Here is a 56,648-nt window from a genome sequence, read left to right on the forward strand (position 1 = left end):
CCTAGTACGAGAGGACCGGAGTGAACGAACCTCTGGTGTTCGGGTTGTCACGCCAGTGGCACTGCCCGGTAGCTATGTTCGGAATCGATAACCGCTGAAAGCATCTAAGCGGGAAGCGAGCCTCAAGATAAGCTCTCACTGACATGTAATTGTCCTGTAGGGTTGTTGAAGACGACGACGTTGATAGGCGGGATGTGGAAGCGTAGTAATGCGTTGAGCTAACCCGTACTAATTGCCCGTGAGGCTTAACCATACAACACCGAAAGTGTTTTGGTTGTGTGACTGCAACATAAGTTCGAGCTTTTACCGACGTGATGGTGAGAGTGGCATCGTTTTTATAATCAGTGCGTTGATATTGTTACCAGTTTTTGCCTGGCGGCCATAGCGAAGTGGAACCACCTGATCCTTTCCGAACTCAGTAGTGAAACGCTTCAGCGCCGATGGTAGTGTGGGGCCTCCCCATGCGAGAGTAGGACACTGCCAGGCTTCAAATGCGAACCCCGAGCTTCACCGCTCGGGGTTTTTTTGTGCCCGCTTTTTACCTTTCACTGTAAAGATTCGATAAAGTCGAAGCTAACTCACGAATTAATCCCATATCTCAAGTTCTAAATTAAGCTACACTTCTTCTATCCCACGATGAAGGAGTGTTCGTATGTTAAAAAATACCAGGTTCAGTTATGGCTGGATCAGTATTGCAATTCATTGGATAACCGCTCTGTTAGTCGCCGGATTATTTATTCTTGGCTACTGGATGCTAACTCTCGGCTATTACGATAGTTGGTACCGATTGGGCCCTTGGTGGCATAAATCGGTAGGGTTGACCTTATTAGCACTGACCGTCTTTCGCTTGATTTGGTCGCTTTTAACGCCGAAACCTAAAGCGCTTGGAACCCCATTAGAAAAGGTGGGGGCAAGGTTAGGGCATGCACTGATTTATGGGTTGTTGTTCGTGACCATGGTGAGTGGCTACTTGATTTCTACCGCTGATGGGCGAGGCATCTCAGTATTTGATTGGTTTGAAGTTCCTGCTCTGATAACGGGAATACCCCAGCAGGAAGACATTGCAGGGGTTATCCATTGGTATGCAGCCTTGGCTCTGTTCATTGTTGCCGTTGGTCATGGCTTAGCTGCAATAAAACATCATGTGGTGAATCGTGATAGCACCTTAAGGCGCATGGTCCGTCCCCTCCCACAGCCGCATGATGAGTAATTTTTATTCATTGTGAGTTTATTAGGAGATAGATGATGAAAAAATTAGCTTTAGCAGCATTTATTACCGCCGCTACTTTAGGTGCCACTTCGGTACAAGCGGCAGACTACGTGATTGATACGAAAGATGCCCACGCTTTCGTTCAGTTTAAAGTAAACCATTTAGGTTTTAGCTGGTTGCTTGGTACCTTCAACGATTTTGAAGGAACCTTCAGCTATGATGAAGCCAACCCAAGTGCCGCCAAAGTCGATGTGACCATTCAAGTGGCCAGTATTGACAGTAACCACGCTGAGCGTGACAAGCACTTGCGTAATGCCGATTTCTTGAATGTGAAAAAGTACCCAGAAGCCAAGTTTGTTTCTACCAGCTACACCCCAAATGGTGATGGAACGGGTGTGATGAAAGGTCAATTCACACTTCATGGCACCACCAATGAAATTGCCATTGATGTGAAAGAGATTGGCTCAGGTCAGGATCCGTGGGGGAACTTCCGGCGTGGATTTGAAGGGTCAGTAGTGATTACGCCAGCAGATTATGGCATGAACTATGACTTGGGTCCGGCGGCAGAAAACGTCGAAATCTTCTTATCGATTGAAGGGATTCGTCAGTAATTCTCCTGCCTTTAGAGATAGGCTTGCGGCTAGTGCCGCAAACCTTCTCGATAACAGGTCAACGCATTGGCCGTATCACCTAATTTGTCGTATACCATGGCAAGATCAAACAACAGTTGGCGTGATGGCTGCTGTTCCACTGCTTTACGCAGCGCTCGCTGAGCCAAGGTAAAATCATTCGCTTCGATTGCCATCAACCCCAGCGCATGGAGCAAGAAGGCGTCATCTGGACGTTGTTTTAATTGTTCTTGCACGATGTGACGAAGCTCAGGTCCGGCAACCAATAACTGATGCTCCAGTAAATAAGCAATATCCAGCTCGCCGCGTTTGAGTGCTCGTGCTGCAACTTTGTCCGCTGCAACGGTGGCATCAAATGTTTTAAGTGCTCGTAAATAAGCTCGCCGAATGACTGGATTACGCCGTTGATCACGGCTTAAGCCTTGCCAATAATCTTGTAGCAACGAAGCACCTAGCCGACCTGCATCCAGCATTAGATTGAAGTGCACTTCTTCTTGTAACAAGTCCCATTCAGCCGCACTGAATAGTTGCTGTTTTTCCGCACGTGGGAGCAGTTCTGCTAAATCATGATAACGGCGTGACGCACGCATGCCCTCAATGGCATGACGAAGTAAGCTTGGATGCTGCGGGTATTCGTGCAGTAGAGCTTTTAACTCGGGCCACCGGCGCTCGACGGTATCTGAGCTTTCTTGTAACGCAAAAATCATTTCAGTCAGTGCCATTTGATCGGCCTGTTGACTGCGCGTTAGCCATTCACGTGCTTGTTTGATATCACCCTGTTGCTGTGTGGTATAGGCTGCCAATAGCGCGTCACTGGGTAAATGACGCAATTGCCAAGCACGTGCAATTGCACGTGAACTCGCTCCATAATCACCATGGTTTAAGTGCATTAAGGCTTCGTTCTGTGCCTGTTCAGCTTTTAGGTCACGACGGCGACCAAACCATTTAACACCCCATCGCGTACCACGTATCAGGCGCCCTAAGAAGCGCCCTACCACCCCAAGAATCAACAGAGCCACCACCAATAAAATCAGTGCGGCTACCAAACTGGTCTCGATAGTGTAATTGCCCACAGCGACGAGCACGTAGCCCGTGTTTCCTGACCACAAAGGCCCTACCAACAAACCAGCAATCAAGAGCACAATTATCGTGATAGCGGTTCTCATTGGTTAGCCCTCCTGTCCGAGTTGGCGAACCAGACGGTGGAGGTGCCCTTGCGCTTCTAATTGGGGCGGATAATCCGGGCGAAGTTGCCAGCTTCGTAACTCTTCAAGCTGCTGAATGGCCGCTGAGAAATCCGTATGAGAGGCCTGCTTGGCAACGTGTTGCAGCATAGTAATGGCTTCTGTTAGGTTGGCCTCATAGGCTGCTTGTGAGTGTTGTAAAGCTGCCTGTTGCGCTAACTGCAGTTGCAACAGGGTACGTTGTTGTAACACGTTAAAGTAGGCTTGCTCGAGCATTGGAGCGACCGCCTGATCGTGACGCTGTACCTGAATGAACTGCTCGAATAATGTCGCCCCACTGCGTTTCAAATTATCGACCCAAGAGGCTGCGGTGGCATTGCTATCGCCTACTTCTGTAGTAGCGGTCAGCGACTGTTGCCACTGTTGTTCTGCCAACTGAGCTCGCAGTCGAATCAACGCCATGCTGGCGGCTTCAATTTGTTGCTGAGGCAATTGCTCGAGCCGGGCAATATCGCTGGTCAGCGCTTCGCGAACGGCATAATGTGCAGGGTTATCTAACGCAGCTAAATGAGATAACGCCAGTTTTAATAAGCTAATGGCAGCGGCCACGTCATGTTCAATCCATAACTTCATGGCTGCGCGATCGGTCAGATTATAGGCTTCGAGAATACGCCAGTTAGACTCTTGTGAGAGATCTAAATTAGCGAGCTCGGCTTGTACAGATTGTACCATCAGCTGGGTGCTTTCAATTTCTTGCCGCTGATGTTGAAGCTGATTTCTCACTCCTTGCTCGAAGGTGACCGTGGCCTGATTCAATTGCTGCATGAGGCGGTTTTCCAGCGTTTTTAACTGCTGGTCGAGGCGTGCGATGGTGGCAGCAGTTTGTTGCTGATCGACCATCATCCGAGTTTGCATTTGTTGATGTTGTGGCCACCATTGGGTGTAACCAAACCAACCCGCTGTGGCCAGCAGCCCCACCAACAGAAGGAGGCCTAACCAAAGGCCGGAACGCTTGTTATTGTTCGTTGTAGGCGCCGGAGCCGTGGTTGCGATGTCGGGAGTGTTGTCTGATTCGCTCATAACAAGTCCTTGTGCTGTTCGACTAATTGCTGCCACGCATCTGCGATAGCAAACGGCGTTGCACTGTGGGCAACGACGACCTTTTGTTGCATGGCGGAAGGGAGTAGCTGTTTGAGCCGATCACTGGCAACAATCCAATAGCAACTGGCTAACCAGTCAAGATCGGTATTGGGTACGGCTGCTAAGAAGTAGCCCAGCTGTTCGGCACTTGTCACCACAATCCCGTTCACCTGGTCACGCCATTGTTGGTATTCCTGGGGCTGAACCACCGTAGGCTTGCGTTGATACACTTCTAAGAAGGTCACTTGAGCACCCCGTGCAGTGAGCGTTTCAGCCGCCAGATCTCGGCCTCCTTTGCCGCGCACTATCAGCCAGCGTTGGCCTTTCACCTTGGCCAGCTCAGGCAGCTGCAATAATGCTTCACTGTTGTGTTGTCGCCACGGGCAATTCACTGGGCGCCCAACAACGTTAGCAACGGCGGCGGCGCTGGTTGGCCCAACCGCGTACCAACGAGCAACGGGCATCGGCATTCCTGGCGCCCAATCGCGCGCTTGTTGAGCAAAGTGGTTAGCAGCGTTCACACTGACCATTAGGCCCGCATCCCATTGCTCCCGCAAAATACCAGCCAAGCTGTGGTTCGGATCGTCATAGCTATGGATCGTGACCATGCTCTTACTGCTGCAAGTGAGCTTGACACCCTTTGCAGTGGCGCGTTGCATGAGTAAGTGAGTGATGTCACTCACTTGATTTTCGGGGCGTAACAGCAGTAAGTGATGGTTCATGACTGTAACTCATTCTCCGCATAAACATCTTGTAAAATCTTCCCTGCTCCGCGAGCAAGTAAATAATCTGCTAACTCAGCGCCAAGCGCTTCGGCATCATCACGGTGCCCTTGGATTTCACCTTCAACAATTTCACTCCCGTCTGGGCGCCCCACTAAGCCGCGTAAATGCAGTTGGTCACCATGCAGTTCAGCATAGGCGCCAATGGGGACCTGACAACCACCTTGCAAGCGGCGGTTCATTGCCCGCTCTGCAAGCACACAGCTACGCGTATCAGGGCAGGTTAACGGAGCTAATAACGCTTTTGTTTCAGGGTCATCGCTACGACATTCAATGCCTAATACGCCTTGTCCGTTTGCCGGTAAGCAGCGTTCAACGTCGATGCGCTCTTTAATGCGGTCGGTCAGTTCGAGTCGAACTAACCCAGAAGCCGCCAAAATAATGGCATCAAACTCACCTTCATCGAGCTTGCGTAGGCGTGTTTGCACGTTCCCGCGTAAGTCTCGAATCACCAAGTGTGGGTAGTGCGCTAGTAATTGGCATTTACGGCGTAAGCTGCAGGTTCCAACCACTGCCCCTTCGGGTAAGTCATCAAGGCGTGCATAGTGGTTAGAAACGAAAGCATCGCGGGGGTCTTCGCGCTCACAGATACCAAACAGTTCTAGCCCGGGAGGAAACTCAACCGGTAAATCTTTCATTGAGTGGACAGCTAGGTCGGCTTTGCCTTCCAACATGGCCACTTCAAGCTCTTTCACAAAAAGCCCTTTTCCCCCAATTTTTGCTAAGGGGGTATCCAGAATCACATCACCGCGAGTGCTCATGGGCAATAGCTCCACGGTTAAATCGTCATGCAACTGTTCCAATCGGGCTTTGATATGTTCTGCTTGCCACATAGCGAGCATGCTTTTACGAGTGGCGATGCGTAATGTTCTACTCATATTTACAATGCCCTTATGATGCTTGTGGAGGAGCAAGACGGATGGGAGTTTCCGCTTGGCGGCTGGCTGCATCACTCAGCAGCGCCCAAAGCTCGCTGCCGGTGCGGTTATCAATCCACAGGCCGTCATGGTATTCAAAATGGTGGCCGTTAAATTTAGTGGCGACCCAAAGTTGATGAAGGGGTGGCTGTTTATTGATGACCATTTTACTGCCGTTCGGAAACGTCAGTTCCAAGATGTCGCCGCCTGATTCACAGTCAATATCCACTTCACAAGCTTCAACTGCTTCTTCAATGGCCATAATGGTCGTTTCGGCAAGTTCGTGGTATTCGTGCTCTAGCATGTTTACTCCTGATAATGACATTTGTGCGTCGCAATGCGATGATAGACGCACTAACTCAAAATACGTAATAATTAGGTACAGTTTACCGATGTTTAACTTGAAAGTAATGCGTCTTATCATTGTAGCAGGAACGCTTGGCTTTATCGCTGCTTGTGGCCAAAAAGGGCCGCTTGAAATGCCGCCTCCGGTGGAGCAAAACCAACCCGCTGCACCCGTAACCTCTAGTGAGTGATTATGAGTTTTAACTACCACGATGGCGTTCTTTATGCAGAGCAATGCAGTGTTGCTGAATTAGCAGCTCAGTATGGAACGCCGCTGTACGTGTATTCACAGCAGCAGATCATGAATAACTGGCAGCAGTTTGCTACAGTATGGCCTGCTCCCCATCGTTTATGTTACGCCGTTAAAGCCAATAGTAATTTAGCGGTCTTGCATCTGTTAGCCCAGCTTGGCGCAGGGTTTGATATTGTCTCCGGCGGTGAGCTGGCGCGTGTGATTGCAGCGGGCGGACGAGCCGATCGGGTGGTTTTCTCAGGGGTCGCAAAAAGTCGCGCTGAAATGGCCGAGGCGTTAGCGCATGGCATTTATTGCTTCAATGTGGAATCTGCGGCTGAGCTTGAACAGCTGAATGAGGTTGCTCGCGCTCATCAGGTGATGGCGCCGGTTTCGTTACGCGTCAATCCAGATGTGGATGCTCAAACCCACCCCTATATTTCCACCGGGTTAAAAACCAATAAATTTGGTATCGCCATGAGCCAAGCACGCGATATTGCACGACGTGCACAGGAGTTACCTAATATCCAGTTGCAGGGCGTGGATTGCCATATTGGTTCACAAATACTTACGGCAGCGCCGTTTTTAGATGCCGCCGATCGCATGTTGGCGTTGATTGCCGATTTGCGTCAAGACGGCATTGCCATTCAGCACTTGAACATGGGTGGGGGCATTGGCATTTCTTATCAGCATGAACAACCACTCGATGTAAGCGCTTACTTACTTGAGTTGCAGCGCCGCGCTGAAGCGTTAGGGGGATTAACCCTAATGCTAGAACCGGGCCGCTCGATTGTTGGGAATGCTGGCTTATTGGTTACCCAAGTGGCCTATCATAAAGCCGGTGAAGACAAAGATTTCCTGTTGGTGGATGCGGGCATGAATGATTTAATGCGGCCCGCGCTTTATCAGGCGTATCACGAGATTATCCCAGTGCAGCAGAGTGCTGCATCACCGCTGTTGGTTGATGTGGTGGGTCCGGTTTGCGAAACCGGAGATTTCCTAGGGCTGGCTCGCCACTTATCTGCGTCTGCAGGGGATTTGCTTGCTGTAATGAATGCCGGCGCGTACGGATTTACCATGAGCTCCAATTACAATACTCGTCCACGTGCGGCAGAAGTGATGGTGATTGGCGACCAAGCGCACCTAATTCGGGAGCGAGAAACAGTCAGCGACTTGTGGAAAGGGGAGCGGATTGTGGAGGTACCACGATGAACTTCTCGAAGATGCATGGTCTTGGCAATGACTTTATGGTGATCGATGCGGTCACCCAAAATATTTATGTGAACCCTGAGCAAATTCGTCACTGGGCCGATCGGAATCGTGGCGTTGGGTTTGACCAATTATTGTTGGTGGAACCTCCTTATGATCCCGACTTGGATTTTCATTATCGAATTTTTAATGCGGATGGTTCAGAGGTCGCTCAATGTGGCAACGGCGCCCGTTGTTTTGCCCTGTTTGTGAAACTGAAAGGGCTGAGCTCGAAGAATCACCTGCGGGTCAGTACGAAAGCCGGCAAAATGGTGCTTCATCACGAGCGGGATGGACGCATTACGGTTGAGATGGGAATGCCGACCTTTCAGCCAGCAGAAATACCATTTAAGGCAAATAAAGAAGAACTCACCTATATTTTACGTGAGCAAGACCAAACCATCTTGGCGGGAGTCATGGGGATTGGTAATCCGCATTGTGTGATTGAAGTCGATAATATTGAGACCGCGCCGGTCGCTTCGTTAGGGCAAGCACTCGCGACCCATGAGCGTTTCCCGGAAGGGGTGAATGTCGGATTCATGCAAGTGATTGATGCTCACCGCGTGAAGTTACGTGTATACGAGCGTGGCGTGGGCGAAACCCAGGCTTGTGGGAGCGGCGCCTGTGCTGCTGCCGTGGTAGGAATGCGACAAGGTAAATTGGCCGATCAAGTATCCGTTGAACTGCCTGGCGGCACGCTGATGGTACGTTGGCAGCCAGGGCAAGCGGTGCGTATGACCGGCCCGGCGGAACATGTTTATGATGGATATATTAAACTATGACCAGTGAAGTAAAACCTCTTGCACCCCCGGTGGTGGATGATACCTTAATTACCGAGTACTTAATTGAAAACCCAGACTTTTTTGAACGTCACTCGCACCTATTGCAGCAGCTGAGCTTGCGCCATCAACAACAAGGCACGGTGTCACTGGTCGAGCGGCAGCAGCAAGTATTGCGGCAGCGCATTATGCAACTCGAAGAAGAAATTACTGACTTAATGGTCACGGCACGTCGTAATGAGGAAATCTTCCAAGCATACAGCGATTTATACGTTGCTTTATTGGCGTGTGATGACTTGCCGAGTGTGATGGATGCGTTGCAGGATACCTTCGCAAGCCGATTGCAGATGCCCGCACTAACGTTGAAGTTTTTTGATAGTCCGATGGAGTTGGATGAGCAATTCACCTTTGCGGCGGACACCCATAAAATGTTGCTGAGTAAGCGCTTTCAAACCACCCAAGTCTACTTAGGTCGGCTGACGGCAGAAGAGAAAAAGTTACTGTTTCCAAACGAAGCAATCAACTCAGTTGCCTTGCTGCTGCTTGGCAAAAAAGGCGAGTTAGGAATGCTGGCGATTGGTAATCATGATGCAGGGCACTTTGAACCAGCCATGGATACATTGTTAATCCGCCAGTTACAAGCGTTGCTGAGTCGCATCTTACCGCCGTTGTTGCATCATCAAGCGCAACATCATGACCTTAGCTGAATTACGTCAACCATTTCTCGACCATTTAGCCGGTGAGCGTGGCCTTGCCGAATTGACGCTCACCAGTTACGGCCGCATTTTGGCCGACGATATCAATGCCTTGGCTGGACTCCGTGTGGAGCAGCCAGAGCAGCTCACCTTGGCGGTACTGGAGCGCTTATTGGTGAGCTGGCGCAGCCGGGGTTTAGGGGATGCCTCGTTAGCGTTGCGGTTAGCGGCTTGGCGCACCTTTTGTCAGTATCTGATTCGGGAGAATTGGCTTGACGACAATCCTGCAAGCCAGCTTAAAGCTCCGCGCAAAGCCAAACGCCTCCCTAAAAACCTTGATGTTGATAGCATCACACAGTTGCTTCGTTTACCAGTTGATGACCCGCTAGCGATTCGTGACAGCGCGATGATGGAGCTATTGTATGGCAGTGGCTTACGGCTTGCTGAGTTAGTGGCATTGGATGTGGATGCCATTCATACTCGTCACCGCGAGTTGCGGGTGCTCGGGAAAGGCAATAAAACGCGCATTGTGCCGTACGGCCGTTTTGCCGCAGAAGCACTGGAGCGCTGGTTACCAATTCGAGCCCAGTGGTTGGGCGGCCGCTTGGATGAGCTGGCGTTATTTATTTCGCAGCGACAACAGCGCATCCATCCGCGCACGGTCCAACAGCGGTTAAATTATTGGGGGCAGCAACAGGGATTAAAAGGCACCCTGCACCCACATAAACTTCGGCACTCCTTTGCTTCGCATATGTTAGAATCAAGCGGAGATTTACGCGCGGTGCAGGAGTTATTAGGGCACGCTAATTTAAGCACCACCCAAGTGTATACCCATCTTGATTTTCAGCACCTCGCAAAGGTTTACGATGGTGCCCATCCCCGTGCCCGAAAAAAGAAAACGTAGGAAAATTCATGCATTTTTATCGCCGATTACACCCAGTTCAAGCCATTAGCTTTGATCTGGATGATACGCTTTATAACAATATTCCCGTCATGCAACGGGCTGAACAAGCCATGCGTGACTATGTTGCGCAAGAGTTCCCACAAACCGCCGTGTGGCAGACAGCAGATTGGTTAGCCCACCGTCAGCAACTATTATTGGAACGGCCCGAGCTGGGTAGTCATATGACGCACTTACGTCAGTATTCGTTGGCTGCAGGGTTGCACCATTTTGGTGTCAATGAAGATGAGATTGAGGCTGGGGTAACAGCAGCATTTAATCATTTTATGACGTTTCGTAACGCTATCGAAGTGCCGAAGTCGGTTCACCAAGCTTTGCGCCAACTGGCCGATGCTTATCCTGTGATTGCGGTGAGTAATGGCAACGTTGATGTTGCAGAGATTGGCCTTGCTCCTTATTTTGTGGGCGTTTTTCAGCCCACCGCAGAACGCCGTGGCAAACCCTACCTTGATTTGTTTTTAGCGGCGCAGCAAGCGCTGCCAACAGTGGCTCCAGCAGCTTGGTTGCATGTGGGCGATAGCCCTCAAGCCGATATTTTAGGTGCCCATCGGGCGGGCTGGCAAAGTGCTTGGTTTACTGGAGGCTTGGGCCGTCCAGAGCAGTTACAGATATTGCCAACCTTGGCTTATGATGAGTTAGAGCAACTCGTTGCTTATCTTCTCGCGGCCCGCGGGTAACTGGTTGCATATACAGTAGTCTGGAATTAAACTGATCCTTTTGGCATGGCTTGGAACACACGAATGATGCACGAACACCCTTTACTGACCCAATTGAATGAAAAACAACGTGATGCTGTGAGTGCTACTGGACGTCACTTGTTGGTATTGGCGGGGGCGGGAAGCGGTAAAACCCGCGTCTTAGTGCATCGTATCGCTTGGCTCATTCAAACCCAAGGCGTGTCTCCCCACAGTATTTTAGCGGTGACGTTTACCAACAAGGCTGCCGCAGAAATGCGAGGGCGGGTTGAACAATTGCTGGGGAGCTCGGTGCGAGCTATGTGGATGGGAACCTTCCACGGGCTGGCGCATCGGTTGTTACGAGCGCACTACATGGATGTGGGGTTACCGCAGAACTTTCAAATTCTGGATAGTGACGATCAGCAACGGCTGATCAAGCGCATGATTCGTAGCCTGAATCTTGATGAAAAACGTTGGCCACCGAAACAAGCTCAGTGGTTTATCAACCATAAAAAAGACGAAGGATTACGCCCCCATCATTTGGATGGCTACGATATCAATGAGCGCACCTTCAAAGAAATTTATGAAGCCTATCAAGTCGCTTGTGATCGTGCGGGGTTGGTCGACTTTGCCGAATTGCTGTTGCGCGCTCATGAATTATTGCGTGATAACAAAGCTGTACGAGAGCATTATCAGCGACGTTTTCGTCATATTTTAGTGGATGAGTTTCAAGACACGAATACCATTCAATACAGCTGGATTAAATTACTTTCTGGCGTTGGCCAAGACCAAGAATACCCTAGTTATGTCACCATCGTGGGCGATGATGACCAATCCATTTATGGCTGGCGCGGCGCCCGGGTCGAAAATATTCAACAGTTTTTGCAGGATTACCCGCAGGCTCTTACCGTTCGGTTGGAGCAAAATTACCGTTCTACAAATACCATCTTAACCGCTGCCAATGAGGTGATTGCGAATAACCAAGGGCGCTTAGGAAAAGAACTTTGGACCGACGGTAGCATCGGTGAGCCTATTGATCTCTATGTGGCTTACAACGAAATGGACGAAGCACGCTTTATTGCGGGGCAAATTGAGCAATGGCATGAGCAAGGCAATGCCCTGCAAGATGTCGCGGTGCTGTACCGCAGTAACGCCCAGTCGCGAGTGCTAGAAGAAGCTCTATTGCATGCCCGAATCCCCTATCGAATTTATGGGGGCTTGCGCTTCTTTGATCGACAAGAAGTCAAAGATGCGTTGGCATATTTGCGTTTGGTGGCGAGCCGTCAAGATGATGCTGCGTTTGAACGTATTATTAATACCCCAACGCGGGGGATTGGTGATCGGACGTTAGGGATTATTCGGGATGGCGGGCGCGAGCGCGGTGTTCCTTTATGGGATGCGGCGAAACAATTGGTGCAGGAGAAAATACTTACCGGTCGCGCCGGTAATGCGGTGGCGGCATTCACCGATTTAATTGACCAGCTTGAAGATAGCATGGGCGATTTGCCATTAGGACGCCAGGTCGATCTTGCCATTAAAAATTCCGGACTAATGGCAATGTATCAAGCGGAAAAAGGCGATAAAGCAGAAACGCGAGTGGAGAACTTGCAAGAGTTGGTGTCGGCCTGTGATAACTTCAACCAGCTAGATGATGTGATTTTAGAAGATGTCTCGCCACTGCAAGCGTTCTTGGCCCACGCGGCCTTGGAATCGGGAGAAGAGCAAGCCGAAGAGCATCAAGATGCGGTGCAACTAATGACGCTCCACAGCGCCAAGGGGCTCGAGTTTCCCTTGGTATTTATGTGCGGCGTTGAAGAAGGCCTGTTTCCCTCCCAGCAATCACTCACCGAAAGTGGGCGCTTAGAAGAAGAGCGACGGCTGTGCTACGTTGGCATGACCCGAGCGATGCAAAAGTTGGTGATCACTTACGCTGAGTCACGCCGAATTTATGGTCAAGAGAAGTTCAGTGCCGTGAGTCGGTTTGTTGGTGAGATTCCACCTAATATGCTCCATCACGTTCGTTCTCAGTCACGGACCAGTCATCATTCCCATGCGCTTGGACGTTTCCATACCGGGGCAAGTCATGAGGCGTTTACCCAAACCGGGTACAGTTTGGGGCAACGGGTGCGGCACAGTAAGTTTGGTGAAGGAACTGTCATTAACTATGAGGGCAGTGGCCCACAGAGCCGGGTCCAAGTGAACTTTGACGCTGTGGGCAGTAAGTGGCTCGCCGTGGATTATGCGCGTTTAGAACGGTGCTGATGGAGCAACGTATCCACACTGTAAATGGCTAAGGCCGTCCAGATCATGGCAAAGGTAATAAGTTTGTCAGCGGTCAGTGACTCGCCGTACATGAATACCGCCAAGACAAACATAAGCGACGGGCCAATATATTGAAAGAAACCTAAGGTGGAATAGCGGATGCGCTGTGCGGCTGCGGTAAAACACAGCAATGGGGCTGTTGTCACCACGCCAGCTGCCACTAACAGCAAGCTTAATTGCCAGCCGTTCGCGATAAGGTTAAAGCTTTGCGCTTCGGCAAAAAAGCCGTAATAGATCAGGACAATGGGTAGCAAGATCAGTGTTTCCAGCCATAAACCGGTCACCGAATCGACCGGCAAGCGCTTCCGAATCGCCCCATAAATGGCGAAACTACAGGCTAAGGTGAGGGCAATCCACGGGATGGAACCGAACGAAATAATTTGAATGAGCACCCCAGTGAAAGCGAGCAAAATGGCAAGTAACTGCATTTTTCGCATGCGTTCAGAAAAAAACAGCATGCCAATTGCGACATTGAGTAAGGGGTTAATGTAATACCCCAAACTGGCGTCTAAAATATGATTATTGTTCACCGCCCAAATGAATAAGAACCAATTCCCACCCAATAAGAAGGTTGCCAGCGTGAGTCGGAGCATGTACGTCCGATTCATTAATACCGGTTTAATGCGGTCAAAACGTCCCAGCATGAGAATGAGCGCCAAAACCAGCACAAATGACCAAACAATTCGATGTCCCAAAATTTCGAGGGCAGGAATTTGTTGCAGCCATTTAAAATAAATTGGGGCAATCCCCCACATGGTATAGGCAGCAATTGCAAACATCACACCATGTCGGCTGTGCAAGGAAGGGTTGCTCATGAATTGGATCCTAACAGTTTAATTTGTACGAATAACCACCAGTTACCACGAAACAAAGGGAGATTTACCATTGCTCAGTGGAGCTTCGCACGCGGGATGCATACAATAGTGAATCTACCAGTCAGTCGTCAATTGGAGACGTAATTTTGTCGGAATCATCCCTGTCGAAAGTTCTTGCTGAGGTGTTTGGTTATACCTCTTTCCGCGAAGGCCAATTACAGGTCATCGAGGCAGTGATGCAACAACGAGACGCGCTTGTCCTGATGCCGACGGGTGGTGGTAAATCCTTGTGTTACCAGTTGCCGGCATTAGTGGGCGAAGGTCTTACGGTTGTTATCTCACCTTTAATCAGTTTAATGCAAGACCAAGTTGAAGCCTTGCAAGCCATGGGCATTGCGGCCGCTGCGCTCAATAATGGGATCAGTCCAGAAGCGAGTCAGCTGATCAGCACGCAATTAAATCAGCATCAAATTCGGTTGTTGTATGTGAGCCCAGAACGCGCCTTGCAGCCTTATTTTATGCGCCAATTGCAACAATGGCCGGTGCGGTTAATTGCCATTGACGAAGCTCACTGTATTTCTCAATGGGGGCATGATTTCCGCCCCGAATATGGGCAGTTGGGCCAATTACGTGAAGCCTTGCCACAGGTTCCTTTTATGGCACTCACGGCCACAGCCGATGCCGCCACCGAAGCAGACATTATTTCCCGCTTAAAGCTGCATGATCCGGTGGTTTATAAAGGGTCGTTTGATCGACCGAATATCCGCTACGTGGTCGAAGAAAAATATAAGCCATTTAAACAAGTCACCGATTATATCAAAAGACAACGTGGTGCATCAGGAATCGTTTACTGTGGTAGCCGCAAAAAAGTAGAAGAACTGGCTGAGAAGCTCAGTCGAGAAGGCATTCGGGCTGCTGGTTACCACGCAGGTATGGAACACGATTGGCGGCAGGATGTGTTACGTCGATTTGTGCGTGATGACTTGGATGTGGTAGTGGCGACGGTCGCTTTTGGGATGGGGATTAACAAGCCCAACGTACGTTTCGTGGTGCATTTTGATGTCCCGCGAAGTGTGGAAGGTTATTACCAAGAAACCGGACGAGCGGGGCGTGATGGGTTGGCAGCAGAAGCATTGTTGTTGTACGACCCGGGCGATGTAGCTTGGATCAAGTCCGTCATTTTCGAGCACCCAGATGAAGAGCGGCGGCGAATTGAGCTGCATAAGTTTGCTGCCATGCAAGCACTGGGAGAAGCTCAAACCTGTCGGCGCTTGGTATTGCTGAATTACTTCAATGAACATCGCAATGAACCCTGTGGCAACTGTGATATTTGTTTGGATCCGCCGCGCCAGTATGACGGGACCGTGGATGCCCAAAAAGTGCTGTCCTGCATTTATCGAGTGGGGCAGCGATATGGGGTTACACACATCATCGATGTGTTACGGGGAAGTAAATCCCAACGGTTGGTTGAATTAGGCCACGATAAATTATCCACCTTTGGCATTGGGGCCGATCAAAGCCATGAATACTGGCTGGGAGTGGTGCGGCAGCTGATTCACCGTGGTTACGTGGTACAAAATATTCAGCAATACAGTGTCCTGCAATTAACGGAAGCTGCACGTCCCATTTTGCGGGGAGAAATTGCATTACAGTTAGCTCAACCTCGTATTAATCTTGCCGTTTCAAAACCTCGAGTGGCGGATCGAGGCGACTACGACAAAGTGCTATTCCGTCGCTTGCGGGCGCTGCGTAAAGCCATTGCGGATGCTGAAGAGGTGCCGCCTTTTGTGGTATTCAACGATACCAGTTTGGTCGAAATGGCCGTGCATTACCCCACCGATGACGAGGCCATGCTCGCCATTACCGGCGTTGGTCAAAAGAAACTGGAGCGCTACGGCCAGGAGTTTATTGCGGCGATTGTTGCTTACCTAGACGCAGAAGAAGAGCCCATCCTGAATTTATAATTTGAAGCAGTTGCTGGTCATGCTTGAAATGACCGAAAAAGATGCAAAGTCATGGAAATCATGTCAGTCTATCGTTGAAATGATTGAGTCACGCGCTGTGACAAGGAAGAATGAACGATGACTGATGAGAACCATTGGCGAGTCATTCGCCTTACCGAGTTTACCCGCCCCTCTGCCCCTGCAACCACGTTGCTGCAGCAATGGTATCACCATATTCGTAACATCTTTATTCAAGCAGATGAAGCGTCGCTTGAGGAGGAGTCGGAAAGCTTACCTGGCTATCGCGACTTTTCGGTCGCTCCTGCCGCCCAGGCCCTTGATGAAGCCTTTGCTGATTGGTTATCAAAACCGACCCCAGGCGTTAAATTTTTGGTGGGGCCGCCACACAGTGGGCTTGCGTCGATTGCTTCAGTGTGGGCCGCCGAACGCGATTGGTCCTGCCTGACAGCTCCCGATAGAAAACAAATAGAAGAGGCCGCAATTGATTCGTGGTGGGAGCCGCAAGCAGCCGAGCAATGGGTGATTCCTGATTTGTCGAGTTATTGGCAACGGCGGGTGAACGGGTTGTCATTTATCCGTGCTCTTTTACCTCGAATATTACAGGGGAGCCTAGGTCAAGGCTTGGTCGTTTGCGATAGCTGGAGCTTCATCTTTCTACAACACACCTCGCTGCTGCATTTATCTCATATTTATTGTTTCGCTGCGGCGGATGCGCCGCTACTCCGTCAACTCGGTATTCGAGCCCCAACCAAGCAACTGAAAAGCTTAGCAGCACAAGCATTGGGTAATCCCGGTGTCGCACTGGCGTTGTGGACTGCCATGCGGGAAGGTCACCACGAGCCACCGTGCGTTCCTATCGGCAGCGATGATAGCACTGCCTTTGTGTTGTATAGCCTGTTGTTGCATCACGGGTTATCTCGCGATGACTTGCAGGACGTGTTACCGAATTTAACGGTGACCCAAATTGATGGTCAGTTATTGCTCTTGGAACAGGCGCAGATTGTGCATCGTGAACAACAACAATGGCAGGTGTCCGTGCACGGGTATTTGACTGCGCGTGACTTTTTGAAAAGTCGCGGGTTTGATGTCGACGCATTCTAGTGACAAATTAGGAGGCCGCCATGGAAGCTGAAAAATTACTTGGGTTGTTTAAAACCCTGACGCAAGACATTGTGATTGAAATTGTTGTCGTCATTACCTCCGCAGTCCTGATTGTGTGGCTGAGCCAACGTGTGCTCCCTTGGTTAGCGAACCATTTGTATGGTCGGCAACGCTTGCTGTTGTTAGCTCTGATCCCCACTACCCGCATTCTGATTTTCTTGCTTGCCTTGGCGTGGGTGGTCCCTTTGGTGATTGAAACGACCATGCAAAACATGATCGCCATCTTGGGTGCTGCGGGTGTGGCCATTGGCTTTGCCATGAAGGATTACGTCAGCAGTCTGATTGCGGGCATTGTCGCTGTGTATGAGTTGCCCTACCGCCCAGGTGATTGGATAGAAGTGGATGGCCAGTATGGCGAAGTAACACACATTGGGATGCGAACGGTTGAGATCGTCACAGCGAATGGTGACTTTGTCTTCGTCCCCCATCTGAAAATTTGGGACCATCTTATTGTGAATGCGAATCGTGGGAAGCCGAGCTTGCTGTGTGTGATCGACTTTTATTTGGCCGCGGATCATGACCCCTACCTGGTGCAGCAAGTTCTCTACGACGTTGCCTTAACCAGCCCATATTTGCAGCTCAGTGAACCCATTGCGGTGGTCGTTGCGGAGCAGCCTTGGGGAACCCATTACCAGCTAAAAGCTAATCCAATTGATCCCCGCCAGCAGTTTTTATTTAAATCGGATGTGACGGCACGCGGCAAAACATGCCTACGTGCCTTATCAGTGCCGTTTGCTAACTTGCCACCAGACTGCGTTGTTGAGGTATCCCCATAGACAAAATATAGGGGAGTTCTGCTTGCTGGCGCTCGGCAAAGGTGGTTTTACTGTCCAAGCCTTGCCAATTCATGGCAATGAGGGCTTGGGCAACGGCGCCGCCTAACCCTGCCCCAGGACCCAGTAAAATAATATGATCAGGGGCAAACTCTTTCACCGCCACCTGAATGGCGCGGGTGAAATGATAGGTTTGGGTGACTTGATGGTCCAAGGTGTATTGCTGCAATGCCGCCGTATTGACCGCTTGCGGTGTCCAAATATGACCCCGCCCATCAATTAAGGGAATGCTGGGGGGATGAAACAGGTGCGCTGGCCAAAGTTGCTGAGCTTGATCTGCAGCGTTGGTCATCATGGCAGTGTGGAAGGCAGCGTGGCCCGGTAAAATCATGGGGAACCGATCATCCACTCGCGGGAGTGCGGCTACCGCTGCCTGACAGGCTTCGGTGGTACCCGCGAGTACCGCATAGCCCCCGTAGTGGATGGACAGGTACAGCTCCCCTTCATGGCGGGCTAATTGTTCTGCCACCGCAGCTTCATAGCCGGGATGAGGTCGCCATTCACTATCCACCAAGGGGTAAATAAATTGTGCTCCGGCTCCTGCTGCTGTGAGCTCTGCCATGGAAGTCACCAACCGAGTAGTTGTGGCAATATCCCAGCAACCTGCGCACGCCATGGTGGTATACCAACCCATGGAGTTTCCAGTGAGCGCCACAATGTCGAATTGCTCCTGATTGATCGCTAAGTAGTCTAGATAGCCACCCGCATAAATTAATGCCGCTGCATTCGTGGCATGTTGGTGCAGGGTGCTTTTATAGTGCGGTGCCTGATCCAATTCGGTAACGGTTGGTAGCTTAAGAGCGGCACGGGTTTGATCGATTTGTGCCAGCGCATGCTTGGCAGCGGTGTGATTGGCACCGATGTTTGCAATAATCGAGCCTAACTCAGGGCGGTTGTAGGTACCCCGTCCTGGGCAAACAACTAACGCAGTCCGGCGAGTCGTCGTCATTTATTTTGCCTCCAAGAGTTGCTGGGCTGCCGCGACAATTTGTTCCATGGATGGCAAGACATGATAAGCAGCCTGACCTAACGGAATGAAACTATCTTCAGCGTTCAGCCGGGCGATTTGGAAGCGGCCCGGTTGCTGTTCATGCAAGACCGTAAACAGCTCTTCGCTGAGTGAACCGCGGCGTCGGCATTCGTCGACAATAAGGATGCGCTGACAGCCGTCGAGCGCCGCTAGAAGTGGTTCGATATGCAAGGGCACTAAGCAGCGTAAATCAATCACGCGTACTTGATATCCTTGCGCGGCAAGCTGAGCTTCGGCTTGGCGACTGAGGTAATAGCCATTGCCATAAGAAATAATGGCTAAATCCGTCCCGGTCCCATGCACGCTCGGTTCACCAAGCGCAGGGGTTGGCTCATCCACCACGGGATACTCTGCCAACCATAAGCCATCACCCGGTTCGTGTAAGTCGCGGGTCATGTACAGTGCGATGGGCTCCAAGACGATCACAACCCGCTGCTCGCGGGCGGCAAGCTCAACGGCTTGGCGCATGAGTAACACCCCATCTCGGCCATTCGATGGGCAGACGACAATCACCCCTGGAATATCTCGAAATACCGCAAAGGAGTTGTCGTTATGGAAGTGTCCCCCAAAGCCACGTTGGTAGGCTAAGCCTGCAATACGAATCACCATGGGGTTGGTGTATTGCCCATTTGAGAAGAAGGATAAGGTGGCGGCTTCCCCTCTGATTTGGTCTTCAGCATTATGCACATACGCTAAGAACTGAATTTCAGGAATGGGGATTAACCCTTGCTGTGCCATCCCGATCGCCAAGCCCAGAATACTTTGCTCATCCAGTAAGGTGTTGATGACTCGATTGGGGCCAAAGGCTTCAAATAAGTGTTGCGTAACGTGGTAAACCCCACCTTTTTTACCGATATCCTCGCCACAGAGAACTGTATTTGGATATTGCGCCATGAGATCATGCAGCGCTAAGTTAATCAGCTTGGCTAAGTGCTGGGGCTTGCCCGCATTGTGTTTATCCCACGCGAATAATTGCGTTCGCTCGCTCCCTTGCACCGGCGGAGGCAAGGCGATATCCCGCGCTGGCGGCACAATGGATGCCATCACCTGTTCGGCCGTTTCCAACTTGGGTCGCTGTGCCGCTTGCTCGGCAATGCGAGCAATGCGTTGTTGTTGCTGCTGAATATATTGGCTCAAGCTGTGGTGGGTAAATATCCCGCGGGCGATGAGTGCCGCACAACTCAATTGCAGTGGGTCTCGGAGTGCGTCTGCAGCGATGGCCTCTTTGCTGCGATAAGCTACTTCAGCGTCAGCACCCGCATGACCAAATAAGCGGACCGTACGTAAATGCAATACGGCCGGGCGGCGGCGCTGTCGCACATAGTCGGCAGCAGCACAGGCAACGGCATAGGTTTCTTCAAGATTGCTGCCGTCTGCGGTGAAGTATTTGAGCTCGGGACGTTGGCTGAGTTGTTGCTGTATCCACCCCGTTGGGGTGTGGGTAGAAATACCTAACCCATTATCTTCACAAACCAGCAGCAGCGGCATGGGGGCACTTTGATAGGCTGCCCAACAGGCGGCATTAATGGCACCAACCGCGGTCGAGTGGTTGGCCGAAGCATCACCGAAACTACAGACGGCAATCGCATCATGGGGCCAGGTGCCGGCTTGGCCGATGCGTTCCGATAAACCAATGGCATAGGCGGTGCCCATTGCTTTGGGCAAATGGGAAGCAATGGTGCTGGTTTGTGGTGGAATATTTAACTGCAAACTGCCGAGTACTTTGTGTCGCCCTGCTGAAATAGGGTCATCCGCCGATGCAGCAAAGCTGAGGAGAAGATCGTACAGTGGGGTGGAACCCGGTAATTGCTTTGCCCGCTGAATAAAAAATGCCCCGCTGCGGTAATGCAGGAAGGCGGGGTCAGTAACGCGGAGTGCTTTCGCAATTGCAGCATTGGCTTCGTGGCCCGAGCTGCCGATGGTATAGAAGCTTTGCCCCTGCGCCTGCATTAAACGCGACTGGAGATCGAGCAAACGACTCCACAACTGAGATTCAAAGACATCAAATAATTCAATATCGTTCAGCACGCCGACAGCAGGGGGTGCTGTCGGGAGCTGTTGGGCTTCAATGTGTTGGATAAACTCCGCGAGCCACGGGTGCATTGCAGCAGCCATTGGAAGACCTCCTGCGCGTTGGCGTGATTAACTAAACGCCTGGAGGCCGGTTTGTGCGCGCCCTAAAATCAATGCGTGCACATCATGCGTGCCTTCATAGGTATTCACCGCTTCAAGGTTCATCACATGGCGAATCACATGGAATTCGTCGGCGATGCCGTTGCCGCCGTGCATATCACGAGCGATACGGGCAATGTCCAACGCCTTTCCGCACGAGTTGCGCTTAATGAGCGAAATCGTTTCTGGGGGAAGTTGCTCGTTATCCATGAGGCGGCCTGCTTGCAAGCATGACAGCAACCCGATAGAAATTTCCGTTTGCATGTCTGCCAACTTCTTCTGAATGAGCTGAGTGGCAGCCAGCGGGCGATTAAATTGGTGGCGATCCAAAGTGTATTGACGCGCTGCATGCCAGCAGAACTCCGCCGCACCGAGTGCCCCCCACGCAATGCCGTAACGGGCTTTATTTAAGCATCCAAACGGACCTTTCAAGCCACTGACGTTGGGGAGCAAGGCTGTTTCCGGAACTTCAACATTATCCATGACAATTTCACCTGTAATGGACGCACGGAGTGAGAATTTACCTTCGATTTTGGGAGCGGATAAGCCCGGAGTGCCTTTTTCTAACACGAACCCACGAATTTCACCGTCTAACTTTGCCCACACGACGAATACATCGGCAATAGGAGAGTTGGTGATCCACATTTTCGTGCCGTTAAGAACGTAACCATTGGCAGTTTTCTTGGCGGTGGTGCGCATGCTCGCAGGATCAGAGCCTGCATCGGGCTCGGTCAGGCCAAAACAGCCGACCCATTCGCCACTGGCAAGTTTGGGCAAATACTTCATGCGTTGTTCTTCGGTGCCGTAGGCATAGATGGGGTGCATGACCAAGCTCGATTGCACGCTCATCGCACTGCGATAACCACTATCAACTCGTTCAACTTCCCGAGCAATCAGGCCGTAGCAGACGTAACTAACCTCAGCACAGCCATATTTTTCAGGAAGAGTGGCACCGAGTAACCCGAGCTGCCCCAATTCGGTCATGATTTCTCGGTCAAAGTGTTCCTCTCGGTTGGCCATGAGAATACGTGGCATGAGTTTTTCTTGGCAATATTGGTGTGCCGTATCACGAATCATGCGCTCTTCTTCAGTGAGCATGGATGAAAATTGGAAAGGGTCTTGCCAATCGAAAGGGTAACGAGCCATGGGAAATCCTCCGTATTTAATTCAATCGCGGATAACGCATTGTGCAAACGAGGGTACCACTTTACATCGGAATAACATAAAGTTAAATCAAATAAAAATTAACATTCCGTTCGTTTGCGCCGGATTAATCAGCAACCAGCACCATGCATTCAATGGGACAAACCGGGATACAAGCCGGCTCATCATAATAGCCCACGCACTCGGTGCATTTGTTGGGATCGACTTGGTAATGCTCGCGCCCCATGCTAATGGCTTCATTGGGGCACTCTGGCACACACATATCGCAATTGATGCAATCACTCTCAATGACTACTGGCATCGGTTACCTCCACGACAGGGATAGGGGTTGGTGTTGTGACTTGCTTAATCAGCATGCTGACAGCCGCTTCGGCAGCGGTTAATGCAACTGGAAGTTGCACCTGAACTTGACGTCCCGCCCCTGCGGCACGGGTCAGAGGCTGCTTGCTGGCATCGAACATTGTGTCGAGCTGAAAGGTGATATTGCCCGATGGCTTCATCAGGATTAATTGATCCCCCACCGCAAAGGCATTTTTCACGTCAACCCACGCTAGGGTGCCATCTTGCTGCAGAATTTCGCCAACGAACAGTTGTTCACCTTGGCTATGACTGGTGTCGTAATTTTGAGTTTCATTGGGCACATGGCGGCGTAAAAAGCCTTCCGTGAATCCGCGGTTTGCCATGCCTTCCAATTCGGTTAATAACGCTGGGTTAAAGGGCTTGCCGGACACTGCATCATCGATAGCTTGGCGATACACTTGGGCAGTTCGCGCAACGTAGTAGGGCGATTTTGTTCGGCCTTCAATTTTCAATGAATGAACGCCGATCCGTGTTAATGCTTCGACGTGCTGAATTCCCCTTAAATCTTTGGAGTTCATGATGTAGGTGCCGTGCAAATCTTCATCCATCAACATATATTCACCCGGCCGTTGCGGCTCCGTGAGGAGCACCGGGGTATCAATGGGGTTGAATTGACCGACTTCATCTTCGGCTGCGGCATGAACTTGATAGGGCCAACGACAGGAGTTGGTGCAGGCACCTTGGTTCGGATCGCGCTTATTAAAGTAGCCAGAGAGTAAACAGCGTCCTGAATAGGCCATGCAAAGTGCGCCGTGCACGAATACTTCCAATTCCATATCAGGGCAATGCTCCCGTATTTCCGCAATTTCACGGACTTCTAATTCACGGGATAAGATGACGCGCTCAATGCCTTGCTGCTGCCAAAATTTAACCGCAGCCCAGTTGACGGTATTCGCCTGCACGCTTAAGTGCAGAACTTGTTCGGGAAAGTGAGTGCGTAGCAACATCACAATGCCCGGATCAGACACAATCAAAGCGTCGGGTTGCAGCGCAACCACTGGCTTCATGTCTTCAACAAAGGTGCGTAACTTCGCGTTATGAGGAGCGATATTGACGACCACATAAAATTTCTTACCCAACGCGTGAGCTTCGGCGATGCCTTGCGCTAAACGGGGTAAATCAAATTCGTTATTACGAACACGCAAGCTGTAACGCGGTTGGCCTGCATAAACGGCGTCTGCCCCGTAGGCAAAAGCAAGTCGCATGGCTTTTAAGCTGCCCGCAGGGCTGAGTAATTCTGGTTGGGGTAGTGACGACATAACACCTTCATGCATACTGCAATCATGCAAAGCAAATTAACGGTCGGGTAGTTTATACCGTGACCGTTAAAGGGGTGTTGATGCGGATCAAGATTTATCCGTGTGCTGCTCGTGGTTGACCATCCATACAGCGGCTTCAACACGGGAGCGCAACCCTAACTTTTTCAGTAAGTGTTTGACATGAACTTTGACCGTGCCATCAGAAATATCGAGCTCACGAGCAATGAGCTTATTACTCATTCCTTTTGCGATCAGCTCAAGAATCTCACGCTCCCGATTGGTGAGGGTATCTAACTTGCTAGAGGTGGGTGCGGAGGGGCGGCGTAAGGCGGTGGCGAGAACTTCGGTAATGGCTTCACTTAAGACCATTTTGCCATCAATGGCGCGGATAATTTGCTCCATCAATAACTCAGGATCCATGTCTTTCAACAAGTAGCCATCTGCCCCATGAGTAATCGCAGCCACAATATCTTCATCGGCATCTGACACAGTGAGCATCACGATCCGTGATGTGACGCCTTGATCACGCATGCGTTTGAGCGTTTCAATGCCGTCCATGCCTTGCATGTTGAGATCAAGAATAATGAGATCCGGGTCAAGTTCTGCTGCTTGGACGAGAGCATCGGCACCATTGCTGCATTCGGCAATGACGGCTAAATCGTCTTCCATCGAAATTAGCTGTTTTAACCCCTTCCGTAATAACGGATGGTCGTCGACAAGCATAATGGTCGCTGGATTGTCAGACATAAAGAACTCCTTGTTTCATCGGTTTCTTGCGTTCGCGCAGAATGTTTTAACATACATTGTGACACAATGTGACGAAACAAGGTAAATCATCACGCAATCTATCCCTTTTGGGGTAATTGTTCTTGCCACTTCTGCTTTAGTGATTATCCCTCCCGCTGAATTGTCGTACTTACTGGATTGGCGCATAGTGGTCAGTATCCAGACCAGTAAGGGGTGAATTGTGAATACGATGCGCGCGTCATCAACGGTTGATAAGGCAACTGCAGTCAATTTGATTGTGGGCATGACGCTGTGGATGAGCCTTAGTGTGCTGGTCGTGCAATTATTTACCGTTGAAGCAGGCTTTAGCTTTGCTCAGCTCTATCGCCTCTTGGCCATTTCAGGACTCAGTGCAACAGGTTGGCACTTTTTGTTCTTTTGGTTGGGTGAACGAGCGATGCAAGCGCGTTTTATCCATCTCAGTACGTTCGCGCTGCTCATTCCTGCCGGAGCAATGATCGGCTTGTTAAATCATCCTCCGTTATCGTATACCGCTCTGCAATGGCTTGCTGTGGCTTGTGGTTTTGGTGGTGCTCAGTTCATTGCATTTGCCCAAACCGACAGAATTGATCACAGCGCACTGGGGTGGACGCTCGCTGTGAACGTTGGGATTGCAGGGGTTGGGATTGTTGTCGCCCAAGCGGCATTGCCATTGCTTTCAAGCTTTAGTTGGGGCGGCGCCCAAGCATGGGTCACCATGCACGGGAGCGGTGATATTGTCGGAGTTATTGCTCCTGGCACCTCCTTGTACTTAGCGAACCATGGCTGGCTGGTGGTAGGTGTCTTGATTTTGGCCGCTATTGCTTGGCGTTACACGTCAATGCCTCAAGCGACGCAGCAACAAACGAAGATGCGAAAACCAACCTCACGCTATCGCGCTATTTTACGGAATAAACATACCTGGGTGATGACCTTGCTCTACCTCATGGCATTTGGTTCTTTCATCGGGTTTGCGATTACCTTTCCGCTGAGTTTACAAACATTTAGCACAAGTTATGCCCCAAGTGCCCTCACTTATGCGTGGATTGGTCCGTTACTGGGCGTATTAGCTCGACCATTGGGCGGCTGGCTAGCCGATGCCTTTGGAGGGGCTAAGGTCACACTGTGGTGTGCTGGAGTATTGACGGTGAGTTGTGTGATTGCTGGTGTGATTACTTACCAAGCCAGTCACAGTGAGTTACCAGAGCAGTGGTTCTTAGGTTATTTGCTGACATTTTTAGTGATTTTCATGGCAACCGGCGCAGGCAGTAGTGCGATATTTCGTAGTGCCAGTGTGGTCATCCCGTTTGAACTGCTGGCCCTGGCGCTACGCTGGCTGACTGCTGTCGCTACCGCGGGAGCTGCGTATATTCCAGCGTTGTGGTACGTGAACAGCAGCTTAGCGACACCGGCTTATGCATTATTTGGCTTCGCCGTATTCTATTTGCTTTGCATGGGCTTGGTTGCCAGCATGTATTTGCGTACCCGAAGCGAGTTTTATAACCCCTAAGTTATACTGTGGTTGGCTGGCGCTCCAGAATGTATTGCGGGGTAAATTCGAAATACACCCCGGTACCCCCTACATCACGCCGTTGAATTTTAATCTGCCCCCCTAGATGCCGACTCCGCTCCTGCATAATGGCAAGACCATAGTGGTTCAGCTTTTCAGCATTATCAGGGATTCCAATGCCGTTATCTTCAATGCTTAAATGAATCACTTCTTCCGCATCTTGGGATAACTGCACCACCACGTCGGTGCCCTGACTGTGATGAATCGTATTCTGACAAGCTTCGCGAATAATTTGCAGTAAGTGGATCTCTTCGTGCGGTGCTAAGGGGGTGTTTTCTAGCCGATAATCTAAGCGAAAGGAAATTTCAGACTGATTGTTAAACTGTTGCATGGTGGTTTGTAAGGCATGTAACAGCCCTGCGCCATCAACTTTCAAGCGGAAGGTGGTGAGTAATTCGCGCAGTTGGCGGTAAGCGGCGTTTAAGCCTTCATGAAGTTCATGAGCCACGTCCTCAATGACTTCTTGGTTGTTTTTGGCGATAGCTTTGTTCAGTCGCGTGACTTGAATTTTTAAATAGGACAAGGCTTGCGCTAATGAGTCATGCAACTCGCGCGCAATCACAGTTCGCTCCTGAATAAGCGCTAATCGTCGTACTTGTTCTTCTTCTTGCTTCAAGCTCAAGGCAATGGCAAGCTGATCAGCCACTGACTGGATGAGTTGCTGCTGCACATCAGTAAGCTGTTCTGTGTGTGGGCAGCGCGCGACTATCACCCCGTAATTGTGGTGTTCTCGAGTGATTGAAAAACGATAAATTCGTTTACCGAACTCGATGGACACGCCGGCACAAGCATTCACACATTGGCTGCAATCGATGCCTTCACAGGGGTCAAACGTTGCCCCGACGGGCTGCACCTGTAAATAGGGCTTATTTCCTGCTTCGGTAATCAAACATAATTCAATGTCTTCAACTTCTGCGGCACGTTTTAAGCCATTCACAATGGTGGTGAAATCATGATAACCCGGTGAATGTTCAATGATGGTCCGCGCGGTTTCATACAGAAATTGCAGTCGAATATTCGATTTTTGAATGGCCTGAGTTTGTTCGGCAACCCGTTTTTCTAAGTTACCGTACATGTGGCCAATGGCCTCATTCATTTTATTTAAGGTGCCGGCTAGCACTCCCAGTTCATCGCGCATTGGATGTTTAACGCGGGCGGTGAAGTCACCTTGACCAATTCTGCGAGCCGCTTGGGTTAGCACTTCTAGTGGGTACCGTACGCGGGTGCGCAACCAATAAAATATGACCAAAGCCAAGCCAATACTACTGAATAAGCTCACTACTTGAATGGAGCGAATGGAGCGAATCCGTGATTCCGCGTCTTGCTGAATTGCTGTGACCACTTGGTTGATATGGGCAATTTGCGGTTGAATGGCCAGCATTAAATTTTCCTGCGGAATTTGCCCATCCCCTACTTGTTGTTGGAATGCTAGCCATTGGGTTTTGGAACGCTGAAATTGTTGGGCTAATTCGCTTTGTTCATGTTGAAAACGTTTAAACACATGGTGATTCCAACTGGCCGTTAACTGTTCGGCAACCGCGTCCGCTTCAGCGGGGGCATACATGACCTGCAGGGTGTATTGATACGCTTGGTAACGCAACGAGCCCGCCATGTTAATGGCTAAGGCGTCATGATCGGCTTTCTCTGAAAGCCAATATGACGCCAGCAACGTGATGATCGTTAACCCGACCATGGCGCTGAGGGCGATACCAATTCGTGTAACAATAGAGAAATTATTCATCGTGACCTGACTACTAGAGTCATTGCTGTAACTTCGTTATAGTTTAATCCGAATTTAAGCAAGATGCGAACAAAGGAAGAAGTTATGGACCATGAGTTTTGGCATGAACGGTGGCAGCGGGGTGAAATTGGTTTCCATCGAGCGCAGGTTCATCCTATTTTAACGGCGCAAATTGCTCATTTAGTCGCACCACCAGCAACGGTATTTGTGCCGTTGAGTGGCAAAACGCTGGATATGAAATGGCTCCTTGATGAGGGGTATCAGGTGGTGGGAGTGGAATTGAGTGCGGCTGCCATCGAGGCGTTTATGGAAGAGCATCAGTTAGCCTACACCTGCACTCAGCAGGGCCCATTCCAGGTCTATCAGGCGCCGGGCATCACCCTCTACCAAGGTGATTTCTTCGAGCTTCAACCCGTTCATTTAGAAGCCTGTCATGCGTGGTATGATCGGGCTGCACTGGTCGCACTCCCCGTAGCGATGCGACAAGAATACAACCAACACTTACAGCAAATATTACCTCCCTCGGCCAAGGGGTTATTGATTACGGTTGAGTATCCAGAGGGATATTGGAAAGGTCCTCCCTTTGCGATTTGGGAGGCAGAAGTTCGCACTGCATACGAAGACCGTTATCAGGTTCATTCTCTGCCATCACAGCCAGGCTTTATTGAAGGTGGCGATAGTCAGGTGCTCGAACACAGTTATCTGCTAGAGCCCAAGGCATAAAAAAAGCCCGAGATAGAAGAACTATCTCGGGCGGTACTGCGAACGGTTATTTCACCGGAACAACATCAGCGACAGGTTGCTGTTGTTTTCCGAGGAGCCCCATGACCACTTGGTGGGCAACTGCCAGTCCACCAATAATGAAGACCACGTCACCAATGGTACGAATCCAGCGTAGTGTTTGCAGAATCGGTTGCTGCATAAACTCTTCACTGCGGGCATACCAAAGGCCTTCTGATGCCGAGGCGAAGAACTGGATGAAACCGACTGGCAGCAAGCTGGTGAACAACATCAGGCAGAGGCCAATGTTGAGCCACCAGAATGAGGTTTTCATGATTTTTTCGTTGAATGCAAATTGCGGGCGTAAGTACCGCAAAATCAGCAATACGAAACCAATGGCGAGGAACCCATACACGCCAAACAATGCTGCGTGGGCGTGAGTTGGGGTCGTGTTCAACCCTTGGATGTAGTACAGCGCAATGGGGGGGTTAATCATGAAACCAAGCACGCCAGCACCGAGGAAGTTCCAGAATGCTACGGCAACAAAGCAGAGTAATGGCCATTTCACCCGTTCCATCCAAGCCGCTTTATGCTGCAGACTCCAGTTTTCCCATGCTTCATAGCCCAACACAATGAGTGGAACAACTTCAAGGGCTGAGAAGGTGGCACCAACGGCCATGACAGGAGTTGTTGTGCCTGAGAAATATAAGTGATGGAAGGTACCAGGAACCCCACCCAGCAAGAACAGCGAGGCTGATGCAAGCGAAGCAGTGGTTGCCATTCGGCGTGAAACGAGACCCATGCTGTGGAAAATAAAGGCCAATGCTGTGGTTGCAAAAACTTCGAAGAATCCTTCAACCCATAAATGGACAATCCACCAACGCCAGTACTCCATAATAGAGATATGGGTGCGTTCACCATAGAAGAATCCTGCGCCATAGAAGAGACCAATGGCCACGATGGAGGCGGTTAATAGGGCTAACAGGTTTTTGTCCCCAGGTTGTTTTAAGGCGCCAACAACGGTACGGAGCATTAAGACCAACCAGAAGGCAATGCCAGCAAATTTACCAATTTGCCAGATACGACCTAAATCCACATATTCATACCCTTGGTGACCCCACCAGAAGTTCAGATGCTCTGGCATGATTTGCGCAATGGCTAAGTAGTTTCCGATGAAGGAGCCGGCCACCACAACCACCAATGCCCAGAATAAGATATCGACCCCAAGCTTTTGATACTTAGGATCTTTACCACCATTAATAATGGGCCCTAAGAATAAACCAGCAGCTAAGAATCCGGTCGCGATCCAGAATAAAGCGGCCTGAATATGCCAAGTTCTCACCAGCGAGTAAGGGAACCACTCAGACACATTAATGCCATAGAAATGTTGTCCTTCAACGGTGTAGTGAGCAGTAAATCCACCCAGGAAAATTTGGAAAATAAACAACGCCATCACTAAGAACAGATACTTTCCGAGCGCTCGTTGTGACGGGGTTAACTTGACCAAACTAATCGGGTCTTTAGCAGGTGCTTGAGGTTCTTCTTCATCGTGTTTGCGTAAGAATGCCCACCCCCAAATAAGACCACCAATCCCTGCAACTAACAGGATAATTGAAATGAGCGACCAAATAATGTTTTCGGCCGAAGGGGTGTTATCGATCAGCGGTTCATGAGGCCAGTTATTGGTGTAAGTAACATCAGAATCAGGCCGTTCTGTTGCTGCTGCCCACGCGGTCCAGAAAAAGAAATGAGTCATCACCTCACGCCGCTCTGCGCTGGGTAAGGTGTTTTCTTTCATCGCGTAACTTTGGCGAGTTGTTGTTAAGGATAAGTCATCGCTAAACAAGCGGTCATAGTAGGCAGCGGTTTGCGATATGGCTGCCGCTCGAACGTCATCAATGACTAAGCGATTATTCGCGGCATCATAGGTTGGGTTGCGGTAGGTCTGCTTGAGTTCAAACCGCAATGCGTTTTGTAATTCAGGCGTTAGTTTTTCATAAGGGACACCATAAGTTTGTTGTGCCTTAATATCCAGCCATGCCACCAGTTCACGGTGTAGCCAATCAGCCGTCCAGTCTGGCGCTTGGTAGGCGCCGTGCCCCCAAATTGAGCCAAGTTGCATGCCGCCCACAGATTGCCATGCCGTTTGCCCGTCCAGTATGGATGTTTCTGTCATCAGTACTTGGCCTGATTCGGTCACAACTTGTGCAGGAATGGGTGGAGCCTTGCGGTAAACCTCGGTGCCGAAGTATCCGAGAATGCCGAAGGTAATGGCAAGAATGATGATCAGTGTCCACCACAGCTTTTTATAACCTGCCATTTGGCACCTCCGTTGGTAAGTATTGGTGTTTCATTTTTTATGTTCTCCCGTAAGCAGATAGACGCTTTTTAAACAATGAATTAGCGCACCCATGAGCAACTAAGCAATTCACATGCCAACACTTAACCAATTGAGATTAAAGGATTATTTATTTTTAATGGTTAAAATGACCCTGCTTGATAAGGGTTGATTTTACCCTGCTTGGTGCAAACAACCGTGGCCGTAGAGAAAGGAACCACGCTTCAGCAACACGGATTTTCAGCGATGGTCGATACCGTGCGTAAGATCCTTGCGTTGGATCAAGGAAGTGCTAGGGAAGAGGTCTATGCTAAAACACAATATCTAGTGCTTGATAGCTAATCACACACAATATATAGGTGTTTTATGCTTCGATTTAGTGCAGAGCAAGTGGTTTTTCAAGAGGTTCCAGGTGAGGTATCACTCGCCTTTACGATAACGGGCTGCCCGGTGGGGTGCAAAGGGTGTCATAGCGCCGACAGCTGGCCAGCAGACCGTGGTGAATTACTGACGCCTGACTACTTGAGCCAACGTTTGAAGCACTATCACCCCTTACTCAGCTGTGTGTTGATGTTAGGTGGGGAATGGCAGCCTGCGGCCTTGATTGAGCTGCTTAAGGTGGCACGTGATGCGGGCCTCAATACCTGTCTTTACACCGGATACGAAGATGTTTCTGAGGCAATCAAACAGCATTTGACCTATCTGAAAACCGGCCCTTGGATTGCCGAGCTCGGCGGATTAACCAGCCCCACAACCAACCAGAAATTTTATGACTTACGCACCCAAACCCTACTCAACCATCGCTTTTTAAGCGGTGACCTTATCGCTTGTACCGATATCATAGGAGATTCATGATGATACGCTTACACCCCGACCAAGTGGATGCAAAACTAAACTTCATTCACGATTATTTAGCGGCACCCAATGCGGCGGATGGCTCCAAAATGGATGCCAATGCAAACGTGACCCAGAAAAATATTGCCACCCTTGAAGCTGAATTAATGAAAGATTTTTTTGTGCAAATTAATCGGCAGCAAGTGAGCAATAAAATCACGGAGCTTTTTGGTGCTGAACTCGGCCAAGAATACGTTCGGCAAATAGAGAATCACGAAATCTATGTGCATGATGAAACGAGCTTAAAACCGTACTGCGTCTCCGTCACCATGTACCCATTTTTACGGGATGGGCTGACAAAGCTCGGGGGAGAATCCCAAGCACCCAAGCACTTAGAGAGTTTTTGTGGCACCTTCGTTAACTTTGTTTTTGCGGTGAGCTCACAGTTTGCTGGCGCGGTTGCAACGGTCGAGTTTTTAACCTATTTCGATTACTACGCGCGGCGCGATTATGGGGATGACTATTTAACCACCCACCGTCATCAAATTGCGAATCATCTACAGCATGTAGTGTACGCCTTGAACCAGCCTGCAGCAGCACGAGGCTATCAAAGTGTCTTCTGGAATATTTCCATTTATGACCAGCATTACTTCAGCAGTATGTTTGGTGATTTTGTGTTCCCTGACTTTACCAAGCCAAGTTGGGATTCGGTGAGTGCGCTGCAGCAGTTTTTTCTACAGTGGTTCAATGAAGAACGTAAGAAAACAATTTTAACGTTTCCGGTGGTGACCGTGGCCATGTTAACCGACCAAGGGCAATGCAAAGATCAAAGCTTTGCGCGCCAAATGGCGGAGGAACTGGCACAAGGTAATTCATTCTTTGTGTATTTGTCGCCCAATGCTGATTCGTTAGCCTCATGCTGCCGCCTACGTAATGAAATTGCCGACCATACCTTTTCGTACACCTTAGGTGCAGGGGGCGTTGCCACCGGTTCAATTAATGTCATTACCATCAATATGAATCGCTTAGTGCAAGATGGTCGTGATTTGCGAACCGAAGTGGAAAAAGTCCACCGTTACCAAGTTGCCTACCGCCGGATCATGGAAGAATACTTAGCCGCCGGTCTGCTAACAGTTTATGACGCAGGTTTTATTAGCCTCGACAAACAGTTTTTGACCATTGGCATTAATGGCATGGTGGAGGCGGCTGAGTCCCAAGGGATTCGAGCCAGTAATAACCCCGAGTACATTCAGTTTGTGCAGGACCATCTGAAAGTTATTTATGATGCCAATAAAGAAGCGAAAAAAGCCTATGGCTACCTCTTCAATACGGAGTTTGTGCCAGCAGAAAACTTAGGCGTAAAAAATGCGAAGTGGGATCGTGAGGACGGCTATTTTGTACCTCGGGATTGTTACAACTCGTATTTTTATGTGGTGGAAGATGAGCAGACCAACGTTCTTGATAAGTTTATGCTGCACGGTCAAGAGTTGATTGAGTATTTAGATGGCGGTTCCGCGCTGCATTTAAACTTGGATGAAAAGCTTTCAGCCGATGGCTATTTGGCCCTATTAAACATTGCGGCCACCACAGGTTGTAACTATTTTTGCGTGAACGTAAAAATTACGATCTGTAACGACTGTGAGCATATCGATAAACGCACCCTGAGTGCCTGTTCAAGCTGTGGCTCGACAGATATCGATTACGGCACGCGCGTGATTGGATATTTAAAGCGGGTATCTGCGTTCAGTGCGGGGCGTCGTAAAGAGCATGCAGCTCGTCACTACCATCGACAGCAACCGACTCAGCAAGATGCCAGTGCGGGAGCGCAGACTCGAGTACTACAGCAGGTGAGTTAACACCTGCTGTCGCCTGCCACTGTTGTCGTGCTTAAACCACTTTGGAATAACGCGGGGCAGTGGCAGCGTCATCGAGGTAGGCATCAAAGCATGCGCAAATACTTCGCACCCAAAGCCGACCGAGCTCAGTCACGGTAATGTGAGTTTTTGAGATATTGACCAGGTCATCGTCAACGAACGGGGCTAATTTCCGTTGTGCGGTTGCGAAATACTCCCAGAAGTCATCCATGCCCCATTGGTTTTTAAAGGCCTCGATATCCAGCTCAAAATGGCAAATGATTTGTGAAATCAGGGCTGCTCGGAGGCGATCATCTGCGCTTAATTCGAAGCCTTTGATAATGGGTAATCGCCCTTCATCCAATAACCGGTAATAGGTGGGAAGCTCTTTATTGTTTTGCCACAGAACCCCATCAATTTGGCTGATGGACGAAGCGCCGATACCCAAAAGCGCATCTTGGCCATGGGTGGTGTAGCCTTGGAAATTACGTTGTAGCTTGCCCTGCTGCTGCGCTTGCGCAAGTGTGTCATCGGTTTTCGCAAAATGGTCCATGCCAATAAATTGATAGCCAGCAGCAGTAAAGCGAGTAATGCCCAACTGTAGCAGTTCAAGTTTAATGGGGGCTGATGGAAGGCTGTCATCCGCAATTTTTCGCTGCCCGGCAAACCGTGAAGGTAAATGGGCATAACTAAATAATGAGATGCGATCGGGGTTCAACGCGATGACCTGATCAATCGATGCTTTAAAGGTTTCCGGGCGTTGGTATGGCAAGCCATAAATAAGATCGAGGTTGATCGAATGGAAACCAAGTTCACGACTTAATGCCACTTGGTGCTTGATTAATTCCGTGTCTTGGACTCGGTTGATGGCAATCTGAACTTGACTGTCAAAATCCTGGACGCCATAGCTGACACGGTTAAATCCTAATTTACGTAAGTGACGAAGCTTCTCGTCACTGCAACTGCGTGGGTCAATTTCAATACTCCACTCGGCATTCTCGGTGAATTGGAAGTGCTCGTGGAGTAAATTGTCTAACCGTGTCAACTGGGCTTCAGTTAAAAATGTGGGGGTTCCTCCGCCCATATGCACCGATTCAAATCGGCGATTACCCAGCAGTGGACGATACATGGCCATTTCTTTGGCTAAATAATCGAGGTAGATATCCGCTTTATGCTGATGTCGGGTAATGACTTTGTTGCAACCACAGTAGTAGCAAAGCTTATGACAGAAAGGTAAATGGATATATAAGCTGAGTTTTTGTGATGCTTGCTGGAGTGTACGCTCCATGGTGCTCAAAGGAAACTTCGCTTGTAACGCCAACGCCGTCGGATACGACGTATAGCGCGGACCATTAATATTGTATTTGTCGATAAGCTCTTGGCTCCAGACAACTTGCTGTGCTTGATGAGTCATTTGAACCCCCCAATGGGATGGCGATCAGAAATACGAATGGCCGCAGTTTAGCTGATAGAGATCAAAAATTTGATACACCAGAAGGGGTATGGAGCCCCTGCGCCACGCGTTTAGTGGTATCAATTGCGAAGCGCGGTAGCCGACCTTCAAGCTCCACGGTATCGAGCAGGTTTTTGACTGCGAGACCGAGTTCAGTGTCTCCGGTGAGTAACAATTTCCGCCGGAAAAACAAGGTATCTGGATCGCACTCACCACTAATCAGCATTAATAATGCAGCGCTATCTCCGCGCATGGTGACTGCTGCTTGTTGAGGCCGCATGGAAACCCGTAAACGAGGTTCGGATGATGTGTTATCTGCGGTTACCGCAAATATCAGACTCAAGTCAGGAATGCTGATTTTGACCCAGCGTTGATGCAAAAACTCAAATTGCTGGCGCTGTCGTTCAGGCTTAAAAAAATGGTTTAATGTTTGCCCCATCAACTGTTCTAACAAGGGTTTAGGGGTAAAGTGCAACACCCGATTCAAACCCACTGCTAGCTGATTCCAATGATCTACTACTTTAGTGATAACCATCATTTGCCGCCTATTTTTTTCCCGTAAATTTTTCCCCGAATTATAATGTTCATTATGAATGCATGTTAATGAACAGGATCAATAATTATGGAACTTCTGTGTCCCGCTGGGAGTATGCCAGCGCTAAAGGCCGCTATTGAACAGGGGGCAGATGCGGTATATGTCGGGCTGAAGGACGAAACCAATGCGCGTCACTTTGCCGGCTTGAACTTGGATGAAGCCAGTTTAAAAGAGGCTGTACGGTATGTGCACCAGCAGCAGCGGAAGCTCCATGTGGCGATTAACACGTTTGCCCATGCGGATACGTTCCAAGTATGGCAAAACGCGGTTGACGTGGCTGTGCGTGCAGGTGCCGATGTATTGATTTTAGCTGACATTGCTATGCTGGCGTATGCCGCAGAACGTTACCCACAGGTGGAGGTTCATTTGTCGGTACAGGCATCGGCAACCAATGCCGCCGCGATTGAGTTTTATCAGCAGTTTGGGGTGAAGCGAGTGGTTCTGCCGCGAGTGTTATCCATGAATCAAGTCCGTTCATTGGCACGCAGTACGTCGGTTGACCTTGAAGTCTTTGCCTTTGGGAGCTTGTGCATTATGGCCGAAGGGCGTTGCTATTTAAGCTCGTATTTGACCGGCGAATCCCCGAATACCGTTGGCGCCTGTTCGCCCGCCAAGTTCGTGCGTTGGGATGAAGGGGACGAGGGGACATTAGAGTCTCGACTAAACAATATTTTGATCGACCGTTTTGCACCCGAGGAAACAGCGGGGTATCCCACCCTTTGCAAGGGCCGTTTTCAGGTGGGGAATGATACCTACCATGCGCTGGAGGAGCCAACCAGCCTCAATACGTTAAGTTTGTTGCCTGAGCTTTATCAAGAAGGGATTGCCTCGTTAAAAATTGAAGGGCGGCAACGGAGCCCTGCGTACGTGAGCCAAATTACCCGTGTCTGGCGTCAAGCGATTGATTCCGTAATGGCTGACGCCTCCCGTTTTCAGGTTCAGCAAGAGTGGGACCGTGTGCTCGCAGATTTGTCAGAAGGCCGCCAGACAACCTTAGGCGCCTATCACCGTAAGTGGAAATAATGATGAAATTTTCATTAGGAGCAATTCAGTACTTTTGGCCACGAGACGTGGTCATGAACTTTTATCAACAGGCGGCCGAATCCTCTGTGGATATCGTGTACTTAGGGGAGACGGTTTGCAGCAAACGGCGTGAGCTGAAATTTGATGATTACCTTGCCATTGCCCATAGTTTGCGTGAAGCGGGTAAGCAGGTATGCTTATCCACCATGACCTTACTGGAAGCCCCATCGGAGTTACGAGAGTTACGCCGTTACTGTGACCAAGGTGAGTTTTTAATTGAGGCGAATGATGTGGGGGCGATTGCCTACCTGCAGGAACATAAACTGCCCTTTGTTGCTGGTTCCGCCATTAGCTGCTACAACCAATACACGTTGCGGCATTTAATGAATAGGGGCATGAATCGGTGGGTGATGCCCGTTGAGCTCTCCCGCGAGTGGCTCACGCAATTGCTGCAACAACCGCTAGTAAAAGATGTCCGTGATTGCCTTGAAGTGGAAGTGTTTGCCTTTGGGCACATGCCATTAGCTTGGTCAGGTCGATGCTTTACGGCACGGTCTGAAAATCGCCCCAAAGATCAGTGCGAACTGGTGTGCATTCAATACCCAGAAGGGCGCCCGGTAAGCAGCCAGGAAGGCCAGCAAGTGTTTGTTTTGAATGGGATTCAGACCCAGTCAGGTAGCCGATACAACCTGATTAATCAGCTCCCTTCAATGCAAGGCATTGTTGATGTCGTGCGGTTAAGTCCGCAGCTAATGGGAACCTTTGATTGGTTAGAAAAATTCCGTGCGAATAGGTTCGGACAAGCCCCCCAGCCATTGGCGAAAAATGACAGTAATGGGTATTGGCTGGCCCTTGCTGGACTCGTGCAACAGCTTGATTAACGCCCCAACCAAGGAGCACTCATGATGCAGATTACTGATTTACAAGTCGAGCAGCGGATGTGGCCGCTGCTACGACAAGCGTTCCGCCCCCTATTTTTGTTAGGCGCAAGTTTTAGTGCGATTGCGATGGCGCTGTGGATCACCGTTTTAGGTGGTCATTTGAATTTGCCGGTGTATGGCCAAGTGATGTTTTGGCATGCCCACGAAATGTTGTTTGGTTTTGTTGCTGCCATCGTGGTCGGCTTTTTGTTGACGGCAGTTCAGAACTGGACGGGATTACGGGCAACGCACGGGAAAACCTTAGGGATTCTGATGGTCGTGTGGTTAGCCGCACGGCTGTTGATGTTATTTGGGGCGGCAGCACCCGTGTGGCTGGTAGTAGCGGTCGATCTGCTGTTTTTACCCTTAGCAGCAGTGTTGTTCGCCATCCCCCTGATTAAAGTACAGCAACAGCGCAATCTCTTTTTTGTGCCGGTGTTATTTCTCCTGACTTTCTGTAATGGTTTGATGCATTACGGGTTGTTGACGAACCGGTTTGATATGCAGCAATTAGGAAGTTACAACGCCGTCTGGCTGATTACCTTATTGATGGTGATTGTTGGTGGCCGCGTGCTGCCGATGTTTACCGCCAATGGCACCATGACCCCGAAAGTGCAGCCGATTGTGTGGTTGGATCTTTTGGCGTTAGGAAGTTTGTGGCTGATATTTATTTTAAATATCACCTTAATCAGCAGTCAGTTACCTGCTGGGGTGATGGGGGCCTTATATGCATTTGCTGCTCTCACGTTGGCGTGGCGCTGCGGGCGTTGGCGGATTTGGGTAACGTGGCGGGTGCCGTTGTTATGGTCGCTGCATCTTGCCTATTGGATGATTCCGTTCGGACTAGCATTGTTCGCCCTGCGAGAATTTGGGGTTACCAGCATCACCACCTCGACGGCATTGCATGCACTGACTGCCGGGGCGATGGGAAATATGATTCTGGCGATGCTGGCGCGGGTTTCTTTGGGGCATAGTGGCCGTCCATTGCAACCGAAACCGATCATGTCTGCGGCATTTATGTTGGTCATCCTGGCCGCCCTGACACGGGTTCTCTTACTTTGGTTATTCCCAGCGATGACCATGATTGGCTTAATCATTGCAGCAGGTGCTTGGATTGTGGCTTATGCCATTTATGTGGTGGTTTATTTACCGATTCTGACCACGCCACGACCCGATGGTCGGCCGGGCTAACTTTCTGTTGACGGGGTGACTGGCTCGGCCTCAGGCCGTAGCCAGAGCCACGTGGCAACCATCAGCATGATACCAATGACGGTGACCTTTAATAGGATTGGAACCGGGCTTAAACTTAACATGGTGGCACTGCCACACATCATCACCGAGGCGATCACTTTCGGACGGCGCCGAACCACACCGTGTTGACGCCAAGCGATAATTTGAGGGCCATACTTCGGATGAGACAGTAACTTCTCTTCAAGGATCGGCCATCCTTTTCCACCTGCCCATGCCGCCACTAAGAGAAACGGAACGGTTGGCATAATGGGGAGTAATAGCCCAATAATACCCAAAATGATTGCTAGAATTGCAATCGAGCGCCACACAAAAATGCGCAATATGACCGCCATAAAATCCTTACTTTAGCCCCAATCGAGATGCTAGTTTATGAAGGTTACTCGGATCCATATCAAGGAGGCGAGCAGCTTGTGCCCAATTGTAACCGCTTTTTGTGAGTGCTTGCAAAATGAATTGTCGCTGTAATTCATCGATTGCATCACGCAGGCTCATGGTTCCCAATGCCATGTATGGCGCTGGTTCTACCGTCGATTGCTCAGGGAGCGTTGGTTGGGTTGCTGTTATCGGTAAATCGAGTAGAGCCGCATCAATGGTCACAATATCATTGCGATGCGCGCCACGGCTGAGTGCTTTAATGGCGGCACGGCTAATTGTGTGCTCCAACTCTCGAACGTTGCCGGGCCAATCATAACGGTGGAGCGCTTGTTCGGCGGCAGGAGAAAGCCGCAGTGCGCGTACACCTATTCGAGTCCGATTGAGTTCAAGAAAGTGACCTGCCAACAAGGCGATGTCGTCGTCCCGCTCTCGTAAAGGCGGAATAGGTAATGGATACACGGACAGTCGATGGTATAAATCCGCTCGAAAATCACCGGTTTTAACCTGTTGCTGAAGATCACGGTTGGTTGCGGCGACAATTCGAACATTCACCCGATGGGAGCGATCACTGCCTAGCCGCTGAATTTCACCATTTTGCAAAACGCGAAGTAATTTAGCTTGGATGGAAAGTGGCAACTCGCCTACTTCATCTAAAAAAATCGTCCCCCCATCGGCACTATCAAAGCGCCCTGCTCGCTCTTGGCTGGCACCTGAGAAGGCGCCGCGAGTGTGTCCAAAGAGTTCACTCTCGGCAAGGGTTTCGGGGAGCGCGGCACAATTGACATAAATTAATGGCTGTTGGCTGCGTGTCGATTGCTGGTGCAATTGGCGCGCAAACAGCTCTTTCCCAACACCGGTTTCCCCCAGCAACAATACCGGTAAATCGGATTGTGCGACAACGGCAAGCTCTTGCATGACATTCATTAAGCGAGAACTGCGACCAATAATGTCATGGTTTTCATGAATTGAGTTGGAATAGCGTTGTTGGTTATCGCGAGGTTGATTTCTGAGCGCACGGACATGCTCTTCAATCATGCTCATGCGGACCGCCGCTTCGACCAACAGGCTGGCTCGTTGCAAGGCGTGCATGGTGTGCTCATCAAAGGTGCCCGGCGTGAGTGCATCCAAGGTAAGGACGCCCCAAATTTGACCTTCAATATACAGGCTGATCCCCATGCAATCGTGCACGGCAAGCATTCCATCTGGGCTTTCTTCAATCAAGCCGTCGTAGGGGTCAGGAAGAGGGCTATCGGGTTCAAAGCGAATAGCTTCTCGAGCAGCGGTAATCGCTGCTAACCTTGGGTGTTGCGCGATCAGGTAGCGGCGACCAAGAGCTTCTCGCGCCAGTCCAACACTGGCAATAGGGCGTAACATCTCTTGCTCACGTTTTAAGATCACGACCGCACCGCAATGAAAGTGAGTGCGTAATGTTTTCACGACTTTTTCAAGTCGAATGGCCGCAGGTAAATCTGTGACCAAATCGGCAATGAGGGTTTCTAAGAGCGAAACATCGTGCATGGTATAAATCACCGTATTGGGGCCCAAATGACCCAGCCAATAGAGGGTTTAATATACCATCCCGTTTAAAATCTCGATATAAATCAAAGTGGGTAGTCTTGGCACTCTTCTTGCAATCCCTCTGGGGTAGGCCGCGGGATTGTCCCGCCTGAATCCCAAGTTGTTGAGAGGAGCGTTGCAATGACAACACCAGTGAACCATGAACAAGTATTAGCTGTTTTCCAAGCCATGCCTGCCAAAGATCTTGTGCAATTCATTATTGAGAATTTTCATGAAAAGCATCGAGTGCAATTACCTGAGCTCATGGTCTTAGCGCGGAAAATTGAAGAAGTTCATTTTGATCACAGCGCGTGCCCCAGTGGATTAAGTGAGCTGTTACAAGTGGTTTATCAAGAATTAGAAAGCCATATGTTAAAAGAAGAGCAAATCTTATTCCCGATGCTCGCAGGAGGAATTTATCCACAAGGCCCTATTGCTGTCATGGAGGAAGAGCATGAGCAGCATGAGCAGTTGATTTCGCAGCTGCTGGCGCTCACAAATCAATGCTGCCCACCCACAGATGCCTGTGGTAGTTGGGTTATGTTGTATCGCCAATTGGCTGAATTTATTGCGGATTTAAACCAGCATATCGTTGTTGAAAACTCGGTGTTATTTAAGCAACCGGAAACAGTTACCGCTGGGCATCATGGCAACGGCCACTGCTGTGGCGGTTGCCAGTGATTGGGGGAATACTACTGAGCCATTTCGCGTAAGCGGAGTGGCTCGATAATCTCAACCAGTTTGTTTTGGACTTCGATGACCCCTTCTTGCTGCAGGTTCGATAGAATGCGGCTGATGGTTTCGACGGATAGCCCTAGATAGTTGCCAATATCGGCCCGTGTCATGGTAAGACGATAAGAACGGCTCGATAGACCTCGCTCCTTGAAGCGTTCTGCTAAGGTGACTAAGAAGTGTGCAACCCGTTGTTGCGCTGTGCGATTGTTCAGGGTGCCGAGAAGTTGTTTGCTGGTGAAAATCTCACCGCTCATCAGGCGCCATAATTGACGACGTAACCCCGGCATTTGCTCGGCTAATTCATCCAGCGCAGTGATTGGAATTTCACACAACATACTGGTCTCAAGGGCCTGCGTATAGCTGCGGTGCTCATTTTCTGAAAGTCCATCAAAGCCAATAACATCACCGGGTAGGTGAAAATCAATAATTTGCTCTACCCCATTGTCGTCAATGGTATAGGATTTCAGCGAGCCGCTCCGCACCGCATATAAAAACTTGAGGGGTGCCCCTGCATGAACCAAAATATCGCGTTTTTGAATCGGCTTATGCCGCTGAATGATGGTATCCAGTCGAGCCATGCCTTCTTGATCAAGCTGATAAGGCAAACACAGCGCTGCCATACTGCAATTTTGACAATGAATGTGTGAGGTCATGTTTGTCATGAGGATTTCCTGATAGAGATCAAAACTAAAGGCGTATGAATGCAGTATACGCAGTTCATATGACAAATTAAGTTGAGCTGAAGGAGTACCCCCTCAATAACCCGTAAGTGGTAGTTGATATTTTTGATCATTCCCACGAACCCCTATAAAATGCGCCTTCTCTAAAGGAGTTTTATGTGGACGCATTCCTAACCTCAACGGCGACGGTAGCTATTGCGGAAATCGGTGATAAAACACAATTTCTGAGTTTACTGCTTGCTGCACGTTATCGCCATAAGTGGTCCATCATTGCCGGCATTTTTGTCGCGACACTATTGAACCATCTTGTTTCAGCTTGGTTTGGCCAGTGGTTGATGACCGTGATCCCCCCTCATATTGCGACCTATTTGGTTGCCGCTTGTTTTATTGTGGTCGGCTTGTGGGTGTTATTCCCCGATAAAATCGATGACAACGAAGGGAAGACGGTGCGCCGCTATGGGACATTTGTCGCGACACTTGTTCTGTTTTTTGTGGCTGAGATTGGTGATAAAACACAAATTGCCACGGTGGTGCTTGGTGCCCAGTATAATCAAGTGATTGCAGTTACGTTAGGTACAACGTTAGGAATGATGCTAGCAAACGTTCCGGTCGTGCTGCTGGGGGAGCGTATCATGAAAGTGTTCCCATTATCATGGGCGCGCTATGCAGCTGCGATGATATTTATTACCCTCGGGGTACTGGCACTCATCACGTAAGGAATGAAGTAAATGATTAGCAGGTTAATGAGTGGGCTCTTGATCGTGATGGCGTTATGGAATGCCCCTTTATTTGGTCAAGACAAAGCCGATTATCAAACCGAGTTGGAGGAATTGAATCAGCTCTTGGAAGAATATCCAGCTTTGATCCCCAATGTGCTGTCGAGTGTGAAAGAGTTCTTCCGCCAGCGTAATGAACATCTCGCACTTATGCAAAAACATGAAGGTTGGCTGTTCAACAATGACCGCACTCATCCTTGGTATGGTGCCGAGAATGGCTCCTTACCTGTCGTGGTGATCACCGATTACGACTGCCCTTATTGCAAACGTTTAGAGCCCCATTTGCAACGCTTGGTGGCAGAGTTCCCGCAAGTGAAAGTCATTAACGTGATGGTTCCGATTCGCCAGCAAAATGTGCAAGGCGGGCGTCTGAATCCAGCCAATTACGCGTTAAACGTGTGGCAGAACCAACCGAATCAATTTGCGGAAGTCCATCAGTTACTGTATGAGCAAAATGGCCTACATACAGCGCAATCACTGGAGAAAATCGCGCGCCAGACCGGCACCCGATCACAGCTCACCAGTGCTCGTGCAACCGCCTCGGTGATTGAGCAAAACCATCGGGTATTCAATGATTTCCAACTCCGTGGTACCCCCGCAATCATCATGGGGCCACTGGTTATTCCTGGCTATGTTGATTATGACGACCTCAAAGCGGCCGTCACGAATTTGTTGGCAAACCAAACGCCTTAATTATGCAATGTGGGGAAATTGCTTTATCGAAGTCACAACCTACATGTGAACTAACAATAAAGTTTGTACACTAATTGCGGGGCTAGTTTTACGAAAATCTACAATCTCATTGAAATTTATGGTGTTTTGGTGATTGTTAGGTCACGCTATCAATAAAGTCTTTATGACATTTTTTTCGAAAATCAGCGGTATTGAACTCGGTTGGGCAAAACAAATCAAAGTATGTGACAAAGTATTTTTTGTCTTTTCGTAAATCTCCAGTCCAGTTTATTTCTGTGGTAGTTCTCTTTAACACATAGGAAAACAGTCGATCATTTAGGAGCTTGACCAAATTCTCGCACACAGAGCCTATTTCCTGATAACGACGAGCATGATGAAGTGCGCAAGTACGGCGCTTTCATTGCCACCACCGTCTTGTTCTTTATTGCTGAAATTGGTGACAAAACACAGGTGGCCACCATTGTGCTTGGTGCGCAGTACACCAGTGTTGTTGCAGTAACTTTAGGTACCACGCTTGGCATGATGGTCGCAAACGTGCCGGTGGTGTTACTCGGTGGTAAGTTAATGCAAAAGTTACCGCTCGATTTGGCTCGTTATATCGCCTCGGCGGTGTTTATCATACTGGGTGTTGTCGCGTTGCTTTGGTAAGGAACGTTTGGCAAAACGTGGGCAATGGTAAAAAACTTAGCGATGATCACAAAACTGCACAGAAAGTAATCTATAGTTGATCGCACATACACGAAGCCAAGTGGAGGTGTGCGATGCCCCGTCTTGAAGATAAAGTTGCCATTATTACCGGCGGTGCCGCAGGCATTGGTCTTGCTACCGTTCATGAACAAACCACCGAGCACTTCGATCGGGTGATGGCCGTGAACGTGCGTGGCGTTTTCCTTGGCATGAAGTATGCGTTGCCGCACATGTTAAAAGCGAAATCAGGTAGTATTATCAATATGTCGTCTGTTGCTGGCTTGGATGGCTTTGGCAATCTGAGCCCCTATGTGGCGTCAAAGCATGCGGTGGTTGGTCTAACTAAGTCGGCGGCACTCGAGGCCGCGTCATCTGGTGTACGTGTGAATTCGGTGCATCCATCGCCGATTCATACGCGCATGATGCGAGCGATTGAGGAGAGTATGAATCCTAGCCACGCTAAAGAAGTGCAAAGTCAATTTGAACAAAATATTCCAATGCAGCATTATGGTGAGCCGATAGACGTTGCGAACTTAGTGTTGTTTTTGGCGTCTGATGACAGTAGTTTTATTACGGGTTGCCAATATCGCGTCGACGGCGGCATGGGCGCCAGTTGAAAAGCAAGAGCGATATTAGCTTTTAGATATTAGTAACGAGGGTTATGTTGAGATTTGGTGCTGACAAAAAACGAGCTTACACCGCCTTAATGGCGGTATTTTGCGTGCTGTTTTTATGTTGGGGCCAACAAAGTAGCTGGGTAACAGCAAGCTGTCCGCAATCGCAGCACCATAACCAAGCAAGCACGACTAGTGCTGGTGATATCGATAACACGGTTGTGGTGGCTGAATGCGATAGTTCGTCGCAGTTATTGCAGCAAGCGCACCTGAATATTTTAGATGGTGGCGCCGCCGTATCGTTGTTTGTCGGCATCACTTTACTAATTATTATCCGTCACTTCTTTGTTGGTTATGCGCAGGCGCCGCCCAGCTATCGGCGACGTCGTCGCCACCTTCTATTTTGTGTATTCAATGAATAACACAGAAGCCTATTAACTCTGTGTGCACATAGTTGATATGTGCGATAAGTATTACTGAATACATGAGATAACTTTATGAAGAACATTTCAAAAATCTGGTTGGCTGCGATGCTGCTGTGGCTGCTAAGTGCAAGCGCCCAAGCCCAAGTTGCGACGGACTGGATTCAACTTGAAGAGCACCCACCGGTTCAGGTGCGATTGCTGGTGCCGGGGAAAACTGACCCTGAACAGCGGCAAGTTTCAGCCTTGTTGCAGGTCAAGCTTGCTGATAATTGGAAAACCTATTGGCGAACGCCCGGTGAAGGTGGTGTACCGCCGCAACTGGCATGGCAAGCTGATTCTACTAATATCACTGATGTTTCTTGGCGCTTTCCAGTACCTGAGCGTTTTGACGTACAAGGTATTGAAACGGTGGGTTACCAAGGTGATATCAATTTCCCGCTGCAAATTAGTGTGGCAGATTGGCAACAGCCCGTTCGCTTAGAAGGGCTACTGACCTTAGCCAGCTGTACCAATATCTGCGTGATTTCCGACTTTCCACTCGCTCTTAACTTCACCCCAAGTGAGTTGAATGCGGACATGGATGCGCTATTTGCCTATGAGCAAGCGCAAAGTGCGTTGCCGCATCGTGACCACCCGCAACTGACTGTGTCTGACTTGGTTTGGTCGGCGTCACAGCAGCAGTTAGCCGTAACGGTAACGAATACTGAGCAATGGCAGCAGCCACGTATTTTCGTAGATAGTCTGCGTGAGGATTATGCCGACCTCACCATTGAGTTATTAGAGCAGCAGCAACAAGGCAATGAGTTGACCGCTCGGTTTGCAATTTCGCATTGGTTGGAACAGCCAGAGTTAGCTGGCGAGACACTTCAGGTGACCATAGCGGATGAACTAATTCGTGCAGAAATGAGCGCTCAAGCTATTGCTGGTAACGTGCAGCCATCAACAGTATCCGCAAGCTGGTGGATGATGCTGCCGCTGGCGTTACTTGGCGGCCTTATTCTCAACATTATGCCATGCGTACTGCCAGTACTTGGCTTAAAGCTGCAATCGGTGATTGTTGCCGAGCGCGAGCGTGGTCAGGTACGTCGTCAATTTATTGCTTCAGCACTTGGCATCATCACCTCGTTCGTCATTCTGGCGATCATGCTGATGCTATTGAAGCTCGGTGGACATGCCATTGGTTGGGGTATTCAGTTCCAGAACCCGTATTTTATCGGGGGCATGGCGCTGGTGATTGGCCTCTTTGCTCTCTCAGTGAGTGGCTTATGGACGATTCAACTACCGCAAGGCATGCAGCAGTGGGTAGCAACCCGTGGCGATCAATCAACGCTGGGTCATTTCATTCAAGGCATGTTTGCGACTTTGCTAGCAACGCCTTGTACCGCGCCGTTCTTAGGAACAGCCGTCGCTTTTGCCCTAGCGGCATCGAACCTTCAGTTACTGCTTATTTTTGTGGCGTTAGGTGTCGGTATGGCATTGCCTTGGCTGGCCGTTGCTGTATGGCCTAGTGTGGCGATGAAACTCCCGAAACCCGGGCCATGGTTAAAATGGGTCAACCGGATTTTCGCGTTGTTATTGTTGCTTACCACGGCGTGGTTGATTAGTTTGCTCAGTAACCATGTCAGCGCTGACGTATTCGCATTCATTGTTGCCGCATTTGTTTTATTGGCGCTGGTATTAGCCTACCGTCGGTTTGGGCGAGCGGGCGTGATTGGTGCTATTGCGGGCACAGTGCTGCTAAGTGGCATCGGCTTGCTAGTAGGTAGTTGGACAAGTAGTCCGAAACAGCTTGAAGAACATGCTTGGCAGCAACTGCAACCAAGCGTCATTGCCAGTGCCGTTGCGCAAGGCAAAGTGGTGTTTGTAGATGTTACTGCGGATTGGTGTGTGACCTGTAAAGCTAATAAAATTGGTGTGTTGTTGCAAGAGCCGGTGGCAAGCGCCTTGCGCGCTGATGATATCGTGCTTATGCAGGGGGATTGGACGCGGCCAAGTGACCAAATCACCGATTATTTGCGTAGCTACAACCGTTATGGCGTTCCATTTAATCAGGTTTATGGACCCGGTGCGCCGAATGGCATTGCGTTACCCGTGATACTGACGGATGACGCGGTACTTGAAGCAATCAAGCAGGCACGTCAATGAAATTCTTAAAGCAATTAGCCATTTACCTCGCTATTTTTATTGCCATTAGTTTCGCGGTGGATAGCTGGCGCAGTCGTGGTTTGCCGTCAGGCCCAATTGATGCACTGTCGGTGGTTACTATCGACTCGCAACAGCATGATGTTCTTGCGCGCAGTCATGAACAACCCGTCCTATTGTACTTTTGGGCAACCTGGTGCCCGATATGTGATTGGGTTTCGCCATCCATTAATTGGCTTGCCGATGATCATGAAGTGATGAGTATCGCGATTCGTTCTGGCAACGATGCCCGGGTAACAAGCTACTTGCAGCACCACGATTATCGATTTGCGACCGTCAATGATAATACGGGTGAATTAGCACGTCGTTGGCAAATCAACGCGACTCCAACGGTCGTGATTGTTGCCGACGGCGAGATTGTTTCGTATACCACCGGCGCATCAACGCCGGTTGGTTTATGGTTGCGTCTGAAGTGGGCGCAATTGATGCAAAAATTGGAGAAGTTATGAAGTACCTTTTAAGCACAGTAGTTTCGTTATTGTTTGTTGTTAGCGTGGCAGCGAGCGCGCAACAAGCGGCAAATCAACCCCAGCGACTTGAGCAAATTAACGAATTGCTGAAGCAGAACCCAGAAGTTATTCCGAGCGTGTTAAATAGCTTGCAGCAATACATTGCAAGCAAAAAAACTGCCGAGCAAGCGCAGCGTGATCATGGTAAGTGGTTACTTGATAACGATGATGCGCACCCGTGGTTTGGGGCTGAAAACGGCTCTGTTCCGGTTATTGTCTTTACAGATTATGACTGCCCATATTGCAAACGTTTAGAGCCTCATTTGCAAAAACTAGTGGAAGAGTTTCCACAAGTGAAAGTGATTAATGTGTTGGTACCGTTGCGTCAGCAGAGTGTACAGGGGGGCAACTTGAACCCAGCAAACTTTGCCTTGAATGTATGGCAGAATCAGCGTGAGCAGTTTGCTGAAGTGCATGAACTACTCTATAAAAAGAACGGTCTGCATACCGGTAAATCGCTCGAACAAATTGCGCGTAAAACCGGAACCCGCTCGCAATTAGATAGCCCGAAGGCGACGCCAACCATTATTGAGCGTAACTATCGGGTATTCTCTGATTTTCAATTGCGTGGAACGCCGGCAATTATGGTTGGCGGACAAACCATTCCAGGTTACGTTGAATATGCTGAGTTGAAACAAGTTGTTCAACAAGCCGTCGCGCATTAATGTGAAGTAATCAATGTTACAGAAACTCGCAATAGTTCTACTGGCGCCCTTGCTGATATGGCAAGGGCGCCAAGTTATAGGCACACGCCATTCGAGAAATCTAAGCTTAAAGCGACACAACCTACAAGCTTTCCCCACAGGCCCAGCCACTGGACCACGCCCATTGAAAGTTATAGCCACCGAGCCAGCCGGTGACATCCAGCACTTCCCCAATAAAGTAAAGCCCCGGCTGCAAGGTGCTGGCCATGGTTTTGGAATTGACTTCTCGGGTATCGACACCCCCTAAGGTAACTTCTGCCGTACGATAACCTTCGGTGCCATTGGGCTTGATGGTCCAATTTTCTAAAGTGTCTGCAATGGTTTGGAATAAAGCGTTATTGCAGTCAGCTAAGTTTTTATCGGGCCACTGATATTGCTCACACAACGTGAGAGCGAGTCGCTTCGGCAGCCATTCTTGCAGGACCGAACGAAGACTCATCCGAGGGCGCTGTTGGCGCAGTTCAAGCAAGCTGGTAAAGATGGACTCTTGCGGCAACAGATTGATTTGAATGGTTTCACCGGGATACCAATACGAAGAAATCTGGAGCATTGCGGGCCCGGATAATCCACGATGAGTGAAGAGCATGGCTTCTTTGAATTGATTCCGCTGGTTGCTTGCAATCACATCCACGGCCAACCCAGATAACTCTGTAAAGCGTTGTTTATCAGTGTCATGCAAGGTAAAAGGCACCAAGCCAGCGCGGACCGACACAATGCGATGACCAAATTGCTCGGCGAGTTGATAGCCGAGAGGGGTCGCACCTAATTTCGGCATGGAGAGCCCCCCACAAGCAACCACCAGTTGCTGTGCTCGCAAGACGCCCTGATTGGTGACGACGGTATAGCTATTAGCGTCGTAGTCAACGGCAGTGATTTCGGTTCGTAGTTGAACCTGGGCACCTGCGCGGCGACACTCGGTTAGGAGCATGCTGACGATATCTTTGGCACTGTGATCACAAAACAGCTGCCCCAAGGTTTTTTCATGGTAAGCAATGCCATGACGGTTCACTAGGTCGATAAAATCCCATTGGGTATAGCGGCTCAGTGCAGACTTACAGAAATGGGGGTTTTCTGACAGATAATTTTCAGGGCTGGTGTATAGGTTCGTGAAATTACAGCGGCCACCGCCGGAAATTAAAATCTTTTTACCGGCTTGCTTCGCATGATCGATCACCAATACGCGCCGCCCACGCTGAGCGGCAGTTGCTGCACAAAGAAGGCCGGCAGCGCCGGCCCCAATAATAATCACGTCATGGTTGACTGCTACAGACACAGAATTACCCTTGTAATGCTTCTAGGACGTGCTCTGCGCTACTGACACCGTAGGTTTTTTCATCTTCCACGAATAGGTGGGTGACCACGCCATCTTGAATCACCATGGCGTAACGTTCTGCACGCAGGCCACCAAAAGAGCCGGTTGCTTTCGTTAACCCGAGTGTTTCATGGTAGGACGCATCACCGTCGGATAAGAACATGACCACGTGATTCGGGTCTTGTGCTTGTTGCCACGCGCGCATAACAAACGCATCGTTGACAGCGACGCAAGCGATGGTCTCAACACCTAATTGACGTAGTTTATCGGCGTGTTGAATAAAGCTGGGTAAATGTTGTTCCGAACAGGTTGGGGTAAAGGCGCCGGGTATCGCAAATAAAATGTGGGTTCCTTTAGCAAAGAGTTCGGTGGGATTAATTTGTTGTAGACCGACATCACCGAGTGTTGTGAGTGTGCCTGCAGGTAAGTGAGCATTAACTTGAATCATGGCGTTACTCCGAAAGATAAATATCAAAGCGGTGTTTTTTACTCACCACTTGGGTGTGCGGGGTGACTCCCCCTAAAAAGCCAGCATGTTGTGGGCGCTTGACCACCACACGTTGACGCGCAATGCGCCGAGCCGGAACGAATAAATCGTCAGCATCCGCATCCGATCCCACCAACTGGTGGAACATTTGCATATCTTTTTTGACCGCGGCTTTCGCTTTGCGCTCACTGCTGGGATACATCGGATCTAAATACACGACATCAAAACTCTTGGCATCGAGTGCAGTGAGCTGATCCGGTGGCAATAAGTATAGCCGTGTTTGCCAGTCTGGTTGGTGTTGGTATAAACGTGCCAGCGCATCCGCTAACAGCTCGCGTACAACAGGGTGGCGCTCGTTTAAGGCCACTTGAGCACCGAGTTGAGCCAAAATAAATGCATCACGGGCAAGGCCTGCCGTGCCATCCAGAATGGTTTCATGATTGGCTTTACCGAGCCCACAAGCCCGGGCAATGGCTTCGTCTTTAATGCGTGCATGAGCCGCCCGAAAAGCATTTTTCCCCGCTAGGAAATCAATTCTTAAGGGGGTCATTTGCGGCTGGCTGAGCCAACGAAGGTGCAAGCCATGTTCGTCACGCTCAAGGGCGAAATCAGGATGCTCCGACAAAGCGTTCATGGCTGTCGTTCCATGTCGATGTGGGGAATACCGTCTTCCAAGTATTCGTCGCTGATATCGGTGAAACCAAAGCTGGCATAGAAGTCGTGCAAATACATTTGGGCACTGATACGAATGGGAGCATTGGGGCTGTGCGTTTGGCACAAGGCAATTGCACGCTGCATCAGCTCTCGTCCAAGCCCAGTTCCCCGTGCAGAGTGGGCGCTAAGAACTCGTCCAATGCGGCTGAAGCCAGAGGTGCTTGTGCCTAAAAAAATTCGTGCGTAGGCAACAAGCTCGAGGCCTTGGGTTGCCCATAAATGAATTGCTTGGTGGTCAGCGCCATCAATTTCTGGATAAGGACATTGCTGTTCCACCACGAACACGTTCACTCGTTGTTGCAAAATGGCATACAGCTCGTGCAGTGATAACTCGTCAAAGGTTTTTTGCTGCCACTGAATCATGGTGCTTGTTTCCGAATACGCGTTGTTAGGGGCACCACATTATCGACAGCGCGGGAATAGAGCGCTAATAGCTCAGCAACTTTGCTACGCCCTTCTGCATTGGGGCTGATAAACCGTGATACCTGCAGTTTGTTGAGCTGCGCACGGCGATATAAAAGCCGTGTGAAATCAGTGTCATGGTTACTAATCAGCACTGGAATGCCCCGTTTATAGGCCGCCAGTTCTGCTCGCCGCGCTAATTCTGATTGGTCATCTAAAGAAAAGCCCCCGCTCGCATAATGGGTAAAGTTTGCCGTTAAACTGAGGGGTGCATAAGGCGGATCACAGTAAATCACATCGCCTTTTCGAGCGCGTCGAAACACGTGCTCAAAGCTCATGCAGGTAAACACGGCGCGTTGGGCTTTTTCGGCAAAAAACTCAAGCTCCGCCTGAGGGAAGTAAGGCCGCAAATATTGACCGAAGGGCACATTAAATTGCCCTGATAAGTTATAACGGCATAAACCGTTATAGCCATGCCGATTGAGGTACAGAAATAGCAATGAACGTTCGTACGAGTCTTGGCTCTGATTAAATTGCTGCCGCAGATGGTAATAGGCATCTGCCGTATTGGTGGACGCGGTAAATAGCTGTCGGGCATCTTCGATAAAACGCTTGGGGCGGCGTTTTACAAATTTAAACAGCGTGATCAAATCAGGATTCACATCATTGAGCAGATACTTGGGGTAATCCGTGTTCAAAAACACCGAACCTGCGCCCACAAAGGGTTCAATGAGTTTATTCCCATGCGGGAGCATGGCAGTAATTGGTTCGATGAGATTGTATTTTCCACCGGCCCATTTTAGAAAGGCGCGCTGTTTCGTCATGCGTTCAGCTCTTTAATTTTAACGAGTCATGGGGTTGGCGCAGCTCATGCTGACAATGGCTTGGCGAATTGCCTGCCAGTCAGACCACGGCTCTAATTGGGCATGCCCGATTGCCGTTGGAACAACGAAGCGTACCGTACCTGCTTGTACTTTTTTATCACGTTGCATGAGAGTCTGCCAACGTTCAAATGACATTTCTGGTGCTCGGGTTGGCAATTGAAACTGCTGCAATAGTTGTTCAATCCGTTGCTGCTCCTCGGCAGCGAGTCGTCCTTGTTGCATCATTAAAGTAGCAGCAATCATGATGCCCGCTGCAACTGCCTCGCCATGTTTCCAACGAGGACTGAACTCGGCTTCAATGGCGTGACCAAAGGTGTGCCCAAGATTAAGCAACGCGCGAGTGGACTGTTCACGCTCATCGGCTGCAACGATTGCTGCTTTAATCGCACAGCTTCGCTGAATGGCAGTTTGGAGCGCTTGCGGGTCACGCGCCATCAGAGCCGGCGCCTGTTGCTCTAACCAAGTAAAAAAATCCCGATCGGCAATAATGCCGTACTTGATGATTTCAGCAAGACCGCACACATAGTCCCGCTGTGGTAGCGATGCTAAGCACGTCGTATCAATCAGCACCGCACGGGGTTGATAAAAGGCCCCAATCAAGTTTTTACCCCCCGGGTGATTGATTGCAGTTTTGCCTCCCACGGATGAGTCCACTTGTGCGAGGAGCGTTGTGGGGATCTGATAAAATGCCACTCCGCGCTGATAGGTTGCGGCAACAAAGCCAGCTAAATCACCGACCACGCCTCCGCCTAGGGCAAGCACCGCACAATCACGATTAAAGCTGTGTTGGATAAGCGTATCGAGCACGGCCGCATAGGTATCGATGCCTTTTGCTTGTTCACTATCAGCAATGCAATGGGTTACCACGGTGTGGTGCTGCAGCGCTTGGCGTACTCTGTCGCCATACAACGCATCAACGGTCGCGTTGGTGACAAGAAGTAGCTGTTGGGGCAATTGCTGAAAGAGCGGTGTCCGGTGGAGCAGCTCAGGGCCGATATCGATCGGATAGCTGCGCTCATGGAGTCCCACTATTAGTTGTTGCGTGGTATGTGTCATGAGCGCCTCCCCAAGCAGTGACTATTGTGAATCGTTTTACCGATCTACCTGTTCAATAATCTGATCAATCACCACTTTGGTGCTTTGATCATCAGTACGGATAATAATATCAGCAATTTCTTCATAGAGGGGATTGCGTATTGCTGCGAGATTTTCCAATACCGCGCGGGGGTCATCTGCGTCAGCAATTAATGGACGACGCTTATCACGCTGGGTCCGTGCCAACTGCTTTTCGATGGTGGTTTGTAAATACACCACCACGCCCCGTGCAGAGAGACGATTACGGCTCTCTTTGCTCATGATTGAGCCGCCCCCAGTTGCAAGTACAATACCAGTGTTTTCGGTTAGCTCCTCGATAACCTTTTCTTCGCGTGTGCGAAAACCTTCCTCGCCTTCGAGCTCAAAGACCCAAGCAATATCCGCGCCGGTACGGCGTTCAATTTCTTGGTCAGAGTCAAAAAATTCGAGGTGGAGTTGGCGGGCTAATTGACGCCCGATAGTGCTTTTGCCGGCCCCCATAGGACCTATTAAGAAAATGTTACGTTTTTCAGCCATAATTGATGTGTTACTTCACTTGATATAACTTGCTGTGCCTCACGAAACTCGGAGTGTCTCAAGACCTTCCTTTACCCAATTAAAAAGATGCGGGATTATCGCAAGACATGCCCCTATTAGCAAGGTTTAAGGGTCGTTGCTTACAATTCTCGGGGTCACGAAGATCAGCAGCTCTCGTTTTTCGGCAACTTTAACGTCATTACGGAATAGCACCCCGACATAAGGAATGTCACCCAGCCCCGGAACCTTGGCAATATCATTCAATATTTGTTGCTGATAAATTCCTCCTAGAACAATGGTTTCCCCATTTTCGACCAATACTTGGGTATTAATTTCTTGGGTGTCGATAGAAACTGCGGGGCCGGTGGGCGTGGTAACCGTTTCACCGCGAGTGTTTTGCGTAATAACTAAGTCGAGAATAATCCGATTGTCGGGAGTGATTTGTGGCGTTACGGTCAGTCCTAGCACTGCTTTTTTGAATTGGACCGAGGTTGCGCCCAACGAACCACTTTCAACGTAGGGAATTTCGGTACCTTGTTCAATGTAAGCTTGCTTCTGATTGGCTGTGGTGATTCTTGGGTTGGCAATAATTTCCCCTTTATTTTCACGTTCGAGAGCACTTAATTCTAAACTCAACAACCGATCGTCAATAAAGCGCGCTACTTGTAACCCTAGGGTTGCCGCAGGTGTGGCCACGGGCAAATTCAGTGTGAAGTCTCCACTCACCCGCCGGGTCGAGTCGCCGTTGGCGTCACTCAGCCCCCATTGAATTCCTAATTCATCACTGATGTTGTCACGTACAGTCACCATGTGGGCTTCAATAATCACTTGTTTAATGGGAATGTCGAGTACGGCCACTAACTCTTTTGCGGCAGCCAAATGATGGGGAGTGTCACGGATTAACAAGGTGTTTGTACGCTGATCAATCGCGACAGTACCGCGGCTTGACAGCATATCTGAACGTTCAGTTCGTAAAATCTGGGCCAATTCTTCGGCTTTGGCATAGTTGATTTGAATGTAATCACTCACCAGTGGGCTCAATTCCAGTTTGTGATGTTGCCGTGCCAGTTCGTCAGCTTCAAGTTGTGCCATTTCCGCTGCGGGCGCAATGACTAGAATGTTGTGGTCGAGGCGCTTGGCCAGCCCTTGCACCTGCAGAATGGTGTTGAGTGCAAGGTCCCAAGGGACGTCGTCTAAACGTAGCGATATATGTCCTTGCACACTGTCACTCGCAACTAAGTTGAGTTGTCGCTCATCAGCGAGTAGCTGAAGGAGTTCCCGAACCGGAATGGTTTGGAAATTAAACGAAACCAGTGACTCAGCAAGGGTGGGTAACGGGGTTTCCTCAGGGGGCGGTGGGGAGGTTTCGTCAGCAGAAAACTCCATTTGTAGAAGCTCGCCATAGCGCTGGAAGTGGGCCTGAGTGGCCCGTGTGGTCTGCACACGCAGTAAGGTTCCAGAGTGCTGTTGCTGCCATTCAATATGAGCTAACAGCGGGTGAGAAGGAAGGGTCGAGGAAGGCACCGGTAATGCTTCGGTCGATGGTAACAAAAACTCATGCAGTACACTCGCCTGCTGCCCCGGATGAATGTGAAAGCGAATGGGGTGGGCAAAATGTGCTTGCACGCGGACAATGTGGTCAGGGCTCGGTGCCAAATGATATTGCAGCAGCCGATTGGTGGGCAGCAAAGCGGCATGGCTGGTTGTCATAAATAGCAGCATGAGGCAGAGATTACACACCAAGGTTTTCATTAAGTTTTTTCTCCAGTGATGGGCGTCAGTGGTAGGTGAAGCTCACGACTGCTCCAACAGTTGGGGGTGGTTTCAATCCATTCACGTAAGCGCAATTCTTGGGCGGTAATACGAACCACTTCGGCATGCGCAACGAATTGCCCTCGCTGCAGGGTGAATAATTGCCCGTGTGTTGTGGTCACCACGGCGGTTGGTGGCTCCTGGTGAGATTGCCAGTGGCCGACAAATTGAATGGGCCAAGGTGCCAACGATGATGCCAATGCTGGCAGGGAAGGAAAATTTGGTTCTTGGCACGGCGTGGACGGCAATGAGGCTGCCAGCGAGGAGAGCTCTCGAAAGGGATCGGCATTGGCTGCGATGGTCGGTATTACAAAGGGGGAATCCAACGCGTGCTGAGTCGCTTCAAAGTGAGCGATCAGGCGCAATTGCAATTGGTTTTCTCGTGCAGAAATTTGCAGCGAAGTCAGTCGCATGGCAGGCAGTCGCTCCGCAAGTTCGGTGGTGAATTGTTGCAACGACAGATAGCTTCCCTCCAGTTCCAATCGTACTGTTCGTTGATTTGCCGGTGCCGGTAACCATTCAAATTG

General features: G+C 49.8%; 56 protein-coding genes and 2 rRNA genes (1 of these 58 running past the window's edge). 30 read left to right on the top strand and 28 right to left on the bottom strand.

Translation table 11 applies throughout. The annotated features are described in order from the left end of the window. The 4 genes from BLP64_RS07375 to BLP64_RS07390 all read left to right on the top strand — a co-directional run. Positions 1-253, top strand: a 23S ribosomal RNA gene (locus BLP64_RS07375); the annotation flags it as partial. Between the two features lie 118 nt (positions 254-371). After that, positions 372-486: ribosomal RNA gene (gene rrf, locus BLP64_RS07380) — 5S ribosomal RNA — on the top strand. 166 nt (positions 487-652) lie between these two features. Further along, on the top strand, positions 653-1,210 hold the full coding sequence (locus BLP64_RS07385) for a cytochrome b (RefSeq protein ID WP_092593249.1): 558 nt from the start codon (positions 653-655) through the stop codon (positions 1,208-1,210). Between the two features lie 35 nt (positions 1,211-1,245). Next, on the top strand, positions 1,246-1,821 hold the full coding sequence (locus tag BLP64_RS07390; RefSeq protein ID WP_092593251.1) for a YceI family protein: 576 nt from the start codon (positions 1,246-1,248) through the stop codon (positions 1,819-1,821). Between the two features lie 29 nt (positions 1,822-1,850). Here the strand turns inward: BLP64_RS07390 and BLP64_RS07395 are convergent, their stop codons facing one another. From BLP64_RS07395 to cyaY, 5 genes are read right to left on the bottom strand one after another with little or no spacing between them, the layout of a single operon-like run. Continuing rightward, the gene (locus tag BLP64_RS07395; RefSeq protein ID WP_092593253.1) at positions 1,851-3,005 is read right to left on the bottom strand and encodes a heme biosynthesis HemY N-terminal domain-containing protein; all 1,155 of its coding nucleotides are present in this window, start codon (positions 3,003-3,005) and stop codon (positions 1,851-1,853) included. A gap of 3 nt (positions 3,006-3,008) precedes the next feature. Further along, positions 3,009-4,103, bottom strand: coding sequence for a uroporphyrinogen-III C-methyltransferase (locus BLP64_RS07400; RefSeq protein WP_092593255.1), 1,095 nt, complete (start codon positions 4,101-4,103; stop codon positions 3,009-3,011). Further along, positions 4,100-4,885 (bottom strand): uroporphyrinogen-III synthase, encoded by a 786-nt coding sequence (locus BLP64_RS07405; protein ID WP_092593257.1) that lies wholly within the window; start codon positions 4,883-4,885, stop codon positions 4,100-4,102. Before BLP64_RS07405 ends, BLP64_RS07400 begins: the two co-directional genes overlap by 4 nt. After that, complete coding sequence (gene hemC / locus BLP64_RS07410; RefSeq protein ID WP_092593259.1) at positions 4,882-5,823, bottom strand: hydroxymethylbilane synthase; 942 nt, start codon at positions 5,821-5,823, stop codon at positions 4,882-4,884. The genes BLP64_RS07405 and hemC overlap by 4 nt, the downstream gene beginning before the upstream one ends. 13 nt (positions 5,824-5,836) lie before the next feature. Further along, entirely contained in the window at positions 5,837-6,166 is a 330-nt protein-coding gene (gene cyaY / locus BLP64_RS07415) for an iron donor protein CyaY (RefSeq protein WP_092593261.1), read from the bottom strand. A gap of 106 nt (positions 6,167-6,272) precedes the next feature. Between cyaY and lptM the strand changes: the two genes are divergently transcribed. The 7 genes from lptM to uvrD all read left to right on the top strand — a co-directional run bounded on the left by lptM (position 6,273) and on the right by uvrD (position 13,061). Beyond that, the gene (gene lptM / locus BLP64_RS11010) at positions 6,273-6,398 is read left to right on the top strand and encodes an LPS translocon maturation chaperone LptM (RefSeq protein ID WP_407681266.1); all 126 of its coding nucleotides are present in this window, start codon (positions 6,273-6,275) and stop codon (positions 6,396-6,398) included. Between the two features lie 2 nt (positions 6,399-6,400). Further along, positions 6,401-7,651, top strand: coding sequence for a diaminopimelate decarboxylase (gene lysA, locus BLP64_RS07425; RefSeq protein ID WP_092593263.1), 1,251 nt, complete (start codon positions 6,401-6,403; stop codon positions 7,649-7,651). After that, positions 7,648-8,469 carry a diaminopimelate epimerase gene (gene dapF / locus BLP64_RS07430; protein WP_092593265.1) on the top strand — a complete coding sequence of 274 codons (822 nt, stop codon included), beginning with the start codon at positions 7,648-7,650 and terminating at the stop codon, positions 8,467-8,469. The genes lysA and dapF overlap by 4 nt, the downstream gene beginning before the upstream one ends. Continuing rightward, positions 8,466-9,173 (top strand): DUF484 family protein, encoded by a 708-nt coding sequence (locus tag BLP64_RS07435; RefSeq protein ID WP_092593267.1) that lies wholly within the window; start codon positions 8,466-8,468, stop codon positions 9,171-9,173. The genes dapF and BLP64_RS07435 overlap by 4 nt, the downstream gene beginning before the upstream one ends. Beyond that, complete coding sequence (locus BLP64_RS07440) at positions 9,160-10,065, top strand: tyrosine recombinase XerC (RefSeq protein WP_092593269.1); 906 nt, start codon at positions 9,160-9,162, stop codon at positions 10,063-10,065. Before BLP64_RS07435 ends, BLP64_RS07440 begins: the two co-directional genes overlap by 14 nt. Before the next feature lie 8 nt (positions 10,066-10,073). Beyond that, a complete protein-coding gene (locus BLP64_RS07445) occupies positions 10,074-10,799 on the top strand; it encodes an HAD-IA family hydrolase (RefSeq protein ID WP_092593271.1) in 726 nt (241 codons plus the stop codon). A gap of 66 nt (positions 10,800-10,865) precedes the next feature. Further along, positions 10,866-13,061 (top strand): DNA helicase II, encoded by a 2,196-nt coding sequence (gene uvrD, locus BLP64_RS07450; protein WP_092593448.1) that lies wholly within the window; start codon positions 10,866-10,868, stop codon positions 13,059-13,061. On the opposite strand, the gene rarD is transcribed toward uvrD, so the two are convergent. Further along, a complete protein-coding gene (rarD, locus tag BLP64_RS07455; protein ID WP_092593273.1) occupies positions 13,037-13,936 on the bottom strand; it encodes an EamA family transporter RarD in 900 nt (299 codons plus the stop codon). The two genes, uvrD and rarD, sit on opposite strands and share 25 nt — an antisense overlap. A 146-nt stretch (positions 13,937-14,082) precedes the next feature. On the opposite strand from rarD, the gene recQ reads away from it, so the two are divergent. From recQ to BLP64_RS07470, 3 genes are all read left to right on the top strand, one after another. Next, positions 14,083-15,900 (top strand): DNA helicase RecQ, encoded by a 1,818-nt coding sequence (gene recQ, locus BLP64_RS07460; protein ID WP_233340127.1) that lies wholly within the window; start codon positions 14,083-14,085, stop codon positions 15,898-15,900. Positions 15,901-16,017: 117 nt separating this feature from the next. Next, positions 16,018-17,001: a hypothetical protein gene (locus BLP64_RS07465; protein ID WP_092593275.1), complete on the top strand. Its 984-nt coding sequence runs from the start codon at positions 16,018-16,020 to the stop codon at positions 16,999-17,001. A gap of 20 nt (positions 17,002-17,021) precedes the next feature. Next, entirely contained in the window at positions 17,022-17,837 is an 816-nt protein-coding gene (locus tag BLP64_RS07470) for a mechanosensitive ion channel family protein (protein ID WP_092593277.1), read from the top strand. Here the strand turns inward: BLP64_RS07470 and BLP64_RS07475 are convergent. The 6 genes from BLP64_RS07475 to narL form a co-directional block, all read right to left on the bottom strand. Beyond that, a complete protein-coding gene (locus BLP64_RS07475; protein WP_092593279.1) occupies positions 17,797-18,843 on the bottom strand; it encodes an ACP S-malonyltransferase in 1,047 nt (348 codons plus the stop codon). The genes BLP64_RS07470 and BLP64_RS07475 overlap by 41 nt on opposite strands. After that, on the bottom strand, positions 18,844-21,039 hold the full coding sequence (locus BLP64_RS07480) for a thiamine pyrophosphate-dependent enzyme (RefSeq protein WP_092593281.1): 2,196 nt from the start codon (positions 21,037-21,039) through the stop codon (positions 18,844-18,846). Positions 21,040-21,066: 27 nt separating this feature from the next. Further along, positions 21,067-22,242, bottom strand: a complete 1,176-nt coding sequence (locus tag BLP64_RS07485; protein ID WP_092593283.1) for an acyl-CoA dehydrogenase — start codon at positions 22,240-22,242, stop codon at positions 21,067-21,069. A 124-nt stretch (positions 22,243-22,366) separates the two neighbouring features. Then, complete coding sequence (locus BLP64_RS07490) at positions 22,367-22,561, bottom strand: YfhL family 4Fe-4S dicluster ferredoxin (RefSeq protein ID WP_092593285.1); 195 nt, start codon at positions 22,559-22,561, stop codon at positions 22,367-22,369. After that, entirely contained in the window at positions 22,545-23,879 is a 1,335-nt protein-coding gene (gene trhP, locus BLP64_RS07495) for a prephenate-dependent tRNA uridine(34) hydroxylase TrhP (protein ID WP_092593452.1), read from the bottom strand. The genes BLP64_RS07490 and trhP overlap by 17 nt, the downstream gene beginning before the upstream one ends. 87 nt (positions 23,880-23,966) lie before the next feature. Beyond that, positions 23,967-24,626, bottom strand: coding sequence for a two-component system response regulator NarL (gene narL, locus BLP64_RS07500; protein ID WP_092593287.1), 660 nt, complete (start codon positions 24,624-24,626; stop codon positions 23,967-23,969). A gap of 220 nt (positions 24,627-24,846) precedes the next feature. Between narL and BLP64_RS07505 the strand changes: the two genes are divergently transcribed. Further along, positions 24,847-26,154, top strand: a complete 1,308-nt coding sequence (locus tag BLP64_RS07505; protein ID WP_143001078.1) for an MFS transporter — start codon at positions 24,847-24,849, stop codon at positions 26,152-26,154. Position 26,155: 1 nt separating this feature from the next. Here BLP64_RS07505 and BLP64_RS07510 read toward each other — a convergent pair whose 3' ends face one another. Continuing rightward, positions 26,156-27,955, bottom strand: a complete 1,800-nt coding sequence (locus tag BLP64_RS07510) for a histidine kinase (RefSeq protein ID WP_092593292.1) — start codon at positions 27,953-27,955, stop codon at positions 26,156-26,158. Between the two features lie 84 nt (positions 27,956-28,039). On the opposite strand from BLP64_RS07510, the gene tmpT reads away from it, so the two are divergent. Beyond that, on the top strand, positions 28,040-28,678 hold the full coding sequence (gene tmpT / locus BLP64_RS07515) for a thiopurine S-methyltransferase (protein WP_176754947.1): 639 nt from the start codon (positions 28,040-28,042) through the stop codon (positions 28,676-28,678). Between the two features lie 46 nt (positions 28,679-28,724). Here the strand turns inward: tmpT and BLP64_RS07520 are convergent, their stop codons facing one another. Further along, on the bottom strand, positions 28,725-30,995 hold the full coding sequence (locus tag BLP64_RS07520) for a nitric-oxide reductase large subunit (protein ID WP_092593296.1): 2,271 nt from the start codon (positions 30,993-30,995) through the stop codon (positions 28,725-28,727). Positions 30,996-31,379: 384 nt separating this feature from the next. Here BLP64_RS07520 and nrdG point away from each other — a divergent pair, with 384 nt between their 5' ends. After that, positions 31,380-31,868, top strand: a complete 489-nt coding sequence (gene nrdG, locus BLP64_RS07525; RefSeq protein ID WP_092593298.1) for an anaerobic ribonucleoside-triphosphate reductase activating protein — start codon at positions 31,380-31,382, stop codon at positions 31,866-31,868. After that, positions 31,868-33,703 carry an anaerobic ribonucleoside-triphosphate reductase gene (nrdD, locus tag BLP64_RS07530; RefSeq protein WP_092593300.1) on the top strand — a complete coding sequence of 612 codons (1,836 nt, stop codon included), beginning with the start codon at positions 31,868-31,870 and terminating at the stop codon, positions 33,701-33,703. The genes nrdG and nrdD overlap by 1 nt, the downstream gene beginning before the upstream one ends. Before the next feature lie 31 nt (positions 33,704-33,734). On the opposite strand, the gene hemN is transcribed toward nrdD, so the two are convergent. Then, positions 33,735-35,114 (bottom strand): oxygen-independent coproporphyrinogen III oxidase, encoded by a 1,380-nt coding sequence (gene hemN / locus BLP64_RS07535; RefSeq protein ID WP_092593302.1) that lies wholly within the window; start codon positions 35,112-35,114, stop codon positions 33,735-33,737. Positions 35,115-35,175: 61 nt separating this feature from the next. Then, positions 35,176-35,691, bottom strand: a complete 516-nt coding sequence (ubiT, locus tag BLP64_RS07540) for a ubiquinone anaerobic biosynthesis accessory factor UbiT (protein WP_092593304.1) — start codon at positions 35,689-35,691, stop codon at positions 35,176-35,178. Positions 35,692-35,775: 84 nt separating this feature from the next. On the opposite strand from ubiT, the gene ubiU reads away from it, so the two are divergent. Genes ubiU through BLP64_RS07555 form a run of 3 tightly spaced genes read left to right on the top strand, consistent with a single transcriptional unit; the run spans position 35,776 to position 38,882 of the window. Further along, positions 35,776-36,771, top strand: a complete 996-nt coding sequence (ubiU, locus tag BLP64_RS07545) for a ubiquinone anaerobic biosynthesis protein UbiU (RefSeq protein ID WP_092593306.1) — start codon at positions 35,776-35,778, stop codon at positions 36,769-36,771. Positions 36,772-36,773: 2 nt separating this feature from the next. Next, entirely contained in the window at positions 36,774-37,652 is an 879-nt protein-coding gene (locus BLP64_RS07550) for a U32 family peptidase (protein ID WP_092593308.1), read from the top strand. A gap of 24 nt (positions 37,653-37,676) precedes the next feature. Then, positions 37,677-38,882 carry an NnrS family protein gene (locus BLP64_RS07555; RefSeq protein WP_092593454.1) on the top strand — a complete coding sequence of 402 codons (1,206 nt, stop codon included), beginning with the start codon at positions 37,677-37,679 and terminating at the stop codon, positions 38,880-38,882. Here BLP64_RS07555 and BLP64_RS07560 read toward each other — a convergent pair. Further along, positions 38,879-39,274 (bottom strand): YbaN family protein, encoded by a 396-nt coding sequence (locus tag BLP64_RS07560; RefSeq protein WP_092593310.1) that lies wholly within the window; start codon positions 39,272-39,274, stop codon positions 38,879-38,881. The two genes, BLP64_RS07555 and BLP64_RS07560, sit on opposite strands and share 4 nt — an antisense overlap. 7 nt (positions 39,275-39,281) lie before the next feature. Continuing rightward, complete coding sequence (norR, locus tag BLP64_RS07565) at positions 39,282-40,835, bottom strand: nitric oxide reductase transcriptional regulator NorR (protein ID WP_092593312.1); 1,554 nt, start codon at positions 40,833-40,835, stop codon at positions 39,282-39,284. Positions 40,836-41,015: 180 nt separating this feature from the next. Here norR and BLP64_RS07570 point away from each other — a divergent pair, with 180 nt between their 5' ends. Beyond that, the gene (locus tag BLP64_RS07570; protein ID WP_092593314.1) at positions 41,016-41,555 is read left to right on the top strand and encodes a hemerythrin domain-containing protein; all 540 of its coding nucleotides are present in this window, start codon (positions 41,016-41,018) and stop codon (positions 41,553-41,555) included. Positions 41,556-41,566: 11 nt separating this feature from the next. Here BLP64_RS07570 and fnr read toward each other — a convergent pair whose 3' ends face one another. Next, positions 41,567-42,271: a fumarate/nitrate reduction transcriptional regulator Fnr gene (gene fnr, locus BLP64_RS07575; RefSeq protein ID WP_233340129.1), complete on the bottom strand. Its 705-nt coding sequence runs from the start codon at positions 42,269-42,271 to the stop codon at positions 41,567-41,569. A gap of 176 nt (positions 42,272-42,447) precedes the next feature. Here fnr and BLP64_RS07580 point away from each other — a divergent pair, with 176 nt between their 5' ends. From BLP64_RS07580 to BLP64_RS07615, 8 genes are all read left to right on the top strand, one after another. Then, positions 42,448-43,005 (top strand): TMEM165/GDT1 family protein, encoded by a 558-nt coding sequence (locus BLP64_RS07580; RefSeq protein ID WP_092593316.1) that lies wholly within the window; start codon positions 42,448-42,450, stop codon positions 43,003-43,005. Positions 43,006-43,017: 12 nt separating this feature from the next. Further along, on the top strand, positions 43,018-43,758 hold the full coding sequence (locus tag BLP64_RS07585) for a DsbA family protein (protein ID WP_092593318.1): 741 nt from the start codon (positions 43,018-43,020) through the stop codon (positions 43,756-43,758). A gap of 378 nt (positions 43,759-44,136) precedes the next feature. Then, a complete protein-coding gene (locus BLP64_RS07590; protein WP_092593320.1) occupies positions 44,137-44,406 on the top strand; it encodes a TMEM165/GDT1 family protein in 270 nt (89 codons plus the stop codon). A gap of 113 nt (positions 44,407-44,519) precedes the next feature. Further along, positions 44,520-45,062, top strand: a complete 543-nt coding sequence (locus tag BLP64_RS07595; protein WP_092593322.1) for an SDR family NAD(P)-dependent oxidoreductase — start codon at positions 44,520-44,522, stop codon at positions 45,060-45,062. Between the two features lie 44 nt (positions 45,063-45,106). Further along, on the top strand, positions 45,107-45,481 hold the full coding sequence (locus BLP64_RS07600; RefSeq protein WP_092593324.1) for a hypothetical protein: 375 nt from the start codon (positions 45,107-45,109) through the stop codon (positions 45,479-45,481). A 75-nt stretch (positions 45,482-45,556) separates the two neighbouring features. Beyond that, positions 45,557-47,629 (top strand): protein-disulfide reductase DsbD family protein, encoded by a 2,073-nt coding sequence (locus tag BLP64_RS07605; RefSeq protein WP_092593326.1) that lies wholly within the window; start codon positions 45,557-45,559, stop codon positions 47,627-47,629. Further along, entirely contained in the window at positions 47,626-48,135 is a 510-nt protein-coding gene (locus BLP64_RS07610; RefSeq protein WP_092593328.1) for a protein disulfide oxidoreductase, read from the top strand. The genes BLP64_RS07605 and BLP64_RS07610 overlap by 4 nt, the downstream gene beginning before the upstream one ends. After that, positions 48,132-48,860, top strand: coding sequence for a DsbA family protein (locus BLP64_RS07615; protein ID WP_176754948.1), 729 nt, complete (start codon positions 48,132-48,134; stop codon positions 48,858-48,860). The genes BLP64_RS07610 and BLP64_RS07615 overlap by 4 nt, the downstream gene beginning before the upstream one ends. Before the next feature lie 121 nt (positions 48,861-48,981). Here the strand turns inward: BLP64_RS07615 and BLP64_RS07620 are convergent, their stop codons facing one another. The 9 genes from BLP64_RS07620 to BLP64_RS07660 form a co-directional block, all read right to left on the bottom strand. Next, positions 48,982-50,172: a BaiN/RdsA family NAD(P)/FAD-dependent oxidoreductase gene (locus BLP64_RS07620; protein ID WP_092593332.1), complete on the bottom strand. Its 1,191-nt coding sequence runs from the start codon at positions 50,170-50,172 to the stop codon at positions 48,982-48,984. A 4-nt stretch (positions 50,173-50,176) separates the two neighbouring features. Then, a complete protein-coding gene (locus tag BLP64_RS07625) occupies positions 50,177-50,659 on the bottom strand; it encodes a peroxiredoxin (protein WP_092593334.1) in 483 nt (160 codons plus the stop codon). Positions 50,660-50,663: 4 nt separating this feature from the next. Continuing rightward, on the bottom strand, positions 50,664-51,332 hold the full coding sequence (locus tag BLP64_RS07630) for a class I SAM-dependent methyltransferase (protein ID WP_092593336.1): 669 nt from the start codon (positions 51,330-51,332) through the stop codon (positions 50,664-50,666). After that, positions 51,329-51,775 carry a GNAT family N-acetyltransferase gene (locus BLP64_RS07635; protein ID WP_092593338.1) on the bottom strand — a complete coding sequence of 149 codons (447 nt, stop codon included), beginning with the start codon at positions 51,773-51,775 and terminating at the stop codon, positions 51,329-51,331. The genes BLP64_RS07630 and BLP64_RS07635 overlap by 4 nt, the downstream gene beginning before the upstream one ends. Then, positions 51,772-52,638, bottom strand: a complete 867-nt coding sequence (locus BLP64_RS07640; RefSeq protein ID WP_092593340.1) for a Dam family site-specific DNA-(adenine-N6)-methyltransferase — start codon at positions 52,636-52,638, stop codon at positions 51,772-51,774. The genes BLP64_RS07635 and BLP64_RS07640 overlap by 4 nt, the downstream gene beginning before the upstream one ends. Before the next feature lie 18 nt (positions 52,639-52,656). Further along, positions 52,657-53,754 (bottom strand): 3-dehydroquinate synthase, encoded by a 1,098-nt coding sequence (gene aroB, locus BLP64_RS07645; RefSeq protein WP_092593342.1) that lies wholly within the window; start codon positions 53,752-53,754, stop codon positions 52,657-52,659. Positions 53,755-53,790: 36 nt separating this feature from the next. Beyond that, entirely contained in the window at positions 53,791-54,309 is a 519-nt protein-coding gene (gene aroK / locus BLP64_RS07650; RefSeq protein WP_092593344.1) for a shikimate kinase AroK, read from the bottom strand. 126 nt (positions 54,310-54,435) lie between these two features. Beyond that, complete coding sequence (locus BLP64_RS07655; protein WP_233340130.1) at positions 54,436-56,019, bottom strand: type IV pilus secretin PilQ; 1,584 nt, start codon at positions 56,017-56,019, stop codon at positions 54,436-54,438. 41 nt (positions 56,020-56,060) lie between these two features. Continuing rightward, on the bottom strand, positions 56,061-56,648 hold the 3' portion of the coding sequence (locus tag BLP64_RS07660) for a pilus assembly protein PilP (protein ID WP_092593348.1). The gene runs 267 nt beyond the window's last position; only the last 588 of its 855 coding nucleotides appear in the window; the start codon falls outside the window, past its right edge — the gene reads right to left on this strand; the stop codon is at positions 56,061-56,063.

This window comes from Pseudidiomarina indica (assembly GCF_900104245.1).
Lineage (GTDB): Bacteria > Pseudomonadota > Gammaproteobacteria > Enterobacterales > Alteromonadaceae > Pseudidiomarina > Pseudidiomarina indica.

What these genes read in the sequence shown, in the direction of transcription:
- BLP64_RS07625 (WP_092593334.1), bottom strand. Translation starts at nt 50,659, where the DNA reads ATGATTCAAGTTAATGCTCACTTACCTGCAGGCACACTCACAACACTC.
- BLP64_RS07630 (WP_092593336.1), bottom strand. Translation starts at nt 51,332, where the DNA reads ATGAACGCTTTGTCGGAGCATCCTGATTTCGCCCTTGAGCGTGACGAA.
- BLP64_RS07395 (WP_092593253.1), bottom strand. Translation starts at nt 3,005, where the DNA reads ATGAGAACCGCTATCACGATAATTGTGCTCTTGATTGCTGGTTTGTTG.
- lysA (WP_092593263.1), top strand. Translation starts at nt 6,401, where the DNA reads ATGAGTTTTAACTACCACGATGGCGTTCTTTATGCAGAGCAATGCAGT.
- lptM (WP_407681266.1), top strand. Translation starts at nt 6,273, where the DNA reads ATGCGTCTTATCATTGTAGCAGGAACGCTTGGCTTTATCGCTGCTTGT.
- BLP64_RS07600 (WP_092593324.1), top strand. Translation starts at nt 45,107, where the DNA reads ATGTTGAGATTTGGTGCTGACAAAAAACGAGCTTACACCGCCTTAATG.
- uvrD (WP_092593448.1), top strand. Translation starts at nt 10,866, where the DNA reads ATGCACGAACACCCTTTACTGACCCAATTGAATGAAAAACAACGTGAT.
- BLP64_RS07655 (WP_233340130.1), bottom strand. Translation starts at nt 56,019, where the DNA reads ATGACAACCAGCCATGCCGCTTTGCTGCCCACCAATCGGCTGCTGCAA.
- BLP64_RS07390 (WP_092593251.1), top strand. Translation starts at nt 1,246, where the DNA reads ATGAAAAAATTAGCTTTAGCAGCATTTATTACCGCCGCTACTTTAGGT.
- BLP64_RS07440 (WP_092593269.1), top strand. Translation starts at nt 9,160, where the DNA reads ATGACCTTAGCTGAATTACGTCAACCATTTCTCGACCATTTAGCCGGT.
- BLP64_RS07550 (WP_092593308.1), top strand. Translation starts at nt 36,774, where the DNA reads ATGAAATTTTCATTAGGAGCAATTCAGTACTTTTGGCCACGAGACGTG.
- BLP64_RS07510 (WP_092593292.1), bottom strand. Translation starts at nt 27,955, where the DNA reads ATGAATAATTTCTCTATTGTTACACGAATTGGTATCGCCCTCAGCGCC.
- BLP64_RS07485 (WP_092593283.1), bottom strand. Translation starts at nt 22,242, where the DNA reads ATGGCTCGTTACCCTTTCGATTGGCAAGACCCTTTCCAATTTTCATCC.
- BLP64_RS07490 (WP_092593285.1), bottom strand. Translation starts at nt 22,561, where the DNA reads ATGCCAGTAGTCATTGAGAGTGATTGCATCAATTGCGATATGTGTGTG.
- BLP64_RS07595 (WP_092593322.1), top strand. Translation starts at nt 44,520, where the DNA reads ATGCCCCGTCTTGAAGATAAAGTTGCCATTATTACCGGCGGTGCCGCA.
- nrdD (WP_092593300.1), top strand. Translation starts at nt 31,868, where the DNA reads ATGATACGCTTACACCCCGACCAAGTGGATGCAAAACTAAACTTCATT.
- BLP64_RS07385 (WP_092593249.1), top strand. Translation starts at nt 653, where the DNA reads ATGTTAAAAAATACCAGGTTCAGTTATGGCTGGATCAGTATTGCAATT.
- BLP64_RS07585 (WP_092593318.1), top strand. Translation starts at nt 43,018, where the DNA reads ATGATTAGCAGGTTAATGAGTGGGCTCTTGATCGTGATGGCGTTATGG.
- BLP64_RS07635 (WP_092593338.1), bottom strand. Translation starts at nt 51,775, where the DNA reads ATGATTCAGTGGCAGCAAAAAACCTTTGACGAGTTATCACTGCACGAG.
- BLP64_RS07605 (WP_092593326.1), top strand. Translation starts at nt 45,557, where the DNA reads ATGAAGAACATTTCAAAAATCTGGTTGGCTGCGATGCTGCTGTGGCTG.
- BLP64_RS07570 (WP_092593314.1), top strand. Translation starts at nt 41,016, where the DNA reads ATGACAACACCAGTGAACCATGAACAAGTATTAGCTGTTTTCCAAGCC.
- tmpT (WP_176754947.1), top strand. Translation starts at nt 28,040, where the DNA reads ATGGACCATGAGTTTTGGCATGAACGGTGGCAGCGGGGTGAAATTGGT.
- BLP64_RS07445 (WP_092593271.1), top strand. Translation starts at nt 10,074, where the DNA reads ATGCATTTTTATCGCCGATTACACCCAGTTCAAGCCATTAGCTTTGAT.
- hemN (WP_092593302.1), bottom strand. Translation starts at nt 35,114, where the DNA reads ATGACTCATCAAGCACAGCAAGTTGTCTGGAGCCAAGAGCTTATCGAC.
- ubiU (WP_092593306.1), top strand. Translation starts at nt 35,776, where the DNA reads ATGGAACTTCTGTGTCCCGCTGGGAGTATGCCAGCGCTAAAGGCCGCT.
- nrdG (WP_092593298.1), top strand. Translation starts at nt 31,380, where the DNA reads ATGCTTCGATTTAGTGCAGAGCAAGTGGTTTTTCAAGAGGTTCCAGGT.
- BLP64_RS07400 (WP_092593255.1), bottom strand. Translation starts at nt 4,103, where the DNA reads ATGAGCGAATCAGACAACACTCCCGACATCGCAACCACGGCTCCGGCG.
- cyaY (WP_092593261.1), bottom strand. Translation starts at nt 6,166, where the DNA reads ATGCTAGAGCACGAATACCACGAACTTGCCGAAACGACCATTATGGCC.
- BLP64_RS07520 (WP_092593296.1), bottom strand. Translation starts at nt 30,995, where the DNA reads ATGGCAGGTTATAAAAAGCTGTGGTGGACACTGATCATCATTCTTGCC.
- dapF (WP_092593265.1), top strand. Translation starts at nt 7,648, where the DNA reads ATGAACTTCTCGAAGATGCATGGTCTTGGCAATGACTTTATGGTGATC.
- BLP64_RS07480 (WP_092593281.1), bottom strand. Translation starts at nt 21,039, where the DNA reads ATGGCTGCTGCAATGCACCCGTGGCTCGCGGAGTTTATCCAACACATT.
- BLP64_RS07615 (WP_176754948.1), top strand. Translation starts at nt 48,132, where the DNA reads ATGAAGTACCTTTTAAGCACAGTAGTTTCGTTATTGTTTGTTGTTAGC.
- BLP64_RS07475 (WP_092593279.1), bottom strand. Translation starts at nt 18,843, where the DNA reads ATGACGACGACTCGCCGGACTGCGTTAGTTGTTTGCCCAGGACGGGGT.
- fnr (WP_233340129.1), bottom strand. Translation starts at nt 42,271, where the DNA reads ATGACAAACATGACCTCACACATTCATTGTCAAAATTGCAGTATGGCA.
- rarD (WP_092593273.1), bottom strand. Translation starts at nt 13,936, where the DNA reads ATGAGCAACCCTTCCTTGCACAGCCGACATGGTGTGATGTTTGCAATT.
- aroK (WP_092593344.1), bottom strand. Translation starts at nt 54,309, where the DNA reads ATGGCTGAAAAACGTAACATTTTCTTAATAGGTCCTATGGGGGCCGGC.
- aroB (WP_092593342.1), bottom strand. Translation starts at nt 53,754, where the DNA reads ATGACACATACCACGCAACAACTAATAGTGGGACTCCATGAGCGCAGC.
- ubiT (WP_092593304.1), bottom strand. Translation starts at nt 35,691, where the DNA reads ATGATGGTTATCACTAAAGTAGTAGATCATTGGAATCAGCTAGCAGTG.
- narL (WP_092593287.1), bottom strand. Translation starts at nt 24,626, where the DNA reads ATGTCTGACAATCCAGCGACCATTATGCTTGTCGACGACCATCCGTTA.
- BLP64_RS07465 (WP_092593275.1), top strand. Translation starts at nt 16,018, where the DNA reads ATGACTGATGAGAACCATTGGCGAGTCATTCGCCTTACCGAGTTTACC.
- norR (WP_092593312.1), bottom strand. Translation starts at nt 40,835, where the DNA reads ATGCACGATGTTTCGCTCTTAGAAACCCTCATTGCCGATTTGGTCACA.
- trhP (WP_092593452.1), bottom strand. Translation starts at nt 23,879, where the DNA reads ATGTCGTCACTACCCCAACCAGAATTACTCAGCCCTGCGGGCAGCTTA.
- hemC (WP_092593259.1), bottom strand. Translation starts at nt 5,823, where the DNA reads ATGAGTAGAACATTACGCATCGCCACTCGTAAAAGCATGCTCGCTATG.
- BLP64_RS07405 (WP_092593257.1), bottom strand. Translation starts at nt 4,885, where the DNA reads ATGAACCATCACTTACTGCTGTTACGCCCCGAAAATCAAGTGAGTGAC.
- BLP64_RS07435 (WP_092593267.1), top strand. Translation starts at nt 8,466, where the DNA reads ATGACCAGTGAAGTAAAACCTCTTGCACCCCCGGTGGTGGATGATACC.
- BLP64_RS07555 (WP_092593454.1), top strand. Translation starts at nt 37,677, where the DNA reads ATGCAGATTACTGATTTACAAGTCGAGCAGCGGATGTGGCCGCTGCTA.
- BLP64_RS07640 (WP_092593340.1), bottom strand. Translation starts at nt 52,638, where the DNA reads ATGACGAAACAGCGCGCCTTTCTAAAATGGGCCGGTGGAAAATACAAT.
- BLP64_RS07610 (WP_092593328.1), top strand. Translation starts at nt 47,626, where the DNA reads ATGAAATTCTTAAAGCAATTAGCCATTTACCTCGCTATTTTTATTGCC.
- BLP64_RS07560 (WP_092593310.1), bottom strand. Translation starts at nt 39,274, where the DNA reads ATGGCGGTCATATTGCGCATTTTTGTGTGGCGCTCGATTGCAATTCTA.
- BLP64_RS07470 (WP_092593277.1), top strand. Translation starts at nt 17,022, where the DNA reads ATGGAAGCTGAAAAATTACTTGGGTTGTTTAAAACCCTGACGCAAGAC.